We start from the raw sequence: 57,671 nt of genomic DNA on the forward strand, positions 1-57,671 counted from the left end.
CGATGTTAGTCTGATGAGGTTTTTCGATCAAAAAGGGGAGAAGTGCGATGCAGGCGAGGCTGAAATGGGTGGACGGCGTGTGCTTCATGGGCGAAACCGGCAGCGGCCACGCGGTGGTGATGGATGGCGCGCCGGAAGGCGGCGGCCGCAATCTGGGCCCGCGGCCGATGGAGCTGGTGCTGCTCGGCACCGCAGGCTGCACCAGCTACGACGTGATCACCATTCTGAAAAAATCCCGCCAGGACGTGCGCGACTGTTGGGTGGAGATAGAAGCGGCCCGCGCCGACGTCGATCCCAAGGTGTTCACCAAGATTCATTTCCATTTTGTCGTCGTAGGACGGGATTTGAAGCCGGACGCGGTGGAGCGGGCGATCAAGCTGTCGGCGGAGAAGTACTGCTCCGCTTCCATCATGTTGGGCAAGACGGCCGATATCACCCATGACTTCGAGCTGCGGGAATGTTGAGCGGCGGCGTTTATGCTGCCGCGCAACTAAGCAAATCGAAAATAGAGCTTTATGTCGGCCAAGCATCTGGCTTAGCATGATGGCATTAAAATCAATGTGCGAGGCCAAGACATGAAGCGAACCCTCCTGGTGTTGTCCCTGGCGCTGGCGGGCCTGATGCCGCTGGCGCATGCCGATGTCAGCAACGGCCACGCCTTGCCGCCGGGCATCGCCTGGCAGCAGGGCGATGTGCCCGCCGCGTTCGCCAAGGCGCGCAGCGAAAACAAGCCGGTGTTCCTATACTGGGGCGCGGTGTGGTGCCCGCCGTGCAATCAGGTCAAATCCACCATTTTCAACCGGCCGGACTTCATCGCCGCCGCCAAGCAGTTTGTGCCGGTGTATCTGGACGGCGACAGCGACAACGCCCAGCAGCTGGGCGAGCGGTTCAAGGTGCGCGGCTACCCGACGATGATTCTGTTCCGCCCGGACGGCACGGAGATCACCCGCCTGCCGGGCGAGGTGGACCCGCAACGCTATCTGCGCACCTTGCAGCTGGGCCTGACCACGGTGAAGCCGGTGAAGTCGCTGCTGGCCGACGCGCTGGCCGGCAAGCCGCTGGCGGCCGACGACTGGCAGCTGCTGGCCGATTACGCCTGGGATGTCGACCAAGGGCAGATCATTCCGGAATCTGACGTGACGGCTGCGCTGGTCAAGCTGGCGCGCCAGGCGCCGGCTGAGCAGGCCGCTACTGCCACCCGCTTGCAATTGAAGGCGCTGGCTGCGCTGGCGGGCGACAAGCAGCCGCCTGAATTCGATAAAGCCGAAGCCCGCGCCCGCCTGCTGAACGTATTGGCTGACGACACGCTCAGCCGCGCCAATGCCGACATCGTGATTTACGCGGCGGCGGACCTGCTGAAGCTGCTGGGCGACGCGCCATTGCGGGCGGCGTTCCAAGGCCAATTGCAGCGCTTGTCCAATGATGAATCCCTAGCCTGGAGCGACCGGCTCGGCGCCGAATCCGCCGTGCTGGATCTGTACAAGGCTGAGCATCCCAAGCAGCCGCTGCCGGCGGGGCTGGTGGCGGATATCAAGAGCAAGGTGGCGGCGGCGGACAAGGCCAGCGCCAACCCGTATCAGCGCCAGGCGGTGATCACGGCCGCCGGCGAGCTGCTGGCCGATGCCGGGCTGCTGGCGGAGTCCGACAAATTGCTGCAAGGCGAGCTGAAGACCTCGCATGCGCCGTACTACCACATGCTGATCCTGGCCTCCAACGCCAAGGCGCGCGGCGACAAGGCGGCGGCGCTCGATTGGTATCAAAAGGCCTATCAAGCCGCCGAAGGGCAGGCGACGCGGCTGCAGTGGGGCGCCAGCTATGTCGGCAACGCGGTGGAGCTGGCGCCGCAGGATGCCGCCCGGATCGAAACCGCCGCCCAAGAAGTGTTTGCCGACGCGGCCAAGTCCGACAGCGCGTTCTACGAGCGCAGCCGCCGCTCGCTGGAGCGCGTCGCCAGCCGGCTGAAAAGCTGGAACCAGGATGGCAAGCACGCGGAGGCGATCAGCCGCCTGGCGGGCCAGTTGAATGGCGTGTGCGAAAAGCTGCCGGCCGCCGATGCGCAGAAACCGGTGTGCGACGGGCTGGTCAAGAGCCTGAAGTCCTGATCGCCCCCCATGCCCCAAGCCCGCCCGCCTGTCTGCGCGGCGGGCTTTTCCATTTCAGGCGTATAATGAGCTTTTGCTTGCAGCTTATTGTGCCGTGTCATCCCCCCGCTACGTAGTCAAAGAGGACGAGGTGACGTTCACCGCGATGCGCGCCCAGGGCGCAGGCGGGCAGAACGTCAATAAAGTGTCGTCTGCCATCCATTTGCGTTTTGACATCGCGGCCTCATCGTTGCCGGACTGGCTGCGCGAGCGGCTGCTGGGCCTGAACGATCAGCGCATCAGCAAGGAAGGCGTGCTGGTGATCAAGGCGCAGCAGTACCGCACCCAGGAGCAGAACCGCGCGGATGCCTTGCTGCGGCTGCAGGCGTTGATAGACGGCGCCAGCCATACGCCCAAGGCGCGCCGCGCCACCAAGCCCACTTATGGCTCCAAGCAGCGCCGGCTGGCCGGCAAATCCCAACGCGCGGCCATCAAGTCGCTGCGCGGCCGCGTGATCGATTAAGCCGGTTTCGCTTGCGCGCCGCGCCAGGCCGGGTACAATGCCCGGCTCGATAATCTATTGAATTGCAAGGACATCCCGATGGCCAAGAAGCCGCAGGAAAAACTGGATGAGGAAACGCTGGCGCTGCTGGCCTGGTGCGCAGAGGTGGAAACCCATCTGGTGGCGGCCGGCGCGACCGCGGCCGAAGCTCAGGAGCATATCGAAGAGCAGGCAGAATGGTATACCGACCAGTTCTTTGACGGCCTGTCGCCGGAAGAGGCTGCCAAGGCCGCGCTGGCATGAGGCAGCGCGTCGCCGTCATCGACTTTGAAACCAACGGCATCACGCCGGGCCGCGATTGCCGAGCCACGGAGATAGGCGTGGCGATGGTGGAGGACGGGCGCGTCGTCGACCGCTTCCAGAGTCTGATGAACGCCGGCGTGTGGGTGCCGCCGATGATCGAACAGCTTACCGGCATCAGCAACGCGATGTTGCGCGCCGCGCCGCCGGCGCATGAGGTGATGCGCGAGGCGGCGCGTTTTGTCGGCGACACGCCGCTGGCGGCGCATAACGCCAGCTTCGACCGCAAATTCTGGGACCACGAGCTGTCCTTGCTGGGCCTGGCGCGCCGGCAGGATTTCGCCTGCACTTTGCTGCTCTCGCGCCGCCTGTTGCCGCAGGCGCCGGACCACAAGCTGGGCACGCTGATGCGCTGGGCCAAGCTGCCCGATGCCGGCCGCGCCCACCGCGCGCTGGCCGACGCCGAAATGGCGGCGAATCTGTTGCTGCTGCTCGGCGACACGCTGCAACGGCAGTTCCATCTGCCGGACATCGACCACGCGTTGTTGTGCAAGCTGCAGAAGGTGACGGCGGCCAAAGTCAAACCGTATTTGCTGGATTTGCAGTCGCGGCAGGTAGGTTGAATCGCATGAAAAAGCGGAAGCCGTGGCTTCCGCTTTTTGTTTCGCGCCAAGCGATGCTTCACCCGGCGTTATAGCCTGTGCTGCATCCGGCGCTAGCCGGAATCAGCTGATCTGCAGCGGCGGGAAGGACTTGACCAGGTCGTCGATGGCCTTGATTTCCGCCAGGAACGGTTCCAGCAGCGCCAGGGGCAGGGCGCTGGGGCCGTCGCACTTGGCCTCGGCCGGGTTCGGGTGGGCTTCCAGGAACAGGCCGGCCAAACCCACCGCCATGCCGGCGCGGGCGAGCTCCGCCACTTGGGCGCGGCGGCCGCCGGAAGCGGCGGCGCCGGATTCGCGCTGTTGCAGCGCGTGGGTGACGTCGAAAATCACCGGGCGGTTGCCGGATACCTTCTTCATCACGCCGAAACCCAGCATGTCCACCACTAGATTGTCGTAACCGAGGCAGGTGCCGCGGTCGCACAGGATCAGCTGCTCGTTGCCGGCTTCGACGAACTTTTCCACCACGTTCTGGATCTGCGCCGGGCTCATGAACTGCGGCTTCTTGATGTTGACGGCGCGGCCGGTCTTGGCCAGCGCCACCACCAGGTCGGTCTGGCGGGCGAGGAAAGCCGGCAGTTGGACCACGTCGGCCACTTCGGCCACCGGGGCGGCTTGCCACGGCTCGTGCACGTCGGTGATCACCGGCACGCCGAACGTATCTTTCACCGCCTGCAGGATTTTCATGCCTTCTTCCAGGCCCGGGCCGCGGTAAGAGTGGATCGACGAGCGGTTGGCCTTGTCGAAGCTGCCCTTGAACACGTAGGGAATGCCCAGCTTCTGGGTGACGCGAACGTATTCCTCGGCTGCGCGCAGCGCCAGATCGCGGGATTCCAGCACATTGACGCCGCCGAACAGCGTGAACGGGGCTGCGTTGCCGACGGTGACGGACGGGGAAAGGGTAACGTTGATCAAGGGAGTCTTCCTGTGTTCGTGCGCGGCCGCGCGAGGGGCGAGGCCGGATTGAGCAAAACGACATGATATACCCACTGCGCGGCGCAAACCATCCCGAACAAGCGGCGGCGACGCGGACATGCCGTACGCGTATAGTGTCGGCTTGACCACCCAGAAAGAGAGTTCGTCTATGGCAGACCTGTCCGCCTTTCCGATCACAGGCAAATGGCCGGCCCAATACCCGGACCGCTTGCAGCTGTATTCTCTGCCCACGCCCAACGGCGTCAAAGTATCCATCATGCTGGAGGAAACCGGGTTGCCCTATGAGGCGCATGCCGTCAGCTTCGAGCGCAACGAGCAGCTGTCGCCGGAATTCTTGTCGCTGAACCCGAACAACAAGATCCCGGCCATCCTCGATCCCAACGGTCCCGGCGGCAAGCCGCTGGCGCTGTTCGAGTCCGGCGCCATTCTGATCTATCTGGCGGAAAAGACCGGCAAACTGTTGCCGGCCGATCCGGGCGGCCGTTATGAAACCCTGCAGTGGCTGATGTTCCAGATGGGCGGCATCGGCCCGATGTTCGGCCAGTTGGGCTTCTTCCACAAGTTCGCCGGCAAGGATTACGAGGACAAGCGGCCGCGCGATCGCTATGCCGCCGAGTCGCGCCGGCTGCTGGGCGTGCTGGAGGGGAGAATGGCCGGGCGCGACTGGATCATGGGCGACGACTATACCATCGCCGACATCGCCATCTGGCCGTGGGTGCGCAATCTGGTCGGCTATTATGGCGCGGGGGAGCTGGTGGGCTTTGCCGATTGTCCGAATCTGCAACGCGCGCTGGCGGCCTTTGCCGCGCGGCCGGCCGTGGCGCGCGGTTTGGAGGCGCCGGCGCGCGGCTGAAGCCGGGAACCGGGCTCATGGCCCGTCTTGCTGGGCGGCAAGCTTACCAGCGGCCGCCCAGGGCGGCGATCAGCGCGACGCTGCCGGTGTACTGGCGGTTGATCACGGTCCACAGATTGTTCTCGGCGGCGATGCGGGCATTTTGCGCCGACAGCACATTCAGATACGCCACCGTGCCGGCCTGGTATTGGTTCTGAGCGATGGTTTCCGCCCGCTTGGCCGCGGCGACCGCCGCGCGCTGCATGTCGGCTTCTTCCTTAAGCAGACTCTGCGCCGATAGATTGTCTTCCACGCCTTGCAGCGCCGCCAGCACGGTTTGGCGGTAGTTGGCCACGCTGGCATCGTAGCCGGCGATGGCCTGATCGGTCTGGGCGCGGCGCAGGCCGGCGTCGAACAACGTCAGCGCCAGCGACGGGCCGACTGACCAGATGCGGTTGGGCAGCGTCACCCAATCGGCGAAGGTGGAGCCGCGGTAGCCGCCGCTGGCGCCCAGCGTCAGCGTCGGGAAGAAGGCGGCTTTGGCGACGCCGATCTGCGCGTTGGCGGCGGCCATATTGCGTTCGGCGGCGGCGATGTCGGGGCGGCGCTCCAGCAGCGTCGAGGGCAAGCCGGCTGGAATCTGCGGCAGATGCGGCTGCTGGCTGGCCGGCGGCAGCGCGAAGCTGGCCGGCGCCAGGCCCAACTGGGCGGCGATGGCGTGCTCCAGCTGGGCGCGCGTCAGCCGCTTGTCCACTACCGCGGCCTGAGCGGTTTTCCACTGGCTTTCGGCCGATGCCACGGCGTCGTCGCCGACGATGCCGGCCGCGTACTGGTTCCGCGTCAGCTGCAGGGTGTCGCCCAGCAGTTTTTCGCTCTGGCGCAGATTGGCCAACTGCATGTCCGCTACCACCAGCTGCAAATAAGCGGTGGCGAGCAGGGTTTGGCTGCTGAGCCGGATGGCGGCCAATTGCGCTTCCGATGCCTGCTGCTTGGCTTTGCCGGCCTCCACTTCGCGGCGAACGGCGCCCCACAGGTCTACTTCCCAGCTGGCGGACAGCCCCAGGTTGTATCCGTTTGTCGCGCCGGCGCCGGGCGCGGCCACGCCATGGCTTTTTGAGGCGTTGGCCGACAGCGAGGGGAACAGCCCGGCTTGGGCCTGCCGCAGCGCCGCCTGCGCCTCGCGGTATTGCGCCTCGGCCTGGGCGATGGTCGGGCTTTGCCGGTTCAGCGTGTCCATCAGCTGGCTCAGCGTGGCGTCCTGGAATACGGCCCACCAGTCGCCGCGCGGCATGGCGTCCTGCGGCTCGGCGGTTTTCCAACGGCCGTCTTCCTTGAAGCTGGCGGGGATATCCACTTTCGGTTTGGCATAGTCGGGGCCGACGGCGCAGCCGGCCAGCGCCAGGGCGGCCATGGCGGCGATCAGGCCGCATTTCAGTGGTTTTCTTGTTTTATGCATCGCAATCATTCCTCTTGGCCATCGGCCAGCGCGTGTCCATGCCTGCCGCGCCACGTCAGGCACCATAGGCGGAAGCGGTCCAGATACAGGTAGACAATCGGTGTGGTGTACAGCGTCAAGAGCTGGCTGAGCAGCAGGCCCCCGACGATGGAAATGCCCAGCGGCGTGCGCAGCTCGGCGCCGTCGCCGCGGCCCAGCGCCAGCGGCAAGGCGCCGAACAGCGCGGCCATGGTGGTCATCATGATGGGGCGGAAGCGCAGCAGGCAGGCCTGCAGAATGGCGGCTTCCGGCGTCAGCTTCTGTTCGCGCTCAGCGGTCAGCGCGAAGTCGATCATCATGATCGCGTTCTTCTTCACAATGCCTATCAGCAGCAGGATGCCGATCAGCGCGATGATGTTGAACTCGCCGCCGGTGGCCATCAGCGCCAACAGCGCGCCCACGCCGGCCGAGGGCAGGGTGGAGAGAATGGTGATCGGATGCACCACGCTCTCGTACAGCATGCCCAGCACGATGTACACCGCCACCAGCGCCGCCAGGATCAAATAGGGCTGGCTGTCCAGCGAGGCCTGGAAGGACTTGGCCGTGCCCTGGAAGCTGGCGCGGATGCTGCTGGGCAAGCCGATATCGGCGATGGCGGCGTCGATCGCCTGCGTGGCGTCGGACAGCGACTTGCCCGGCGGCAGGTTGAAGGAGATGGTGGTGGCGGCAAACTGGCTCTGGTGGTTGACCGACAGCGAGGTATTGGTCGGTTTCCAGCTGGCGATGGCCGACAGCGGCGTCGGCTGGCCGCCCGGCGTTTGCAGATAGATGTCGCGCAGGCCTTCCGGACTCTGCCAGTATTGCGGCGCCACCTCCAGCACCACATGGTATTGGTTCAAGGCGTTGTAGATGGTGGAGACCTGGCGTTGGCCGAAGGCGTCGTTCAGGACCGAATCCACCTGGGCCTGGGTCAAGCCCAGCCGCGCCATCGCCGCGCGATTGAAGGTCAGCGAGGTTTGCAGGCCCTTCACTTCCTGATCGTTGTTGAGGTCGGCCAGGAACGGAATCTTGCTCATCGCCTGTTGCACCTTGGGCGTCCACTCGCGCAGCTCGGCGAGGTCGTCGCCCTGCAAGGTGTACTGGTACTGCGCATTGCTGGAGCGGCCGCCGATGCGGATATCCTGCACCGACTGCAGGAACAGCTGGGCGCCGGGCTCGTTGGAGAGTTTCTTGCGCAGCCGGGCGATCACCTGGTCGGCGCTTTCCTTGCGTTCCGCAAGCGGTTTGAGGCTGACGAACATATTGGCGCCGTTGCGCTGCCCGCCGCCGGTGAAGCCCACTACCTTGTCCACCGCCGGATCGGCCCCCACCACGTCGATGAAGCGCTGCAGTTTGTGCTGCATGGCCTGGAAGGAGATGCTCTGGTCCGCGCGTATCATGCCAGTGAGGCGGCCGGTATCCTGCTGCGGGAAAAAGCCTTTGGCGATGACGGTGTACAGGAACACGTTCAAGGCGATGGTGGCGCCCAGCATCACCATCATCAGGCGGCTGTGGCGCAAGGCCCAGCTGAGCGAGCGGCGGTAGCCCTCCAGCATGGCGTCGAACGCGCGCTCGCTCCATTGGAACAATTTGCCAGGCGTTTTATGCGCGTCGTGCGCTTTCAGCCAGCGCGCGCACAGCATGGGCGTGGTGGTCAGCGATACCACCAGCGAAACCAGGATGGCGACGGACAGGGTGACGGCGAACTCGCGGAACAGGCGGCCGATGATGCCGCCCATCAGCAGGATGGGGATGAACACCGCGATCAGCGAGATGCTCATCGACAGCACGGTGAAGCCCACCTCGCGCGCGCCCTGCAGCGCGGCCTGGAACGGTTTCATGCCGTTTTCTATGTGGCGTGAGATGTTCTCCAGCACCACGATGGTGTCGTCGACCACGAAGCCGGTGGCGATGGTCAGCGCCATCAGGCTCAGGTTGTTCAAGGAGAAGCCGGCCAGATACATCACGGCGAAGGTGCCCACCAGCGACACCGGCACGGTGATGGCCGGGATGGCGGTGGCGCGGCCGCTGCGCAGGAACAGGAACACCACCATGATGACCAGGCCGATGGAAATCACCAGCGAGCGTTCCACTTCGGACAGCGAGGCGCGGATGGTCGGCGTGCGATCCATCACCTGATTGATCTTGATCGCCGGCGAAATAGACGCCTGCAGCTGCGGCAGCAGCGCCTTCACCCGATCGACGGTTTCGATGATGTTGGCGCCGGGCTGGCGGAACAGGATCAGCATCACCGCCGGTTGCTTGCCCAGCATGCCGGCGTTGCGCAGGTCCACCACCGAATCCTTGACCTCGGCCACGTCCGAGATGCGCACCGCGCTGCCGTTTTTGTAGCTGACGATCAGCGGCAGGTAGTCGCTGGCCTTGCCGGCCTGGTCGTTGGCCTGAACCTGCCAGTGGCGGTCTTCGTTTTCCAGGAAACCTTTTGGCCGGTTGGCGTTGGTGCTGGTGATGGCGGCGCGCACCGTTTCCATGCCGATGCCGTAGTGGTTCAGCTGGGCCGGGTTCATTTCCACCCGCACCGCCGGCTGGGCGCCTCCGCCGATGATGACATTGCCGATGCCGTCCACCTGGGACAGTTTCTGCCCCAGGATGGAGTCGGCGGCGTCATACATCTGGCCGCGGGTCATGCTGTCCGAGGTCAGCGCCATGATCATGATGGGCGCGTCGGCCGGGTTCACCTTGCGATAGGTGGGGTTGGACGGCATGCCGGTGGGCAATAGCGAGCGGGCGGCGTTGATGGCCGCCTGCACGTCGCGCGCCGCGCCGTTGATGTCGCGATCCAGATCAAACTGCAGCGTGATGTTGGTGGAGCCGAGCGAGCTGGTGGACGTCATCTCGGTGATGCCGGCGATGCGGCCCAGCGCGCGCTCCAGCGGCGTGGCTACGGTGGCGGCCATGGTTTCCGGGCTGGCGCCGGGCAGCTTGGCCGATACCGATATGGTGGGGAAGTCCACCTGCGGCAACGGCGACACCGGCAGCAGCTTGAACGCGATCAGGCCGGCCAGCAGGATGGCCAGCGTCAGCAGCGTGGTAGCCGCCGGGCGGCGGATGAAGGGCGCCGACGGGATCATGCTTCAGCCTCTTCGCTCAGTTCCGGCTTGGTTTGGCGGCCGAAGCGGCGCGCCAGGCGGTCGAAGGCCAGGTAGATCACCGGGGTGGTGAACAGCGTCAGCACCTGGCTGACCATCAGGCCGCCCACCATGGTGATGCCCAGCGGCTCGCGCAGCTCGGAGCCCATGCCGCCGCCGACCATCAGCGGCAGCGCGCCCAACAGCGCCGACATGGTGGTCATCAGAATGGGGCGGAAACGCAGCAGGCAGGCCTGGTAGATGGCCTCGCGCGGGCTCATGCCTTGTTCGCGTTCGGCCTCCAGCGCGAAGTCTATCATCATGATCGCGTTTTTCTTGACGATGCCGATCAAGAGAATGATGCCGATGATGGCGATCACCGACAGGTCGGTGCCGGTGACCATCAGCGCCAGCAGCGCGCCGATGCCGGCGGACGGCAGGGTGGAGAGAATCGTGATGGGGTGAATATAGCTCTCATACAGCACGCCCAGCACGATGTACATGGTGACGATGGCGGCCAGGATCAGCCACAGCGTGTTGGACAGCGACGCCTGGAAGGCCATGGCCGCGCCCTGGAACTTGGTGTCCATGCTGGCCGGCAGGCCTAGCTCGGACTCGGCCTTGCGGATGCCGTCCACCGCCTCTCCCAGCGACGCGCCCGGCTTCAAATTGAAGGAGATGGTGGCGGTCGGAAACTGGCCCAGATGATTGATCGCCAGCGAAGTGGGGCGCTCCTCGATGGTGGCCACGGTGTCCAGCGGCTCCGGCCCGCCGCTGGCGGTGGGCACATAGATGCCCTTCAGCGACAGCAGGTCGCGTTGATGCGCGGGGTCCACCTCCAGCACCACGCGGTATTGGTTGGTCTGGGTGAAGATGGTGGAGATCAGCCGCTGGCCAAAGGCGTCGTACAGCGCGTTGTCGATCGCGGCGGTGGTGACACCGAGTCGGGAGGCCACGTCGCGGTTGATGTTGACGTAGGCCTGCAGGCCCTTGTCCTGCAGGTCGCTGGCCACATCGGCCAATGCCGGTTCCTGCTGCAGGCGGCGCACCAGCTTGGGCACCCAGGTCGACAGATCGTCCTGGCTGGTGGCCTGCAGCGTGAACTGGTATTGGGTGCGGCTGACGCGGGCGTCTATGGTCAGGTCCTGCACCGGCTGCAGATACAGCGACATGCCGGGCACGTCGGCGGCGCGCTGTTGCAGGCGCGCCAGCACGGTGCGGATATTGTCGCGCTGGTCTTTGGGTTTCAGGTTGATCAGCAGGCGGCCGCTGTTCAGCGTGGCATTGGTGCCGTCCACGCCGATGAAGGACGACAGGCTGTCCACCGCCGGGTCTTTCAGCAGCGCGTCGGCAAGCGCTTCCTGGCGTTCGGCCATGGCGCTGAAAGAGATGGATTGCGAGGCTTCGCTGATGCCCTGGATGGCGCTGGTGTCCTGCAGCGGGAAGAAGCCCTTGGGCACGGCCACGTAAAGCGCGGCTGTCAGCGCCAGGGTGCCGACCGCCACCAGCAGCGTGGTTTTCTGTCGGTCCAGCACCCAGTTCAGCGCCACGCCGTAACGGGCGATGATGCGGTCGAAGAACTGCCCGCTGGCATGGTAGAAGCGGCCTTGCTTGTCTTCCGGCACGTGCTTGAGCAGCCGCGCGCACATCATCGGGGTCAGCGTCAGCGAGATGAAGGCGGAAATCAGGATGGACACCGCCAGGGTGATGGCGAATTCGCGGAACAGCCTGCCTACCACGTCGCCCATGAACAGCAAGGGGATCAGCACCGCGATCAGCGAAATGGTCAGCGAGATGATGGTGAAGCCGATCTGCTTGGAGCCTTTCAGCGCCGCCGCCATCGGCTTCTCGCCTTCCTCGATGTAGCGGGCGATGTTTTCGATCATCACGATGGCGTCGTCGACGACGAAGCCGGTGGCGATGGTCAGCGCCATCAACGTCAGATTGTTGATGGAGAAGCCAGTCAAATACATCACGCCGAAAGTGCCTACCAGCGACAGCGGCACCGCCACGGCGGGGATGATGGTGGCCGGAATATTGCGCAGGAAGACGAAGATCACCATCACCACCAGCGCGATGGCCAGCATCAGCTCGAACTCCACGTCCTCCACCGAGGCGCGGATGGTCACCGTGCGGTCGCTCAGCACGTGGACGTCCACCGCGCCGGGCAGCGTGCCTTGCAGCTGCGGCAGCAGGGCTTTGATGCGGTCCGTCACCTGGATCACGTTGGCGCCGGGCTGGCGCTGCACGTTGAGGATGATGGCCGGCGTGGTGCCGGACCAGGCGGCCAGGCGCACGTTTTCCGCCGAATCCACCACCTTGGCCACATCCTTGAGGAATACCGGCGCGCCGTTCTGGTAGGCGATGATGACGTTTCTGTATTCCTCGGCGGATTGCAGCTGGTCGTTGCCGTCCACGGTGGACGCCTGCAGCGGGCCGTCGAAACTGCCCTTGGCCTGGTTGACGTTGGCGCTGCCGATGGCGGTGCGGATGTCTTCCAGCGTCAGGCCGCGCGCCGCCAGCGCCTTGGGATTGCTCTGGATGCGCACAGCCGGGCGCTGGCCGCCGCTGATGCTGACCAGGCCGACGCCGGGCACCTGCGACAGCTTCTGCGCCAGCCGCGTGTCCACCAGGTCTTCCAGCTTGGTCAGCGGCAGGGTGGGGGAGCTGACGGCGATGGTCAGGATGGGCGTATCGGCTGGGTTGACCTTGTTATAAATGGGCGGGCTGGGCAGGTCCGACGGCAGCAGGTTGCTGGCGGCGTTGATGGCGGCCTGGACCTCCTGTTCGGCGACATCCAGCGTCAGGTCCAGGCTGAATTGCAGCGTGATGACAGAGGCGCCGCCGGAGCTGGACGAGGACATTTGCGACAGGCCCGGCATTTGGCCGAACTGGCGCTCCAGCGGCGCCGTGACCGACGAGGTCATCACGTCGGGGCTGGCGCCGGGATACAGCGTCACCACCTGGATGGTGGGGTAGTCCACCTCGGGCAGGGCCGAAACCGGCAGCATGCGCCAGGACACCAGGCCAGTCAGCAGGATGGCCACCATCAACAAGGTGGTGGCCACCGGCCGCAGAATAAACGGACGGGACGGATTCATGCCTTTTCCTTCCGTTTAGTTGGCGGCGGAGGCTGGGCGCTTGGCCTGCGGGCCGGCGCTGTGCTTTTTATGCCCCTTGCCCGCGTTGGCGGCGGCGGAGGCGGCTTCGCGCGCTTGCGCGGCGCGATCCACGACCTTGACCTGAGCGCCGTCGCGCAGCTTGTCTACGCCGTCTATGACTACGCGTTGGCCCGGCTTCAAGCCGTCCTCGATGATGGTGTTGTCGCCGGAGGCCGGGCCGGTCTTGACCTTGGATAGGCTGACGGTGGAGTCGTCGCCCACGGTGTAAACGTAATTGCCTACTTTGCCCAATTGCACCGCCACCGTCGGCACCACGATGGCGTCTTTGCGCACACCCAGTTCAAGATTGACGTTGACGAACTGGTTAGGGAACAGCTGCTGCTGTTCATTGGCGAATTTGGCCTTGATATTGATGGTGCCGGTGCCGGTGTTCAGCTGGTTGTCCAGCGCCAGCAGCGTGCCGTCGGCGAGCTTGTGCTTGTTGTCGCGGTCCCAGGCCTCAACCTTCAGCGTCTTGTTGTCCCTGGCGGCCTGTAGCACAGAGGCCAGGTTGGCTTCCGGAATGGCGAACACCACGTTGATGGGCTGGGTCTGGGTGATGGTGACCAGGCCGTTGGCGTCGCTGGCGTGGACGATATTGCCCGGGTCCACCTGGCGCAAGCCGACGCGGCCGCTGACCGGCGCGGTGATGCGTGCGTAGTCGACATTCAGCTTGGCTACGGCTACGGCGCCTTGGTCCACCTTGACCGTGCCTTCGTATTGATGCACCAGGGCCTGTTGGGTATCGACCTGCTGTTTGGAAATGGAATTCTGTCCCGACAGCTGCTGGTAGCGCGCTAGGTCTATCCTGGCGTTGGCCAGCAGGGCCTGGTCGCGTTGCAGCTGGCCTTCCGCCTGGGTCAGCGTGGCCTGGTAGGGACGGGAATCGAGTTCGGCCAGCAACTGCCCTTGCTTGACCATCTGGCCTTCGGTGAAGTGCACCTTGTCCAGCTGGCCGTCGACGCGGCTGCGCACGGTGACGGTATAGGTGGAGTTGACTGTGCCCAGCGCGTTCAAGCGCAGCGGAGCATCCATGGTTCTGACTTCGGCCACGCCTACGGCCACCGGCGCCGCTCCCTTGTTCCTGGCTGCCGCCTCCATGGCGTTCTGGCTATGTTGGTGCCACCACCAGCCGCCGCCCAGGACGGCGATGACGGCGATGATGAGCGGCAGGCGGCGGGATTTGACGGGCGTGGGGCTTGACATGCAGGTGCTCCGGAATGGCGTATCATTTGTTATTGATCGTGCATAGCATGACAGTTTTTCATGCGTTTTGCTGCATAACTGGCGCATAAAGCGGCAGACTATGCCAATAAAAACCGTGCTAAATCGTGCCTGCATAATATGAGCGTGGTTTGAGCGCGGGCGCGCTTTGTGTTTGAATTTGTTAAATTAAAGCAATTGTTTGCTTTCTTTTTGTGGCGGCTTGTCTCAAGTGGAGCCGGGAAACGCTTTTGCGTCATGGGCTTGCGCGGGGCGCCGTGCCGTGACGCCTGGATTGTGATTTTTACCGATTGTTTGCGTATGGGATGAAATGTTTACGCGAAATTTATCCGCCACGGTCTAGCATGCGCTTTCCACCGTGCCCGCGGCGCGGCAGGGACAGGTAGCGATAAGGAGATGATGATGCAGGCAGGTGTGCGCAACGGGGCTATCGCGGCTTCCGATCGAAAACGACAGCCGGCGGCGGCGATGCTGGCGCTGGCCGCGCTGGGCGTGGTGTTTGGCGATTTGGGCACCAGTCCGCTTTACGCCTTGCAGGAGGCGTTCAACGGCGATCACGGCGTGCGGCCGACGCCGGACAATGTGGTGGGCGTGGTGTCGCTGTTCTTGTGGTCCTTGATTCTGATGGTCAGCATCAAGTACGTGCTGGTGCTGATGCGGGCAGACAATAAAGGAGAGGGCGGCATTCTGGCGCTGCTGGCGCAGATCGCCGGCGACAAGGCCGAGACGGCCGGCCGTTCCACTTGTTTCTGGGTCTTGCTCGGCTTGGCCGGCGCGGCCATGTTGTATGGCGATGGCGTGATCACGCCGGCAGTTTCCGTGCTGAGCGCGATGGAAGGCTTACAGGTGGCCACGCCCGCGCTGGCGGCCTATGTGGTGCCGGCCACCATAGCGATTCTGGTGCTGCTGTTCATGGTGCAGCCATTCGGCTCCGGCCGGGTGGGCGTGGTGTTCGGCCCCATTCTGGCCGCCTGGTTCGTAGCGATCGCCGCGCTCGGCATCGCCCAGTTGTGGCAGAACCCGGCCATTCTGCAAGCGATCAACCCCTTGCACGGCATCAGCTATTTTCAGCGCAACGGCTTTGCCGGCTTTGTTTCGCTGGGCGCGGTGGTGTTGTGTCTGACCGGCGCCGAGGCGCTGTACGCCGATATGGGGCACTTCGGCGCGCGGCCTATCCGCCTGGCCTGGTATGGCCTGGCGCTGCCTGCGCTGCTGTTGAGCTATCTGGGGCAGGGCGCGCTGCTGCTGGCCCATCCCCAACTATCAGGCCGGCCGTTCTATTCGATGGTGCCGGAGTGGGGCCTGTATCCGATGGTGGCGCTGGCGACCTTGGCCACCATCGTCGCGTCGCAGGCGCTGATCACGGCGGTATTCTCTCTCACCCATCAATCGGTGCAGCTCGGTTTCTTCCCGCGGGTGCTGGTGCTGCATACCTCGCGCAGCCACAAGGGCCAGATTTATCTGCCGCTGCTGAACTGGCTGCTGATGCTGGCAACCGTGGCGGTGGTGCTGGGTTTCCGCCAGTCGGACAAGCTCGCCGCCGCCTTCGGCCTGGCCGTCTCCACCACCATGGCCATCACCACCATCTTGTTTGCCGTGTTGGCGCGCGGCCGTTGGCATTGGCCGTGGTGGGCGGTGATCGTGGTGGCCGGCAGCCTGTTCGCGGTCGATGTGGCTTTCGTGCTCGCCAACGCGCTGAAGTTCATGGATGGCGGCTGGCTGCCGCTGACATTGGGCCTGTTCATGTTCATGTTGATGGGCTGCTGGTTTGGCGGCCGCCGGCTGCAGGTGAGGGAAGGGCAGGACAGGCAGCTGCCAATCGAGGCGCTGCTGTCCAGTTTGCAGATGAACCCGGTGGCGCGCATTCCGGGCGTCGGCGTGTTTTTGTCGGAGAACGCGGACGGCACGCCGCTGGTGATGCTGCACCACCTGAAGCACAACCAGGTATTGCATGAGACCGTATTGCTGCTGACCCTGCAGATGCAGGACGTGCCGCGTGTGAAAGGCGAGCGCGTGGCGGTGCGGCGGCTGGGCGAGGGCGTGGCGCGCGTGGTGGCGCGCTACGGCTATATGGAAGAGCCCGATGTGCCGGAGGTGATGGCGCATGCGTCCGCCTTGTTGAATCTGCCGGCGCTGGAGCCGCTTTGCACCACTTATTATCTTGGGCGGCAGACGCTGGTTCCCGCTGCGGGCAGCAGCCGCTTCAAGCGCTGGCTGATCGGCGTGTTCGGTGTTCTGCGGCAGAACGCGCGCAGCGCCACGCTGTATTTCCGTTTGCCGCCAAACAGGGTGGTGGAGTTGGGCGCCCGGATTGAGCTGTAATGCAACACTTTGCGGGATAAGACAATGAGGCCGGGCTGCGCCCGGCTTTTTCTTGCCTGTCGGGCGGTGCGGGCGCATTGATATTTCTCATTCGAACATGACATTTTCGTTTTTTGCTGAAAATGGCGGATTCAGGCTAGTCAATGCCCGCGATCGATGTCATTCTTTGCCGCTTTATTAGTCGACCCTTAAGATCAGGGGCCGTCCGGCGCGAGCCGCGCGGAGAGAAATACGCAGAGAGAGTTGGATATGGACAAGAAACAAGACGCCCAGGAGCTGCGCCGTTCGCTGCAGGCGCGCCACCTGTCGATGATCGCGATCGGCGGCTCCATCGGCACCGGCCTGTTCCTGGCTTCCGGCGCCACCATTTCGGGCGCCGGCGCAGGCGGCGCGCTGCTGGCCTATGCCTTGGTGGGCCTGATGGTGTACTTCCTGATGACCAGTCTGGGCGAAATGGCCGCCTTCATGCCGGTGTCCGGCTCGTTCCAGGTTTACGGCTCGCGCTTCGTCGATCCGGCCTTCGGCTTCGCCCAGGGCTGGAACTATTGGTATAACTGGGCGATCACCATCGCGGTGGAGCTGGCCGCGGCCGCCATCATTATGAATTACTGGTTCCCCGGCGTGCCGGGCGTGCTGTGGAGCGGCGGCTTCCTGGCCATCATCTTCGTGCTGAACTACTTCTCGGTGAAGGGTTTCGGCGAGGCCGAGTTCTGGTGCTCGATGCTGAAAGTGGCCACCATCATCGCCTTCATCGTCATCGGCTTTCTGATGATTCTGGGCATCATGACCGAACCCGATCCGCACCGCATCGCGCCGGGGCTGGCCGTGATGACGCAGGGCGACGGCGCCTTCATCGGCGGCCTGGCGGCCTTCGTCGGCGTGGCCATGGTGGTGGGCTTCTCGTTCCAGGGCACCGAACTGATCGGCGTGGCCGCCGGCGAGTCCGCCAATCCGGGGCGAACCATTCCGCGCGCCGTGCGCCAGATCTTCTGGCGCATCCTGATGTTCTACATGCTGTCCATCCTGATCATCGGCCTGATCCTGCCGCACAACGACCCCTCGCTGCTGAAGAACGACATGAAAGACGTCGGCGCCAGCCCGTTCACCCTGGTGTTCAATCGCGCCGGCTTGGCCTTCGCCGCCAGCCTGATGAACGCGGTGATCCTGTCCGCCATCCTGTCGGCCGGCAACTCCGGCATGTACGCCTCCACCCGCATGCTGTACGCGATGGCCAAGAACGGCATGGCGCCGAAATTGTTCAGCAAGCTGTCCGACAACGGCGTGCCGCGCAACGCGCTGTATGCCACCACCCTGGTAGCCTGCCTGTGCTTCCTGACCTCCTTGTTCGAGAGCAATGCGGTGTATATGTGGTTGCTGAACTCGTCCGGCATGACCGGATTCATTGCTTGGCTGGGCGTCGCGATCAGCCACTACCGCTTCCGTCGCGCCTATGTGAAGCAGGGCTACAGCCTGGACGACCTGCCGTATCAAGCCAAGTGGTTCCCGCTGGGGCCGATGTTCGCCTTCGCCTTGTGTCTGCTGATCATGCTGGGGCAGAACTACACCGCCTTCACCGCGGCCAAGGTCGATTGGTACGGCGTGATCGCCACCTATTTGGGCATTCCCTTGTTCCTGGCTTTGTGGTGGGGCTATCGCGTGATGCACAAGACGACTCTGGTGCCGCTGGAGGAGATCGAGCTGGCCGAAGCGCATCGCAAGGCGCTGGATCAGCGCGGCGAAGGCAAGGGCGGCAAGCTGGCCTCCGCGCAAGCCTGACGACTTGCGGATATTTGACAAAGCCCGCTGGCAAGCGGGCTTTTTTTATGGTTTCATCCGCAATCTCGATACCATTTGAAATATTCCGCGGAGCCGGCCCCGATGCAGTTGCTGTCCATCTTCATGACCAAGTTTCTTTTCGTGATGGCCGCGCTGCTGCCCATCATGAACCCGCCGGGGCTGGTGCCCATTTTCATCTCGATGACGGCGCGCAATACGCCGCAGCAGCGCCGCTACCTGGCGCGCCGGATCGCCCTGTATTGCGCCTTGTTGCTGGTGGGCAGCATGTACGTCGGCGGTTACGTGCTGTCGTTTTTCGGGGTTTCGCTGCCGGTGGTGCAGATGTCCGGCGGCCTGCTGATCACCTTCGCCGCCTGGCGCATGCTGAACGACACGCCGGCGGAATCCAGCCAGACGTCCAGCGAACCTGCGCGTTCTGACAACACGGCTGAGCTGAAGCAACGGGCCTTCTATCCCTTGACCTTCCCCCTGACGGTGGGGCCGGGCTCGATTTCCGTGGCCATCACCATCGGCGCCACGCTCACCGGCAGCGGCAAGGGCATCGTCCGCTACGCCATCGCCCCGCTGGCGGGATCGGCCGCCGTGCTGGCCAGCAGCGTGCTGGTCTACCTGTGCTACGCCCACGCGGACAAGCTGCTGCGCTACCTGGGGCAGACCGGCTCCATCGTCTTCCTGCGGCTGTCCGCCTTCATCTTGCTGTGTCTGGGCGTGCAGATCATGTGGGACGGCTTTGGCGAGCTGGCCAGTCAATGGCTGCAGGATCATGCCGGCCTGTTACATTGACCAGTTGATGCCGCATGGCTGCGCCATGGCCGGCGTTTATTGATTTGAGGCAAAGCGACGGCGGGTAGGGCGGCGCACACTGTGCTCAACATTTCGAGTCCATTCATGGAGACGGACAATGAGCACAAGCGCTTTCTTCATCCCCTCGCTCAATCTGATGGGCGCCGGCTGTCTGCAGCAGGCGGTTGAAACCATGCGCGGCCATGGCTTTCGCCGCGCCTTGATCGTGACGGACCAGGGCTTGGTCAAGGCCGGCCTGGCCGGCAAGGTCGCCCAGATGCTGGGCGAGGCCGATATCGAGCCGGTGATCTTTGACGGCGTGCATCCCAATCCAAGCTGCGCCAACGTCAATGCCGGCCTGTCCCTGCTGAAAGAGAAGAAGTGCGACGTGGTGGTGTCGCTGGGCGGCGGCTCGCCGCACGACTGCGCCAAGGCCATCGCGCTGGTAGCGGTGAACGGCGGCAAGATCCAGGATTACGAGGGCGTGGATCGGTCGGCCAAGCCGCAATTGCCGCTGGTAGCGATCAACACCACCGCCGGCACCGCGTCGGAGATGACCCGCTTCTGCATCATCACCGACGAATCCCGCCACATCAAGATGGCCATCGTCGACAAGCACACCACGCCGATTCTATCGGTCAACGATCCGGAAACCATGGCCGGCATGCCGGCCTCGCTGACCGCCGCCACCGGCATGGACGCGCTGACCCACGCTGTGGAAGCCTATGTGTCCACTATCGCCACTCCCATCACCGACGCCTGCGCCTTGAAGGCGGTGGAACTGATCGCCGGCTTCCTGCGCCGGGCGGTGAAGGACGGCAAGGACATGGAAGCGCGCGAGCAGATGGCTTACGCGCAGTTCCTGGCCGGCATGGCCTTCAACAACGCCTCGCTGGGCTATGTGCACGCGATGGCGCACCAACTGGGCGGGTTCTACGATCTGCCGCACGGCGTGTGCAACGCGGTGCTGCTGCCGCATGTGCAAGTGTTTAACGCCGCCGTCGCAGGCGAGCGGCTGGGCGATGTGGCCCTGGCCTTGGGCGAGAAGACCCGCAGCGCCGAAGCCGCCATCGCCGCGATCAAGCGTCTTGCCGCCGATGTCGGCATCCCGGCCGGCTTGAAAGAGCTGGGCGTGAAAGAAGCCGATATTCCTGTCCTGGCCGACAACGCCTTGAAGGATGCCTGTGGCCTGACCAATCCGCGCAAGGCCAGCCACGAAGAAATCTGCGCGATCTTCCGCGCGGCCATCTAGCCGCGCCGCCCGGCCCTTGCCGGCCGGGTTTCTCCGCGGCCTGAACGTTCCAGGCCGCGGAATCACCGCCCACGGGAGGCTGGCCAGCATGGCCGGCGCCTCGCGGACAAGGAGGGTTATATGAACGCCTCTATACGTCTGGTTTCCATCGGGCAATGCAAAATTCCCCCCGCCAAGGGCTTTCTGCTGTCAAGCAAATGGCCGCGACAGTGGCCGCGCGCGGTCCTCTTGCCAGACCACTGGCTGCGGCGCGTGCTGCCTACGGAAGAACTGGTGGCTTGGATGCATGGCGACAGCGTGCGTTGGCCGACGTTCTGCGACATTTACTGGGCGGATCTGAGCGCCAATCCCGCGCGCTGGCAGGCCTTGCTTGGGGCGATGCGCGAGGGCGAGCTGGTATTGCTGCATGATTGCGGCGACGGCCAGTACACCTCGGTGCGCGCGCTGGAGCAGTTTTTGCGGCGGCAGGACGAAAACGGCATGGCGGCCTGAGCGGCCAAATTTCCTAAGCGGAACAGCCATAGCGCCCGATGGCATTTAGCAAGCGGGCGGTTTTCGGGCAAGATAGGCGTGTAAGCACTGCCGGCGCTAAGCCGGGATGAGAAAGAGAGACGCGCATGTTGGACCCGCAACAAGAGAATCTGCATCCGGAAACGCTGGCGATTCGCTCCGGCCGCACCATTAGCGAATATGGCGAACACAGCCAGGGGCTGTTCCTCACCTCCAGTTTCACCTATGAGTCCGCGGCGCAGGCCGCGGCCATGTTCCTCGGCGAGATCGAGGGCTATACCTATTCCCGCTTCACCAATCCCACCGTCTCCGCCTTCCAGCAACGGCTTGCGCAGATGGAGGGCGGCGAACGCGCCATTGCCACCGCCACCGGCATGGCGGCCATCCAGGCCATCATGATGACGCTGCTGCAGGCGGGCGATCATATGGTTTCCTCGCAAAGCCTGTTTGGCTCCACCACCAATCTGTTCGCCAATCAGCTGGCCAAGTTCGGCGTGACCACGACTTTTGTCGATGCGCGCGATCTGCAAGCCTGGCGCGCCGCGATCCAGCCGAACACCAAGCTGCTGTTCCTGGAGACCCCTTCCAATCCGCTGACCGAAGTGGCCGACGTGGCCGCCGTCGCCGATATCGCCCACGCGCATGATGCCTTGCTGGTGGTGGACAACAGTTTCTGTTCGCCGGCGCTGCAGCAGCCCTTGAGGCTGGGCGCCGATCTGGTGATGCATTCGGCCACCAAATTCATCGACGGCCATGGCCGGGTGATGGGCGGCGCTGTGGTGGGCAGCGACAAGCTGGTCGAGCAGGTCTATTTGCACGTGCGCACCGCAGGACCGTCGCTGTCGCCGTTCAATGCCTGGACGCTGCTGTCCGGGTTGGAGACGCTGCATCTGCGCATGGAAAAACACAGCGCCAACGCGCTGGAGCTGGCGCGTTGGTTGGAGGCGCAGCCCAATGTCGAGCGCGTGTATTATCCCGGCCTGGAGAGTCATCCTCAGTACGAGTTGGCTCGCCGCCAGCAGAAGAGCGGCGGGGCGGTGGTGTCCTTCGTGGTGAAGGGCGGCCGCGAGGCGGCGTGGAAGGTGGTGGACAGCGTGCGGGTGATTTCGCGCACGGCGAATCTGGGCGATGTGAAAAGCACCATCACCCACCCAGCCAGCACCACCCATGCCCGCGTGACGCCCGAGGCGCGCGAGAAGGCCGGCATTGTCGAGGGGCTGTTGCGCGTTAGCGTCGGTCTGGAAAATGTGTTGGACTTGCAGCGGGATTTGGCGCTGGGCCTTGACTAAGCCCTTTTAACGCGTGTTTCATTCAAACGGCAGTCTAAAATCAAGACTGCCGTTTTTTTGTTTGCCCTGAGCGGTGAATGAGCAAGGCGCCCTGCATGCCTTGACATTGATCAAGTTAAAACGTAAGTTTGAAACGCTTGTTCGAAAGCTGAGATGAGCAAGACTAAACCACACAATACAACAAAGGCACTGGAGACCATGGAGGCAAACCGCCCCGACACCGCCACCCGCATTCTGGACGTTGCCGAACGTCTGTTTGTGGAGCATGGATTCGAGGCGACTTCGCTGCGCATGATCACCCAGCAGGCCGAGGTGAATCTGGCCGCGGTGAACTATCACTTCGGCTCCAAGGATGCGTTGTTCGAGTCCGTGTTCATGCGCAGGCTGGCGCCCTTGCTGGAAGACTGCCTGGCGGAACTGGACCTGCTGGAAGCGAAGCCGGGCGAATTGCCGCTGGAACAACTGGTGCTGTCGTTCATTCGGCCGTGCCTGGTGTTGTCCAAGGACCCGTCCCGCGGCGGCGCCATGTTTGTGCGCCTGCTGTCGCGCACGCTGGTGGAAAACCACCGTCTGTTGCGCGAGACCATCTCGCAGCAGTACAGCGTGTTCGTGCAGCGCTACACGGAAGCGTTCCAGCGCGCGCTGCCCCATCTGGAGCCGGAGCAGCTCGCCTGGCGCATGCATCTCGCCTTTAGCGTCATGTTCAATGCCTTTGCCGGCAACGATGTGCTGAAAATCTTCACGCGCAGCCAGATCGTTACCGCCCGGGACCCGGACATGATCGTCAAATACCTGGTGCCGTTTGTGATAGCCGGTTTGGTCGCGCCCATCGAGGGCTGATTCCGCGTCGTTCGCCAAGGATTACAACAGCAAGGCGGCGCGCGGGACCGAGGGGTCAACACGAGGGTAAACACAATGATTGCTGCCGTAATTCTGGTCGCGCTGATCGTCGCGCTGGCCTACTGCGCCGCGCCGGTGCTGGTTTGGACCGTGGGCCTTGCCGCCTGGCTCGCCGCGCTCCAGTTCGTTTTCCATTGCGAGGTTCATGCCGCCGTCTGGGCGGTGTTCGCCGTTGTCGCCGCCGTGCTGAACATCGTGCCGCTGCGCCGCGCGGTGTTCACCGGTCCGGTGTTCGGCGTGTTCAAGAAAATCACGCCGGCGATGTCGCAGACCGAGCAGGAGGCCATCAACGCCGGCACGGTGTGGTGGGATCGCGACCTGTTCTCCGGCAAGCCGGACTACAACCGTCTGCTGTCTTTTCCGGACCCGAAGCTGACGCCTGAAGAGCAGGCGTTCATCGACGGCCCGACCGAACAGTTGTGCGCGATGATAGACGACTGGAAGATCACCCATGAGCTGAAGGATCTGCCGCCGGAAGTGTGGCAGTTCATCAAGGATCACGGCTTCTTGGGCATGATCGTCAAGAAGAAGTACGGCGGCCTGGAATTCTCCAATTATGCCCATGCCAAGGTGGTGACCAAGATCGCCACCCGTGGCGGCACCGCAGCGGTATCGGTGATGGTGCCGAACTCGCTCGGCCCGGGCGAACTGCTGCAGCATTACGGCACGGAAGCGCAGAAGGATTACTATCTGCCGCGTCTGGCCAAGGGCGTGGAAGTGCCGTGCTTCGCGCTGACCAGCCCGTATGCCGGTTCCGACGCCGGCGCCATTCCGGACTTTGGCGTGGTGTGCCGCGGTTCCTACACCCATCCGCGCACCGGCGAGCGTTTCGAGGACGTGCTGGGCGTGCGCGTCAGCTGGGAAAAGCGCTGGATCACGCTGGCCCCGGTCGCCACCATCCTAGGCCTGGCCTTCAAGATGTATGACCCGGATCACCTGCTGGGCGATAAGGAAGAAATCGGCATCACCTGCGCGCTGGTGCCGACCGAGCATGTCGGCGTGGAAATCGGTCGTCGCCATTTCCCGGGCGGCTCGGCCTTCATGAACGGTCCGACCTGGGGCAAGGACGTGTTCATTCCGCTGGAGTGGATCATCGGCGGCCGCGAATACGCCGGCCAAGGCTGGCGCATGCTGGTGGAATGCCTGTCGGTGGGCCGCTGCATCTCGCTGCCGGCCATGTCCGTCGCCTGCGGCAAGCTGACCAGTTACACCACCGGCGCCTATGCCCGCATCCGCGACCAATTCGGCCTGCCCATCGGCAAGTTCGAAGGCGTGGACGAGGCGATGGCCCGCATCGGCGGCTACACCTACCAGATGGAAGCGGCGCAGGACTTGGCCTTGACCGCCCTCGACAACGGCGAGAAGCCGTCGGTGCTGTCGGCCATCCTGAAGTACCACAACACCGAGCGCATGCGCAAAACGCTGAACGACGCGATGGACGTGCATGGCGGCAAAGCCGTGGTGCTGGGGCCGCGCAACTATCTGGCGCGCGGTTATCAGGCCATCCCGATCGGCATCACCGTGGAAGGCGCCAACATCCTGACCCGTTCGATGATCATCTACGGCCAGGGCGCGATCCGCTGCCATCCGTTTGTGCTGCGTGAAATGAAGGCGGCGATGGCCAACGACGGCGCCGAGTTCGACAAGGCGATCACCGGCCATATCAACTTCGTCATCAGCAACTTTGTCCGCTCGCTGTGGCTGGGTCTGACCTGCAGCCGTTTCGCGAAGAGCCCGAAGGGCGGCGTCACTGCGGCGTACTACAAGCGCGTCACCCGTTTCTCCAGCGCCTTCGCGCTGCTGTCCGACATGGCCATGTTCAGCCTGGGCGGCTCGCTGAAGTTCCGCGAGAAGCTGTCGGCCCGCCTGGGCGACATGCTGTCCGGCCTGTACATCGCCACCGCCTCGCTGAAGCGTTTCGAGCGCGACGGCGCGCCGAAGGAAGACATCGCCGTGATGAGCTGGGCGGTGGAGAACGCCTTGTACGATGTGCAAGTGGCGATGGACGGCTTCCTGGCCAACCTGCCTAGCCGCGGCCTGGCCTGGGTGCTGCGCCGCATCATCTTCCCGTGGGGTTTGACGCTGAAGCCGGCGTCCGACCGCACCGGCACCAAGGTGGCGCGCGCCCTGATGGAGCCGGGCGGCACCCGCGACCGCCTGACCCACGGCATGTACGTGCCTAAGGAAGAGACTGATCCGGTCGGCGTGCTGGGCCATGCGCTGAATGCGATTCTGGCCACCGATCCGGTGGAGCAGAAGCTGCGCAAGCTGGCGCGTGATGGCAAGTTCAAGACCATCACCGCGCGCGAGCGCCTGGCCGAGGCCTTGCAAACGGGCCTGATCAATCAGGAGGAGTTCGATGCGGTAACCCGCGCCCGCAAGCTGAAGCGTGATGTGATCATGGTGGACGACTTCGACAAGAAGCTGGAACAGCATGATGACAAATTGCTGCAGCGCCTGATTTTCTAAGCCAGGCAACGTGGTACCATGCGCCGGATACCGCATGTATCCGGCGTTCCGCAAAGCGGCCGCGTCTCATGCGGCCGTTTTGTCGAACGCGACAAAGTGATAAAGGCGGGAGAGTGTGTGATGGAACAGCAAGAAGCCAGGGTGCCGGTGTTGCGGGTAAGGGCCTTGCCCACCAGCACCAATGCCTATGGGCGAGTGCAGGCGGGCTGGCTGATGAGCCAGATCGACTTGGCGGGCAGCCTGGATGCCGAGCGTTTGTCGCGCGGCCCGGTCACCACAGTGGCCGTCAACGCTTTCCAGTTTTCCGCGGCCATCTTGCTGGGCGACGTGGTGGATTTGTATGTGGAGCGGCTGCGCATCGGCCAGAAGTCCATCACGCTGAAAATCTCAGTGGAGGCGCAGCGCATGGATGGCTCGCACGTGCGGATCACCGAGGTGATCGCCACCTATGTCGCCATCGATCGCGACGGCAAATCGCGTCTGCTGGAGGCGGGCTGAGGCAGGAATGTTTCGGTCTTCATCAATTGTTGTGGAAATGTTGCAGTAAAACGAACGTTTGGAATAATAGCTCCACGGTTTGGTTGGATTGCTCTAATTCTCTGGTAGCATCGGTCATGACTCACGACATGAATGAGTCATGATCAATGAAAATATCTACTCAAGAAATACTAGAGAGGGAAGCATGAAGCTCAAGCATCTTAGCCTGTCCGTGATGATCATGGGCACCGCGTTCGGCCTGGCGTCTACACAGGCTGCTGCCTCGGGTTATCAGTTTGGTTCGCAGAGCGTTTCCGGCCAGGGCACCGCCCACGCCAACGGCGCCGAAGCCAACGATCCTTCCACCATCTTCACCAACCCGGCTGGCTTGAGCCGCCTGGAAGGCACGCAAATGGTACTGGGCGCCACGCTGGTGGTGCCGGACTCCAAATACACCGACAACGGCTCTACCAATGTGTTGGGCCAGTCTACCGGCACTGGCAATGGCGGCACTTTCGCGCCCAAGGCCGTGGCTGCGCCGACTTTCTACCTGTCGCACAAGATCAACGACAAGATCACCGCCGGCATCGGCATGTTTGTGCCGTATGGCGCGAAGCTGGACTACGGCTTCGACTGGGCCGGCCGTTACGCCTTGAAGAGCGTCAACCTGCAGTCGTTGAACATCAATCCCTCTATCGCATTCAAGCTGGATGATCATCACTCTTTCGGCTTTGGTGTTTCCGCTCAATATATGGATGCCACGCTGGAGCAAATGGCGGATGCAACTTCCGGTCTGGCTTTGAAAGCGGCAAATGCGGGTGGTATCACGGGTCCCTTTGGACCGGGTGGCGCGACTGTAACCTTGACGAATCCCTCGCAAATTGCCGCTGTTATGCGGGCCGGCGGTGTCGGTGGTGATGGATTGGCTCACGTCGAAGGAAATGACTGGGGCTTTGGCTGGAACATAGGTTATATGTATCAGCTTAATGAGAATACCCGTTTTGGTCTGGCTTATCGTTCCAGCATCAAGCAGTCTTTGCAGGGATCGTCTACTTGGACATTCAATAATGTCCAAGGGAATGTAACCGTTGGTGGTATTACTCTGCCTGCGGCGGTGGCTGCGAAACTTGCTCATCCGAATGCCTCCGCCTCCGTCGACGTGACCACTCCCGAAACCGTCTCCGCCAACTTCTTCCATCAGCTGAACCCGAAGGTGGCGCTGATGGGTGATGTGACCTGGGTGCGCAACTCGCAGCTGCAACAGCTGGACATCAAGCAATCCACGGTGAACGGCGTGGCTCAGGGCGATCTGGTGCTGCATCAGAACTGGAAGGACACCTGGCGCGTGTCGTTCGGTTCCAACTACCAGTTGAACGATGCCTGGATGCTGCGCGGCGGCGTAGCCTGGGAGCAAGCGCCTCTGCAGTCTGATAATGACCGCCATCCGGCTATCCCGGATAGCGACCGTCTGTGGCTGTCGTTCGGCGCCAACTACAAGATCAATAAGCAAAGCTCCATCGATCTGGCCTACAGCTTCATTGATTTCAAGAACGCTAACGTCAACTACACCGACGCTTGCAGCCCGGCGGGTGTAAGCCCGACGACTGGCGCTGCATGTACCGGCAACGGCGGCACCGTCAAGGGTAGCTACAAGACCTATCTGCAGTTGATCGGCGTGCAGTACAACTATCGTTTCTAAGCGGTTAACACCGTTCGGAAATCGGCAACAGGGCAGGCGTCAACGCTTGCCCTGTTGCCGTTTCGGCACAGCTGAAGCCGTTGTTGCGCTTGCTGAGATGTCGCGTGCAGATTTTTTACAAAACCTGCTTTGATTTTGCCCAAAATGGGTTAGACTAATCCCACATAAAAGCGAGTGTTTGATATTTTATCTGCGCTCGCAGATCACCCCCCGGTAGGAGCGCTTTATCCGTGCCGGCGAGGGTGGAAGCGCCAGGAAACATTCTCCGGGTGCGGCCGGAACAATAGCGATTCAGTCCGGCCTTACTATCAAGCAGTACCCGGCGCCGCGCCTGTCACAGTCGGCGCGGATTCTGGGCAAGGACGATTCAACGCCCGTCCTTGGAAGCAAGCAGGACAGGTTGAGAGGGGCCTGTCTCATGTGTGTTTCAACAAATCGAGGAAACCATGTCTCAAACCAAATTCAATGTACGCAAGGTTGCCGTGCTCGGCGCTGGCGTGATGGGGGCGCAGATTGCCGCCCACCTGGTGAACGCCAAAGTCCCGACCATTCTGTTTGACTTGCCGGCCAAGGAAGGCGACAAGAACGGCATCGCGCTGAAGGCCATCGACGGTCTGAAGAAGCTGAAACCCTCTCCGCTGGCTGGCAGCGACGTTGTCGCCCACATCCAGCCGGCTAACTATGATGACCACCTGCATCTGCTGAAGGACTGCGATCTGGTGATCGAGGCCATCGCCGAACGCATGGACTGGAAGGTGGACCTGTACCACAAGGTGGCCCCGCATCTGGGCGAGCACACCATCTTCGCCACCAACACCTCCGGCCTGTCCATCAACAAGCTGGCCGAAGGCTGCCCGGACGCGGTGCGCCCGCGCTTCTGCGGCGTGCACTTTTTCAACCCGCCGCGCTACATGCACCTGGTTGAAATCATTCCCTGCGTGACTTCCGACGCCCACATCCTGGACAACCTGGAGCGCTTCCTGGTGTCCACGCTGGGCAAGGGCGTAGTCCGCGCCAAGGACACCCCGAACTTCGTGGCCAACCGCATCGGCGTGTTCTCCATGCTGGCCACCATCGCCAACGCCGCCAAGTACGGCATCCGCTTCGATGTGGTGGACGACCTGACCGGCCCGCGCCTGGGCCGCCCGAAATCCGCCACTTTCCGCACCGCCGACGTGGTGGGTCTGGACACCTTCGCCCACGTGGTGAAGACCATGCAGGATACCCTGCCGCAAGACCCGTGGCACAGCCTGTTCGTGACGCCTGACTGGATGCAAGGCCTGATCTCCGCCGGCGCGCTGGGTTCCAAGACCAAGGCCGGCATCTACAAGAAAGACGGCAAGCGCATGCTGGTGCTGGACCCGGCCAAGGGCGAGTACGTGGGTTCCGGCGAGAAGGGCGACGACGCGGTCAAGGACATCCTGAAGATCGCCAACCCGGCCGAGAAATTCCAAAAGCTGCGCGAGAGCGAACATCCGCAGGCCCAGTTCCTGTGGGCATGTTTCCGCGACGTGTTCCACTACATCTCCTTCCATCTGGCCGATATCGCCAACTGCGCCCGCGACGTGGACTTCGCCATCCGTTGGGGTTTCGGCTGGTCCGCCGGTCCGTTTGAAACCTGGCAAGCCGCCGGTTGGCAGCAAGTAGCCAAGTGGCTGCAGGAAGACATCGCCGCCGGCAAGTCCCTGGCCAAGGCTGAACTGCCGGCCTGGGTGCTGGAAGGCGACCGCGCCGGCGTGCATTTCGCCGACGGTTCCTACAACGCCGCCGACAAGAAACTGGTAGGCCGCTCCGCGCTGGACGTTTACGCGCGTCAGCTGGCGCCGGCCAAGGTGCTGGGCGAGAAGTCCGAGCAGCTGGGCGAAACCGTGTACGAGAACGAAGGCGTGCGCGCCTTCACCACCGGCGACGAGGTGCTGGTGGTGTCGTTCAAGTCCAAGGCCCACGCCATCGGGCCGGCCGTGCTGGATGGTCTGAACACCGCCATCGACATCGCTGAAGACCGCTTCAAGGGCTTGGTGATCTGGCAAACCGAAGAGCCGTTCTCTGTCGGCGCCGACCTGCAGTCGATGATGCCGGCCTTCATGATGGGCGACTGGGACGCCATCGACGCCATGATCGGCCGCTTCCAGTCCACCGCGCTGCGCCTGCGCTACAGCCAGGTTCCGACTGTGGCCGCCACCCAGGGCTACGTGTTTGGCGGCGGCTGCGAGTTCGCCATGCATTGCGACAAGACCGTGGCCGCGCTGGAATCGTACGTGGGCCTGGTGGAAGTGGGCGTGGGCCTGCTGCCGGGCGGCGGCGGCTGCAAGGAGTTCGCGCTGCGCGCCTCGCAGGAGTCCAAGGGCGATCTGCTGGCCGCGCTGAAGGATTACTTCATGAACATCGCCACCGCCAAGGTCGCCACCAGCGGCATCGAGGCGCAAGAACTGGGCTTCTTCCGCAAGGGCGACGCCGTGGTGTTCAATGCTTACGAGCTCTTGTACGTCGCCAAGCAGCAGGCGTTGTCGCTGGCCGAATCCGGCTACCGCCCGCCGCTGAAGGTGAAGGGCTTCCCGGTGGCTGGCCGTTCCGGCGCGGCGTCGATCAAGGGCCAACTGGTGAACATGCTGGAAGGCAACTTCATCAGCCAGCACGACTTCTTCATCGCTTCGCAGATCGCCGACGTGATGACTGGCGGCGATGTGGAGGCCGGCACCCTGGTCAACGAGCAATGGATTCTGGACCTGGAGCGCAAGGCTTTCATGACCCTGCTGAAGAACTCCAAGACCCAGGACCGCATCGCGAATATGCTGACCACCGGCAAGCCGCTGCGCAACTAAGTGCTTGGGGATGATTCTGCTGCGCGTGCCGATCTCAAAGCTGTGATGCTCGCCGTACCACTTGTACGGCTGCGCGTCTCGCCTTGACCTCGGCCCGCTCGCTGCGAATCCTCCCGCAAGCACGGCCAATAGCCAGATGATAGGTCGGTTGATTTCTACCGCTTGGATCAGCCGGCCGACAGGAGAATCGAAAATGAGCAAACAAGTACAAGAAGCTTACATCGTCGCCGCCACCCGCACCCCGGTGGGCAAGGCGCCGCGCGGCATGATGCGCAATGTGCGTCCGGACGACATGCTGGCGCATGTGATCACCGGCGCGCTGGCCCAGGTGCCGAACCTGGACCCGAAACTGATTTCCGACTGCGTGGTCGGTTGCGCCTTCCCGGAAGCGGAGCAGGGCCTGAACATGGCGCGCATCGGCGTGCTGCTGGCCGGCCTGCCCAACACCGTGGGCGGGATCACCATCAACCGCTACTGCTCGTCCGGCATCAACGCCGTGCAGATGGCGGCCGACCGCATCCGCCTCGGCGAAGCCGACGTGGTGATCGCGGCGGGTTCGGAATCGATGTCTCTGGTGCCGATGATGGGCAACAAGGTGTCGCTGAACCCGGAAATCTTCGCCAAGGACGAGAACTACGGCATCGCCTACGGCATGGGCCTGACTGCTGAAAAAGTGGCGCAGCAATGGGGCGTGTCGCGCGAAGACCAGGACGCGTTCGCGGTGGAATCGCACCGCCGCGCGCTGGCTGCCATCGACGGCGGCAAGTTCAAGAACGAAATCACCCCGCTGGAAGTGACCTACCGCACGCCGAATATGGAAACCGGCGAAGTGATCATCAAGAAGCGCGTGCTGGACACCGATGAAGGTCCGCGCCGCGAAACCACGCTGGAGGGCCTGGCCAAGCTGAAGACTGTGTTCGACGCCAAGGGCTCCGTCACCGCCGGCAACTCCTCGCAGATGTCCGACGGCGCCGGCGCGGTGATTCTGGTGTCAGAACGTGTGCTGAAGCAATTCAACCTCACGCCGCTGGCCCGCTACGTGACCTTCTCGGTCAAGGGCGTGCCGCCGGAAATCATGGGCATCGGTCCGAAGGAAGCCATCCCGGCCGCGCTGGCCCAGGCAGGCCTGAAGCAGGACGACCTGAAGTGGATCGAGCTGAACGAAGCCTTCGCCGCGCAGGCGTTGGCGGTGATTCGCGATCTGAACCTGGATACGTCCAAGGTGAACCCGCATGGCGGCGCCATCGCCCTGGGCCACCCGCTGGGCGCGACCGGCGCGATCCGCACCGCCACCCTGATCCACGGCATGCGCGACGCCGGCATGAAGGGCCACGGCATGGTGACGATGTGCATCGGCACCGGCATGGGCGCCGCCGGCATCATCGAAGTGCTGTAAACCTGTCCGGCTTGACCTGACAAAAACCCCGCCGGGTTTCTCGGCGGGGTTTGTTTTATGGTTTCGCGGCGGTGATGTCCCCAGCGGCTGTTGACGTTTGCTGGGCCGCGGCTTCGCGCAATTTGTCCTTCTTGCTCTTGCGTTTGCCCTTGATGCCGCCGTTGCTGTCCGGGTCCGTCAGCGAAGCGGCTGGCATCGCGGGCTCGGTCGGCTCGAAGCCGGCGATCCGCTCGCGCGGCAAGCTTAGTTGCTGGCGCTTTTCTATCAAGCGGAAATGGGCGGCGCCGTCGGCGCTGATGAAGCTGATGGCCTCGCCGCGGGCCCCGGCGCGGCCGGTGCGGCCGATGCGGTGGGTGTAGTCTACCGGCGAGCGCGGCAAGTCGTAGTTGACCACCAGCGGCAGCCGGGCGATGTCGATGCCGCGCGCCGCCACGTCGGTGGCGACCAGCACCCGCAGCTGGCCGGTCTTGAGATCGGCCAGCACCTGGCCGCGCTGGCTCTGGCTGCAATCGCCATGCAGGGCCGCGGCCCTCACGCCGGCGCGTTGCAGCTTGTCCGCCACTCTGTCCACCGCCTGGCGGCTGGCCACGAAAACCAGCGCTCGGTCCCAGTCGTGCGTCGCCAGCAGATGGCGCAGCAGCATGGTGCGCCGCGCGGCGTCCACCTCGATGGCGCGCTGGCGGATGTCCGGGGCGGTGGCGGCTGTCTGTTCGATGTCTATGCGCAGCGGTTGGCTCAGCAGCTGTTCCGCCAAGGCGAGCACGGCGGGCGGGAAGGTGGCCGAGAACATCAGGTTCTGCCGCGCCGCAGGCAGCCGGGCCAGCAGGCTGCCCAGCTCGTCGGTGAAGCCGAGGTCCAGCAACCGGTCGGCCTCGTCCAGCACCAGGGTTTGGACGGCCGAAAGCCGCAGCGCGTTGCGATCCAGCAGATCGAGCAAGCGTCCCGGCGTGGCGACGACGATGTCGGCGCCGCCGCGCAGCGCCATCATCTGCGGATTGATGGACACGCCGCCATACACCACGGCGACCTTTAGTTTTTTCGGGAGGGCCTGGGCCAGATCGCGCAGGATCTCGCCTACCTGGGCAGCCAGCTCGCGCGTCGGCAGCAGAACCAGCGCCTGAGGTTGGCGCAGGATGCCGCGTGGCCTGGCCAGCCATTGCTGCAGCAGCGGCAGGCAGAAAGCCGCGGTTTTGCCGGAGCCGGTCTGCGCGGTGGCCAGCACATCGCGCCCCTGCAGGATGGCGGGAAGGGCGGCGCTTTGGATGGCGGTGGGCTGGGCGTAGCCTTGCTGGAGCGCGGACTGGGCCAGATCGGGCAGCAGGCCTAGGGCGGTGAATGGCATGTATTGAAGACAACTATGGAAAAGTGGGGGCTTGTGGCCCGAAGCGGCAGGAGTATCGGCCGCGCCGGTCGAGAGGTCAAGCGATGAGGCTCAACTTGTCAGCGTGAAGCGTCATTTGCGAGTAATATCCGGGTTCGTTTCCTAAATAAAGCCATCTGCCCATGCAAACAGAAGTCAAAGAGAAGCCCCGTTACGCCATTGTCGCCTCGGTGCAGCTGCCGGAAGTCAGCGATGTCGAGTTCGAAGCCTCGCTCACCGAATTGAGCGAGCTGGCCAAGACGCTGGGTTTCCAGGTGGTGCAGATATTTGTGCAGAAGCGCAACAGTTTTGACCGCACCGCCTATATGGGCGTCGGCAAGCTGGAAGAGATCAGCCAGTACGTCAAGCGCGGCATCCGCGCCGACGAGCTGGACGACGATGCGCAAGAATGGGACGCCAGCGCCGTCGAGATCGACGCGTTGCTGGTGGACCACGAAATCTCGCCGTCGCAGGCGCGCAATCTGGAATTGGCCGTCGGCTGCGAAGTGATGGACCGCACCATGGTCATCCTGGAGATTTTCCATCGCAACGCCCGCTCGCGCGCGGCACGCGCCCAAGTGGAGATTGCCCGTCTCGGTTATATGGCGCCGCGGCTGCGCGAAGCGGCCAAGCTGGCCGGCCCGCAAGGCCGGCAACGAAGCGGCATGGGCGGCCGCGGCTCCGGCGAATCCCATACCGAGCTGGACCGCCGCAAGGTGCGCGACCGCATCGCCGAGCTGCAGCGCGAAATCATCGCCATGGAACTGGAGCGCAAGACCCAGCGCGCGCGGCGGCTGGAGCGACAGGGCATCGGCCTGGGCGGGGTATCGCTGGTCGGTTACACCAATGCCGGCAAATCCACCTTGATGCGGGCGCTGACCGGCAGCGAGGTGTTGGTGGCCAACAAGCTGTTCGCCACGCTGGACACCACGGTGCGCGCCTTGTATCCGGAAAGCGTGCCGCGGGTGCTGGTCAGCGATACCGTCGGCTTCATCAAGAACCTGCCGCACGGCCTGGTGGCCTCGTTCAAGTCCACGCTGGAGGAGGCGCTGGACGCGTCGCTGCTCTTGCACGTGATCGACGCCAGCGACCCCGGCTTCCAGCGCCAGCTGGAAGTGACCGACGCGGTGCTGCAGGAAATCGGCGCCGATGAAGTGCCGCGCATCCGCGTGTTCAACAAGATAGACCATGTCGGCGATGAGGCCGAGCAGGCCGCCTGGACGGCGGAGCTGCAGACGCGCTACCCAGGCTGCGTGGTAATGAGCGCCCGCCGGCCGGAAGAAGTGGCCAGCCTGCGCGCCGCCATCGTCTCCTTCTTCCAGCAGGACCTGGTGGAGGAGGAACTGTTGCTGCCATGGTCGGCGCAGCAATTGCGCGGCGAAATCTACAGCCACTGCCAGGTGCTGGAAGAACGCACCGAGGACGAGGGCAGCTGGTTCCGCGTGCGCGGCGAACCGGAAAAACTGCGCGGCTTGCGCGAGCGTCTCAATCCCGGCTCGCAGGGCAGGGAAAAGGAATACTGGGAAGTCTAGGCAGATCATCCCATCAAGGCATGGTTAAAATCGGAATGCCGTCGCCACAGAGAAAAGCGCCCTGCTTGCCAGGGCTCTTTTCTTTATCAGGGTAATCTTCCCTCTTGCCAGCGCATGGCGATTGAATGCAAATTCCTTGCTTGAGTGGGAGTGGAACCCATAAGGAAATGACAAGATGGCGAGCAATGTTGAAATCAAGGCGCGCGTGGCGGATATCGACGCGCAGAAGCGAACAGTCCAGACGTTGGCTGGGCAAGAGCCATCCTCCCGCCAGAGCCTGAGTATCGCGCTGGAGCGGCCGGATCAGCCCGAGGTGATGGCATTGATAGACGAACTCGATGCCTATCAGAAGCCCTTATACCCCGCGGAAAGCCATCACGGCGTCGATGTGGAAGCCTTGCTGCGGCCCGAGGTGGCGTTTGCGGTGGCGCGCGATGAAACCGGCGCGGCGGTGGGGTGCGGCGCGGTTTGGTGCGCGGCGGAATATGGCGAATTGAAGCGGATGTTTGTGCGGCCGCAATGTCGGGGGCGCGGCGCCGCGCGCAGCGTGCTGGCGTTTCTGGAGCGGCAGGCGCAGGGGCGAGGCTGCGCCGCCATGATGCTGGAGACCGGCATCCACCAGCACGAGGCCATCGCCTTGTACCAGCGCGCCGGTTACGACTTTTGCCCGCCGTTCGGGTCCTACCGCGAGGACCCGTACAGCGTATTCATGCGCAAAGCGTTTTGACTATCAGGAAGCCTTGCCCAGGTGCGTGGCCAGCTGGCGGGCGCTGTCTTTGCACCATTGGTCGATCAGAGGCTTGATCAGATCCAACGTCATCTGTTCTTCCTTGGTCTTGCTCTTCTTGTTCTGCCGCAGGTTGACCGTGCCGGCCAGCAGGGTGCCGTCCTGGGCGTCTTCCAGCTGCGCCATGCTGCCTATCTTCAGCAGATAAGGCTCTTTGCCGGTGGCGAGCCGCGCCAGGTTGAACACCGCCTTGATCGGCAGCAAGTCCACGGCATCCACGCCTGGCCGGTCTTGGGAGACGGCGGTGACCGCCACGCGCAAGCGGGCGACGCCGGACGCGGCTTGCTGAGTCATCGCGACGCCGGCCGAAGCCAGCTCGGCCTGCATCCGTTGATGGAAATAAGCGGCAATCGCGTTCTCATCGCCGGATTGCAGCAGCTCCCAGTTGCCATCCTTGGCTTGGCGCATGAACAGCAATGGCTCCAGCAGAACGGTGTTGTAGGCTTTCAGATCGACGCCCGGCTTCAGATACACGCGCTGATCCGGATTGCTTTTGCTTTGCTGGAACGCGCTGAGCGGAACAGTGAACAGGTTTTCCGAGTTCGCGGTTTCGCCGGCGGACCAGGCGGGCAGGCTCAAGCCCAGTCCGAGAGCGCAACACAGGGTCAGTGCGGACAGTTTCATCGTCGGTTCCTTTGTTAGTCGATTGAAGTATGCAGACATGCTGTCGACAGCATAATTCGGACAGAGGAAATTGTCGCGTGCCGTGTGCGGGAAACGACCAGGCCCGCGGAAGCGGGCCGGAGATTCAGCGATGCAGATAGGTGAACAAGGCTAATAGTATGATGCAGCAGATGACCATCAGATTCAGCAGGATTTCTTCCTGAATCGGCTCGGAATGGAGCTTGTCGTCCATGCGGAGCCGGGAGTGATTCAGTTTATGCAGCCAATATTGCAAGAGAGAGCGCGAACTGGGACCTTCGGGGTCGGCGTTGCCGGTTTTCATGATGGAAGTCCTGCGTAAACGAAAATTTATAGGCAGGGATTTTACTCTTTTTGCATATTTCCGCAACGTCTCGCTCCGCAGTGTTGCCCTTTCCGCCACATGGGACAACGACGCCCTGATTGCCCTCCAGCATCCCGCACCCCGCTCAGATGAACTCTCCCTCCGGCAAGCCCAGGTTGATCGTGCTTGAGCGAAACGCCGCGGCGGCGGATTGCGCCCGTGCGGACAGCAGCTCCAGCACCACTGTTTTGCCAAGGCGATCGCTGCGCAAGGCATGGTTTCCCGAGTGGGCGAGCAACACGACGTCGTCAACCGTTCTCCAAGCCGCCGCCCGCGCGTAAAACGGCCCCAGCTCGGCATCGCAGGTGAAGGCGGCGATGTCATATTTCCCGCATTCTCTCAGCCAGGCAGAGGCCGCTGCGACAACGCGCTCGCCCAAGCCTTGCCGCCGATGGCCAGGGTGAGTCGCGACGCAACTGAGGGCGGCCAGGGCAAACGCCTGCCCGCCATGGCTGACGGTGAAGCCCAATACTGCGGCGTAAGCGACGAGACGGCTGCGCTGCAGCAGGCAGAATGCTTGCGCGTGATATTCCGGCTTGTGCAGCGTGTCGTCGGGGTCCGGCTCTCCTGGGCACTGGTAGGCCTGGTGCAGCATCACGGCGCATTCGCGGCGCAAGGTTCGCGGCAAGGTCTGATAAGGTTGGGACAGGATTTCCATCATGTATTCCGATTGTGGTCTTGGGTTGGGGCGGCAAGACTGGGACGACTGCGCGAGACGCCGGATTGCGCGCCGCAGTGTCTCAGGCTGCCAGAGTTTGCAGCGCATCCAGCCGCCCGCGCATCCGGCTCATGGCCTGTTCGGTCTCCGCGGCGATGCAGTAGGCGAGCGCGCCCGGGAAGATGCCCAGCGTCCGCTGCGTGACCTTGTCGCGGGAGAAGCTGACGATGATTCTGGGCGAGAACTGCATGGACGCCAGCGTCAGCGACATCAGCAAAATGGCGAATACGATGGACGCCACGGTCATGATGGAGGTGGCGATGGCGGATAGCATCACCTGGGCTACCTGAGGGTCGCTGCGCGACGGGCAGGATGCACATGATATCTGTTTTGCTCGGCGTGTGGTTGAGATCGGGGCGGCTTCAGCCTGATCTACACTGTATTGATATTCACGATCGCTGGAAGCCGGCAATGGCACTGCGTTTGACGGTGGGGCGGCGGATTGCCGTGTTGATTGTACTGTCCATTCTCGCTTTTGTGCTGCTGGGCGCGATCAGCTTGTCGCGCCTGCAGGCTGTGCAGCTGCAATTGCGCAAATTGGACGAGGTGTCGCTGGCCGAGGTGGACATCTCGCGCAGCCTGAGCGCAGAGCTGACAGGCATGAGGCTGGAGACGGTGCGCCATATCGCCAGCCGCGATCCGGCGGTCAAGCAGGCGGCGGAACAGCAGGTGCGAGAGCATAGGGAGAACTTGGACAGCTTGTTGGCCGCCTATCATCAGTTGCCGTTGCAGGCAGAATTGCAGCAGAAGGGCGAGCAGTTCCAGTCCCGGCTGGCCGAATATATTGACGCAGTCTCCCCCTTGCTGGCCGCCTCCAAGGCCGATCCGGATCATCCCCCTCCGGTGTACAACCCCAAGATCAATGGCGCGGCCGTTTCGATGGGCGCGCTGGTGGAAGACATGGTCAAAGCCAGCCGCGAAGACGCGCGGGCAGGGCGGCTGTCGGCGGAGCAAGATTACAAGGCCGCGTGGGGACAGATGATCGCTGTGATCGTTGTCGGCGTGCTGGTGTTGTTGGGCGCCGGCTATGTTCTGCAGCGCTCAATCACCATGCCTTTGAACGGGGCGCGGGATGCGCTTGCGCAAGTGGCGCGCGAACTCGATTTCACCTGCCGCACCGAGCCGGCGGGGCATGACGAGATCGCGGATGCGCTGCAAGCGCTGGATTCCTTGCTGCAGACGCTGCAGCGCAGTTTCAGCGAGGTGGGCGGCGCAGTGAGCGGGGTGGCGGACTCGGCGCGCGGCATGCGAGAAACCGCCGACGAACTGGCGGTCAGCGCCGCGACATCGTCACAGGCCTGCTCCAGCATGGCGGCCTCGGTGGAGCAACTGACTGTCAGCATCGCCCACGTGCGCGACCGCGCTCAGGAGGCCAGCCGGCTCAGCAGCGACTCTGGGCATTTGGCGGCGTCCGGCGAGCAAGTGATCCTCAAAACCGTGGCGCAGATCCAGTCCTCGGTTGAAACCGTCAGCGACGCGGCCGGCACCGTGGAAAAGCTGCGCGACCAGGTTGCGGCGATAGGCAGCGTGACTGAAGTCATCAAGGGCGTGGCGGAACAAACCAATCTTTTGGCGCTGAACGCGTCGATAGAGGCCGCGCGGGCCGGCGAAATGGGGCGTGGCTTCGCGGTGGTGGCGGACGAAGTGCGCATGCTGGCAGAGCGGACTGCAGCGGCGACGCTGGAGATCAATGGCATGATACAGGCGATGCAGCAGGAGGCGTTGAACGCGGTGCGGCATATGAATGAGGTGGTCGGCGAGGTGCGGGGCTGCGAACAATCGGCTAATCAGGCCGGAGAAACCATCACCCAGATCAGCCAGCGCGCCGCCGAGGCTGTCGCCTTGGTTGGCGAGATCGCCTCTGGGATCGGCGAGCAGGCCGACGCCAGCACTGAAATTGCGCAGCAGCTGGAACGAATCGCGCAGGTTTCCGAAGAGGGCAGTAACGTGGCGGACACGACCTCGACTGCGGCTCAGCGTCTCAACGCGCTGGCTGCGGAGCTGCGCGCCACCGTATCGCGCTTCAGGGTATAGCGGCTGTTGATGCGTATCATGCTTGGCGCGGATGGCGTAGGCCGACATGGGCGGGCCGCCGTATGCCCGTCGTCTGACGGTTGAGGATGGCCCTGCCGCAGGCTGGCTAGCGTTTGCGCTTGCCGGCCTTTTCACTGGCGCGCTGCGGGCAGGCGGCGCAGGGGTTTTCGCACATGCCGGCGCCGCTCAGCGATTGTTTCAGCGCGCAGACCGAACGGCGACAGGCGATGAAGCGGATTTGCTGCTCGGCGGCCAGTTCGCGGAAGTGGCGCATCACATTGTGGCCCAGGAAGTCGGTGAACAGGATCAGCAGCTCGGTTCCGGCAGGCAGCCGGTCCACTTTGCGCTGGTGCGAGCTGTTGCGGCCGCTCAGGTGGCGGTTGATGGTAATGCCGTAGCTCTGCAGCACGTCGGGGATGTTGCCCAGCGTGTCGGCTCCAACCAGCATGGCGTTCATGGGACGATCTCCTTCAGTGATTTTTGAGAATGATAATAATTATCATTACTAACGTCAACCTGTACTTTCAGCATGTTTCGTCGCGCGATGGCGGCCGCCGCGCATTGCGCCTATGTTGTAAAGATCGAACGCATGGATGGGTGGAACGGCGGGAAGGAGCATCATGAAGTCTTGGTTGCCGCATATCTTGGCTGTGGTTCTGCTGCTATTGCCGCCGGCCGCCAGGGCGGATCAGTTGGCGCAGGTTCAACGCAAAGGCGTGTTGGAGATCGGCCTGGAGGGGACATTTCCGCCTTATAGTTTTCGTGCTGCTCCCGGAGCCGAGCTGCAGGGTTTCGAAGTGGATTTCGGCCGCGAGCTGGCGAAGCAACTCGGCGTCCAGGCGCATTTCCATACCATTGCCTGGACCCATATGCTGAGCAGCCTGTCCGCCCGCGGGGTGGATGTGGTGATCAATCAGGTCGTGGCGACCACCGAGCGTCAGCGCCGCTTCGATTTCTCCATTCCCTATACCTATGGCGGCTTGCAGATGGTGGTGCGCAAGGCCGACGCGGCGCGTTTCCACAGCGCGGCGGATCTGGCTGGCGCGCACGTCGGCGTCGGGGCCGAGACCAACTATGAACAGTGGCTGCGCGCCAATGCGCCGCAGGCGCATGTCCATCTGTACCACGACGATTTAACCAAATACGATGGCTTGCGCCGAGGCGAGGTGGATGCCATCGTGATCAATCGGCTGGCGGCGCTGAATCTGATGCTGAAGACGCGGGGCGATTTGGTGGCTGCGGGACGGACGCTGGCGCGAGAGGATGCCTGTGTGGTGATACGCAAGGATAATCCGCAGCTGCTGATGCGGGTCAATCGCGCCATTGGGCATTTGCAGCGCGACGGCACCTTGCTGGCGCTGTCTCGCAAGTGGTTCATGGCCGATATCGTCAGCCGGCCGGATCAGCCATAGACGTCCACTTGGCTGACCATGCCGGCTCGGCCGTCGTCCTTCAGATAAACGCCGGCGCTTTTCATCTGCGCGGCGGGAGTGATGCTGGCGCATGGAGAGCGCATTGCCTGCCGTCTCAGGCGGTGTTTGCGAGCTTATAGATCCTTGCCGGAGCGCCAGATCGACCACACCAGCCACACGCTGTTGAGCAGCGCCAGCATGAAGCCGAAGAAGCCGAAGAACGGCAGGCCGAACAGCTTGGGCCCGGCGTTCACCGTCATGACGATGGACGAGCCTATGATCAGGCAGCCGGTGACGATGCCCATGGTTAGCCGGTTGCTGCTGCGGTCCAGCTGTTTGCCGAAGCTGTCCAGCCGCTGCAGGTCCAGGTTGACGCGGAACTTGCCGTGGCGCATGTCGCGGCCCACCCGCACCAGATCGCGCGGCAAGCCGGTGATCATTTCCAGCCCCTCGGACAGCGATTGCCTGCCGCGTTTCAGCAGCGCCGCTGGATGATAGCGCGCGACGATCAGTTCCTTGACGAAGGGGGTGATGTGGGCCACCAGCTGGAAATCCGGGTTCAATTGCCGGCCCAGCCCCTCCAGCGTGATCAAGGCCTTGAACAACATGGCCATGTCCGGCGGCAGCACGATGCCGTGGTTGCGGATCAGCGTCATGATGTCGCCGATCAGCTGGCTGATGTTCAGGCCCTTCAAGGGCACGTGTTCGTACTGAAACATGAACTCGCTGACTTCGTCGGCGAATTTCTGCATGTCCACCGGCGTATTGCCGGTCCATTCCACCAGCACGTCGATGATGCCGTGCTCGTTGTGTTCGGCCACGGCGGACAATAGATCGACGATTTCGTCGCGCCGCACATGGCTGATGCGGCCCACCATGCCGAAGTCGATGAAGGCGATGCGGTGATCCGCCAGGAAGAACACATTGCCGGGGTGGGGGTCGGCATGGAAGAAACCATTGACCAAAATCATCTTCAGCACCGCATCGGCGCCGCGTTGCGCCAGCAGCACCGCGTCCAGACCGCTGCTTTCCAGGCGGGTTAGGTCGCTGGCGGGAATGCCGTCGACGTAGCTTTGCACATTGACCGCCGCGTTGGTGTATTGCCAGTGCGCGCGAGGCACTTCCACCCACGGATCGTCGGCAAAGTCCTTGCCGAAGCGCTCCATATTCCGCGCTTCGATGGCGAGGTCCAGCTCGCGCCGCAGAGAGCGCGCGAACTGGGCGACGATGCCGGACGGCTGGTAGCGGCGCAGCTCGGGGAATTCCAGTTCCAGCAGGTGGGCCAGGTGGGCCAGGATGCGCAGATCGGCCTCCACTTTTTCCGCGATGCCGGGGCGGCGCAGCTTGACCGCCACCTCGCTGCCGTCATGAAGTCTGGCGCGGTGCACCTGGGCGATGGAGGCGGAGCCTATCGGCCGCATGTCGAATTCGGCGAACAGCGCCTCGGGCGAGTCTCCCAGCGCGTCACGCACCAGGCGCTCCACGGCGGCCGGCGGCAAGGGCGGCACGCGGTTTTGCAGCTTCTCGAATTCGTCTATCCAATCCGGCGGGAACACGTCCACCCGGGTGGACAGGATCTGGCCCAGCTTGATGAAGGTGGGGCCCAGCTCTTCACAGGCCAGCCGCACCCGCACCGCCGTCGGCTGGCCGGATTCGCCGTCCGGCAGGCCCAGATTCAGCCACTCGCCGGCTTTTTCCATGGCGCGCGGCAGTTTCAGCCGCTGCGCGAACTCTCCCAGTCCATGACGGATCAAAATTCCGCTGATTTCTCTTAGTCGCGGTAAGTCCCGCATTGCAATCAAGGTTTCCCGAATCATGTGCTTTTCGCCGCTCCGCTTGGCTTTACACTACCGGTCCCGTCCGATAGAGTGCGGCCTATGAAATTGCAACTCCGCTTATCAGCGCTGGCGCTGGCGGGCTTTATGGTTTTCGCCCAGGCTGCGCCAGACAAGGCCGCGCCGGACAAGCCCCCGGTCGATGGCAAAACGGCAGCCGACAGCTCGGCGGCCGACAAACCGGACGATCCCATCTCCAAGTACGCCGCTCCGCAAGAGGATGCGGTGGGTGATCTGCTTTTGCAAGCGATGAGTCTCCTGGGCGTGGCCTACCGCTTCGGCGGCAATACGCCGGATGACGGCCTGGACTGCAGCGGCTTCATCCGCTACGTGTTCCAGAAATCGCTGCGCGTCAACCTGCCGCGCACCGCCGCCGAAATGGCCAAAGTGGGCAAGTCCGTCGGCCGCGGCGAACTGGTGCCAGGGGATCTGGTGTTCTTCAACACCCGGGGCTTCAATTATTCCCATGTCGGCATCTACATGGGCAACAACAAATTCATCCATGCGCCGCGCACCGGCAAGAACATTGAAGTGGCCAATTTGTCACAGAGTTACTGGAGCGCGCGCTACAATGGAGCGCGCCGGGTCAATCGTAGCACCGCCTACCAGGCGGCCGATACCTCTGATGACGTCAGCGTGAAGGGCGGCGCCAAGAAAGCCGAGACGCAAGTCAAATGCCGCAAGGGCAAGAAATGCAAGGCGGCGGCCGAGCCGGCGCGCGGCAAAAAGGCGGCCAAGGCCTCGCATGCCGCCAAGAAGAAGCACAAGCGCTGAACCCAAGGGTCTAGCCTGATGCCCGCAGCTTGCGGGCATCTTGTTTTCAGGAACGAAAATGACTTTGAAGATTGAAATACCGGTCTGGAAGGATCCGGAAGGCAATGTGGTGGCCTGCGTAGAGAAGCTGAAAGTGATGCGCGAGAATCTGGAAGAGATCGCCCAGCTGGCGCAGGACGCTTTCGAGGATGCCGTGCTGATGGGCTGCGACGAGCGGCAAGTGCGCGACTTCCTGGTGGCGATGATGCAGAGCCTCGACAACCCCTACCGTTCCGAGCGAGACGCCTGACGATGCCATTTGAAGCCTTTATCGGGCTGCGCTATTTGCGCGCCAAGCGCCGCAATGGGTTTATTTCCTTTATTTCTCTGATTTCCATCGTCGGCATCGCGCTGGGCGTGGCCGCGCTGATCATCGTGCTGTCGGTGATGAACGGTTTCCAGAAGGAAATCCGCGGCCGCATCCTCAGCGTAGCCTCCCACCTGGAAGTCAGCGGCTATGACGGCCGGCTGCCCAACTGGCAAGGCGCGCGCGATATGCTGGTCAAGCAGCCTCACGTGGTGGCCGCGGCGCCCTTTGTCAGCAGCCAGGGCTTGTTCGTCGCCTATGGCAATGTGCGCGGCGGCTTGGTGCGCGGCGTGGAGCCCAAGCTGGAAAATCAGGTGGTGGACGTGGGCCGCCACATGGTGGCCGGCAAGCTGGACAATCTGCAGCCGGGCAGCTTCGGCATGGCCTTGGGCGTGGAGCTGGCGCGCCAGCTGGGCGTGGGCGTCGGCGACAAGGTGACGCTGATGACGCCGCAGGGCAATATCACGCCGGCCGGCATGATTCCGCGCTCCAAGCAGTTCACCGTGGTGGGCATTTTCAAGGTGGACATGTTCGAGTTCGACTCCTCGCTGGCCATGGTCAACCTGCGCGATGCCCAAGTGCTGGAACGCATGGGCGATACGGTCAGCGGCGTGCGGCTGAAGCTGGACGACCCGCTCTTGGCGCCGCAATTGAAGGAAAGCCTGCGCCCGCAGCTGCCGCAGCTGATGGTGACGGACTGGACCGATACCAATGCCAATTACTTCCGCGCGGTGCAGATCGAGAAGCGGATGATGACCATCATCCTGACGCTGATCGTGGCGGTGGCGGCCTTCAATCTGGTGTCCACGCTGGTGATGGTGGTGACCGACAAGCAGGCCGACATCGCGATCTTGCGCACGCTGGGCGCGTCGCCGGGCAGCATCATGAAAATCTTCATGATCCAGGGCGCGGTGGCCGGCGTGCTGGGCACGCTGGCGGGCGCCATCAGCGGCGTGGCCATCGCGCTGAATCTGGATGTTATCGTGCCGGTGATCGAACGCATCATCGGCGCCAAAATCCTGTCCAGCGACGTCTACATGATCGACTACTTGCCGTCCGACGTGCAGTGGGGCGACGTGTCCACCATCACCATCATTTCCCTGCTGCTGGCGCTGTTCGCCACGCTGTACCCCAGCTGGCGCGCGGCGCGCACGCAACCGGCGGAGGCGCTGCGCTATGAGTAAAGTATTGAGCTGCCGCCAGCTGGGCAAGCGCTACCAGGAAGGCAAGCTGGCGCTGGATGTGCTGTCCGGCATCGATCTGGACGTGGCCAAGGGCGAGCATCTGGCCATCGTCGGCGCGTCCGGCTCCGGCAAGAGCACGCTGCTGCATCTGCTGGGCGGTCTGGACACGCCCAGCCATGGCACGGTGGAGGTGCTGGGCAAGAACCTGGCTCAGCTGACCGAGGACGAGCGCGGCCGGCTGCGCAATGCGTCGCTGGGCTTCGTCTATCAATTCCATCACCTGCTGCCGGAATTTTCCGCGCTGGAAAACGTGATGATGCCGTTGTTGATCCGCCGGATGGATAAGGCCGAGGCGGCGCGCCGCGCGGCCGACATGCTGGAGAAAGTGGGCCTGGGCAAGCGCTTGGAGCACAAGCCGGGCGAGCTGTCCGGCGGCGAGCGGCAGCGGGCCGCCATCGCCCGCGCGCTGGTCACGCAGCCGGCCTGTCTGCTGGCCGACGAGCCGACCGGCAATCTGGACGCCAATACGGCGCGCCAGGTGTTCGAGCTGATGCTGGAGTTGAACCGCACCTTGGGCACCAGTCTGATCATCGTCACCCATGATTTGGATCTGGCCGCTCGCACCCAGCGGGTGCTGCGATTGAACGAAGGCCGCCTGGCGCGGTCAGATGCGGTTTCCGCCTGATCGAGAACGGGCCGAGCGATCGGCCCGTTCACCGTTTTGACAAGGAGTCGGACTTTGCTGTTGTTCATCCGCAAGGAAATGGATTTTTTCGCGCTGCTTGACGCGCTGCAAACCCCTAATGGCTTGATCGAGCTGGGCATAGGCGCGCTCTGCGTCTTGCTGGCTGTCGTCATCGCCCGCCGTCTTTACCGCCGCTGGTTCACCGACACGCCTGAGCGCTACGAGCAGTTCCTGCCGTATCTAGGCTTCCGGCTGGTGCTGCCGGTATCCGCGCAGTTGCTGGTGATCGCGGCCAGCCTGGCCTGGGGCCGGCTGGAGCACGCGCCCATGCTGGTGCTGCATATCTTCAGCGCCATGCTGTTCTGGCTGGCGGTGATCCGGCTGTGCACGGCCGTGGTGCGGCAGGCGTTTCCGTCCAGCCGCTTCGAGCGGCATTCCGAGCACGTGCTGGCTACCGCGCTGTGGCTGGGTTTCGTCAGCTGGACCATAGGCTTCGACGTGGCGGTGACGGATTGGCTGGAGTCGATGACCTTCAGCATCGGCAAGACCAAGCTGGACATGCTGACCATCATCAACGGCCTGCTGTGGGTGACGGTGATCGTGGTGGTGGCGTTGTGGGCCAGCCGCCTGATCGAAGCGCGCATCATGAAGCTCAAGCACCTCGATTCCAATCTGCGCATCGTGTTCGCCAAACTGACGCGCATCATCCTGGTGGTGATCGCGGTGATGGTCGCCTTGCCGGTAGTGGGCATCGATCTGACCGTGCTGGCGGCGCTGGGCGGCGGCTTCACCATCGGCCTGGGTCTGAGCCTGCAGAACATCGCACGGAATTTCCTGTCCGGCTTCGTCATTCTGCTGGACCGCTCCATCCGCATCGGCGACCGCCTGATGGTGGGCGACCGGGTGGGCAACGTCACCCGCATGACTTCTCGCTATGTGGTGCTGCGCGGCGGCGATGGCAGCGAGGCGCTGATTCCGAACGACCTGCTGGTGTCCAATACGGTGGTCAATCAGTCGTACTCGGAAAAGAGCTTGTGGACCAGCGTGCCGGTGCAGGTGGCCTACGGCACCGATCTGGACCTGGCCATGTCCTTGCTCAAGCAGGCGGCGGTGCATCCGCGCGTGCAGACGCAGTCGGGGCCGAACGCCTTTGTCACCTTGTTCGCCGACAGCGGCATCAATATGGAGCTGGGCTTCTGGGTGCTGGATCCGGAAAACGGCTTCATGGGCCTGAAGTCGGACATCAATCTCGCCATCTGGCGCCTGTTCAAGCAGCACAACATCGAAATCCCCTTCCCGCAGCGGGAAGTGCGCATCGTCGGCGACAAGCCGGCGCAGGGCTGAGACGGAGACATCATGAGCGCAAAGCGTCTGGCCATCATCGACGACGACGAGGCGGTGCGGCAGTCCCTGCTGTGGCTGCTGGACGGGCAGGGCTATCAGGTGGACGGCTTCGACAGCGGCGAGGCTTTCCTCGCCGCCGAAAACGGCTTCGAGTACAATGGCATTGTTTTGGACCTGCGCTTGTCCGGCATCAGCGGCATTGTTGTGCTGGAAAAGCTGGCTGCGTGGCCCTACTGTCCGCCAGTGATCATGTTGACGGCGCACGGAGACGTGCCGCACGCGGTGGCGGCCTTGAAGCTGGGCGCGCTGGATTTCATCGAGAAGCCGTTCGACGACGTTCACCTGTTGGAGCGCGCCGCCGCCGCGGTGGCGCTGGACGAGCAGAACCGCCAGCTGCATGGCTACCAATTGAAGGTGGCCGCGGCGCTGGCGCTGCTGACCGAGCGCGAGCGCGAAGTGATGCAGCTGATCCTGGCCGGCAAACTGAACAAGCAGATCGCCGAGGAGCTGTGCATCAGCATGAAGACGGTGGAGGTCCATCGTTCCCGGGTATTCGAAAAAATGGGCGTCAAATCCGCGGTGGAGCTGGCCGGCATGCTGGCGGCGCCCGGCGCGCAAGGAGGCAAGATCTAGATGGGCAGCAAGCAGCCGGTTTCAGTGCTGGTGGTGATTCATAGCCGCGATGGCCAGGTTTTGCTGCTGGAGCGGGCGGACAAGCCCGGCTACTGGCAGTCGGTGACCGGCAGCCGCGAGGGCGACGAGGATCTGATCGACACCGCCCGCCGCGAGGTGGCGGAGGAAACCGGGCTGGACGCCTCGCGCTTCGCGCTCAGTGACTGGCGCATCGTCAACCGCTACGAAATCTACGATCACTGGCGCCACCGTTATCCGGAGGGCGTCACCCATAATGACGAGCATGTGTTTGGCCTGCTGCTGCCGGAGCCTTGCGAGGTGGCGCTGGCGCCGCGCGAGCATCTGGGTTACCGCTGGCTGCCGTGGGATGAAGCCGCCTCGCTGGCTTTTTCGCCATCCAATGCCGAGGCCTTGCGGCTGCTGCCGCAGAAACTCGGCCTCACGGCCTGAGTGCGCAAGATACGCAGTGAAAACAAAGCCCGCTTCGGCGGGCTTTGCCGCGTTTGTGTTTTCTCGTGTTGTGCGTCAACGTTTATTTGACGCTGTCCAGATAGAAGGTGATCCGAGTCTGGTCGTCCTTGCGGTAAGACATATTGGCCGGAAAGGTTTCGTCGTAAGACGTGATGTGGATTTCGTGGCTATGCGGGTTCCATTGGAAGTAGACGGTGCCTAAGGCGATTGAGTTGTGGTGGCGGTCGAACACGAAAATGGCGCAGGTGATTTCATTGGAGTCGCCACTGGCGGGCAGGAAAGCATATTCATCCTGGCCGGAGAGCACTTCCACCTCTCCAATGGCCGCGGCCTTGAACTCCATCCTGTAATCGCCCGGCTCGCCGCCGGTCTTGTCGTGCAGCTTGATTCCCACGGCGAAGCGGGTGTCCAGCGCCAGCACCTGGAATTTGGACAGGCCGCTGATCTGCGCATCTATATTTTGATGCCGGCCCGGTTGGTATTCATGAGTCAGGCCGCTGCCGTTGATGTGCTGGTAGCAGCGCACTTTGGCGGTTTCTCCGACTTCCACCGATTTGTATTTGTCATTGAGTTCGCCATGCAGGGTAACATCGTCACCCACCTTGTAGTACGTGGGCTCGCCTTGCAGATCGTTGGTGCGGAAGAAAGCGATTTGGTCCGGTAACAGCGCCATGCCGTGCTCCTTGATCGAAAGTGTTGGGGAAAATCAGGGTTTGACTGCAGCGCGCAGCATGCAGCCAGTCCATAGCAACGGCAACAGACCGAGTAGGCAGGGGTGATAAGCTTGAAATTCCCGCTTTTTATGCATGGTTTTTGAGCGCGGGACGCAAGAAAGCCCCAGCGTGCGCCGGGGCCGAGGGGCTGCCTTAATCCGGGGAGACGCCGGGTTCGGGCAGCTGCTCGATAGGGCCGAGCAGGAAGACAAAAGCCAGGATGCCGATCACCAGCATGCAGCCGGCCACCAGGAAGGCATTGGTGAAGGAATGGGTGGCGCCGACGATGAAGCCGGTGACGATGGGGGCGACGGCGCCCATCATATTGTTGGCGAAATTCATGATGCCGCCGACGGTGCCGGTGCCGCCGCGCGGCGCGATCAGCGATGGCAGCGACCAACCCACCGGCGCGGCGGCGGCCAGGCCGCTCAGCGCGATGGTGATCCAGATGATGGCGATATACGGGTCGGTAGTGGTCGTGGCGCCGAACACCGCCATGCCCATGGTCATGCCGCATAGCAGCACCGCCTTGCGCACGCGGGTTTCATCGTGGCCGCGGGCAATCAGCTTGTCTATCAGCCAGCCGCCGACGAACAGGTCGGACAAGGTGGCGAACATCCAGGGAATGGCGGAGAACCAGGCCGACTTCAGGATATCCATGTGCATGGCCTGCACCAGATAGCCGGGCAGCCAAGTCAGGAACAGGTAGAACACATAGCCGTAGGCGGCGAAGCCGATGGACAGCCCCCACACCTTGCGCTGGCGCAGCAGGTAACCCAGCATTGCCATCGATCCCTGCTGGCTGACGCCTTCTTCGGCGGCTCCGCCCTGGATGATGTACTGGCGCTCTGCCGCGCTGAGTTTCTTGTCGGCGCTGGGGTCGCGGTAGATCAGATAAAAAGCGATGAAGTACAGCACGCTGAGGATGGCCGACACACCGAAGCCCCAGCGCCAGCCAAGATGCACCACGGCTAGCGCCACCAGCGGCACGCCTATCACGTTGGAGAACTTGGCCGCGGCGTCGAAGATGGCGGTGGCCATGGCCCGCTCGCGGCGCGGGAACCAGTAGCCGGTGGCCTTGGAGCTGACCGGAAAACCCGGCGCTTCGGCGACGCCCAGCAGCACGCGGGCGGCGAAGATGCCGGCGAAGCCGCCGGCGCAGGCGGTCAGCGTGGCGGCCACGCCCCACAGCAGCGCGCCCAGCCGGCCGATGCGCGTGGTGCCGAAGCGGTCCAGGATCACGCCGGTGGGGATTTGCAGCAGCGCGTAGCTCCAGAAGAAGGCGCTGAACAACAAGCCCAGTTCGCCGTTGCTCAGGCCGAATTCCTGCTGCAGCTGCGGCGCGGCCACCGACAGGCTGATGCGGTCGAAATAATTGACCAGGATACCGATGCCCAGCAGCCAGCCTATGCGCCAGCGGCGGGCGGGAACCTGGTGTTGCTGTTGTGATGGGGCATGCATATTGTTCTCCTCATTTCTGCGTTGTGTTATTTCAGCGAGTCCAGGATTTGCCGCAGCAGGGCTTCCGGCGGCGCGCCGATGTCCACCGCGATGGCGCGCTCGTCCGCGCCGGGCGCTTCCAGATCGGCGAACTGGCTGGTCAGCAGGCTCTCCGGCATGAAATGCCCGCTGCGTTCGCGCATGCGCGCGGCGATCAGCTCCGCTTCGCCGCCCAGGTGGACGAAGCGCAGTTCCGGGTCGCCTTGGCGAAGCACGTCGCGATAGCGCCGCTTCAGGGCGGAGCAGGCCAATACGATGGCGCGGCCATCGGCGCGCGCCTGCCGCAGTTGTTCGGCCAGATTGGCCAGCCAGCCGGCGCGGCTGGCATCGTCCAGCGGAATGCCTGCGCGCATGCGTTCGATATTTTCCGGCGGGTGGAAGCTGTCGCCCTCGATGAAGCCGGCGCCGATCGCATCCGCCAGCATTTTGCCTATGCTGCTTTTGCCGCAGCCGGCCACGCCCATCACCACGATATTGCGGGTATTCATGTTAGCGCTAACAAATTAGAGTGAAGAAATGGCCGATGCCAGATCGGCCGAATGGCAATGATGTTAGCGCTAACAAAAGCGCGGCAACAAGCAGCTGGATCAAGTTTTCACTTGCGATAGGAAGAAATGTAGTCGGCGCACAACAGGCGGCGGCACGGGCGGTAGGCGGATTTCAGCTGCTGCGGCGCAGCATCAACGCAAAGCCCAGGTCGAGACGGAGCGCTTGCGGCGCATCGCCTTCTATCATCGCCAGCAGCGAGCGGGCGGCCTGGATGCCGATCTCGCGGCGCGGCGTGGCGACTGTAGTGAGGGCGGGCGTGCACCAGGCCGCCGCCTGCAGATCGTTGAAGCCGGCCACCGCCAGCCGCGCCGGCACCGCGATGCCCAGCTGTTGGCAGCGCGCCAGCGCGCCTATCGCCAAGTCGTCGTTGCAGCAGAACAGGGCGTCGCAGTCCGGCCGCGCCGCCAGCGCGCGGTCCAGCATGTCGGCACCCATCTGCATGCTGGAAGGCGCCGGGTCCAGCCATTCCAGGCCGGCATCGTGGCAACCTGCCTCGGCCAAGGCCGCGCGATAGCCGGACAAGCGTTTCATCACCCGTTCATCCAGTTGCGCCCCCAGAAACCCGATGCGGCGCTTGCCGCGTTCCAGCAGGTGGCGGGTGATCGCCGCGCCGGCTTCTTCTTGCGAGAAGCCCACGCAGCAGCGGCCGTCGTCGGCCAGATCCATCATGTATACCGCCGGCAGCCGGTGCCTGCGCAACAGGGCGTCGAATGGCGCGGCATGGCTCAGTCCGGTCAGCAGCACGCCGTCCGGCCGGTGCTGCAGATAAGCGCGCAGCAATTGCAGCTCTTGTTCCGCGTCGTAGTGGCTGTTGCCGATCAGCATCTGGTAGCCGGCCTCGGCCAACACGGTCTCGATGCCGGCAAGCGTGTCCAGAAACACCGTATTGCCCAGCGACGGGATCAGCACCAGCACCGTGCGCGAACGCGCGGAGGCCAGGGTGCTGGCCGAGCGGCTGGGGACGTAACCCAGCGCGTCCACGGCTTGCATCACCTTGTCGCGCAAGGCCGGCGAAACCTGCTGCGGCTGGTTCAGCGCGCGCGACACGGTAATGGCGCTGACGCCCGCCGCGCGGGCGACATCATGCATGGTGACGCCGCTGCCGGAGCGGACGCGCGGTTTTCTCGACATGTTTCTCAGTTTGGGGATGGGCCGCCGCTATTGTAGCGCAGCGTGAAGCGCGCGGGCTTGCCGCGGCATGATACGAAATGAATAATGGCGCTTATTTGACAGGATCATCCCATGTATTTGCCCAAGCATTTTCAGGCGAGCGACGCGGACGCTTTATGCCATCTGATGCGCGCCCGCCCATTGGCTACGCTGGCGATCAATGGCGAAGACGGCCCGCTGGTCAATCATATTCCCTTGCTGGCGGTGCGGCGGGAGGAGGCCTTGATTCTGCGCGGCCATGTGGCGCGCGCCAATCCCTTGTGGAAACAGCTGGGCGGAGAGCCGCAGGCCGTGGCCATTTTCCAGGGCGATGACGCTTACGTGACGCCGAGCTGGTATCCGGCCAAGGCCGAGCACGGCAAGGTGGTGCCGACCTGGAACTATATGGTGGCGCATGCGCGCGGGCGTTTGCGCGCGGTGGACGACAGGACATGGCTGCGGCAGTTGCTAAACGATCTCACGACCGAGCACGAAGCCGCTTTCGCCCATCCCTGGCGGATGGGGGACGCGCCGGCCGATTATATCGACAAGATGATGGCGGCCATCGTCGGCATAGAGTTGACGGTGGACAGCCTGGAGGGAAAGTTCAAGCTGAGCCAGAACCAGAGCGATGCCGCGCGCGATGGCGTGCGAGCCGGCTTGCGCGAGCGGGGCGAGCCGCGGGCGGACGGCGTGGCTGCGGCGATGCCCTAGCGCCTAAAACGCGCCAGCAGCGAGGCCACATTGTCCTTCGTCTGTTTGCCGCCTTGCTGCAGCTGCTGCAGATAGTTGTCGAGAAAACCGTTGAGCAGCATGGTGGAGGTAGTGACTGCGCCGATGCCTGCCGCGTCCCATTCCGTGACGATGCCTTGCAGGTAGGCGGTCAGACGATTGCTGTCGTCGCGGAAGGAATGGTACAGGCTGATGGCGGGGGTGCCGCCAAGCTGATAATGGTGCTGCAAGGCAGCCTTGTCCAAGGGATGCCGGCTCAGGATGTCGCGGCTGTCGAATTCGACGAACAGCGGGTGAAGCGTTTTGCAGTCTCGATTGCCGTTTGGGTAGGCGCGGGACACGATGCCGATGGCCGAATCCGGATCGGCGGAAGGCGAGCGGCTCGGGACGGGGTAACCCAGCAGCAGGGTGAAGGCGCTGGCCTGCGGGTCCGCCCAGCCGACGCCGCTCAGTTCGAAGCAAGAGGGCTGAGGCTGTTTGTCCAGCCAGTCGATCGGCATGTGGATCGCGCCAATTTCCATATGCGGCGAACAAGCGCAGCACAGTTCGCGCAGCGGCCACTTCAGACGCTCCGAGCAGGCCCATGCCTGCTGGTTGTAAGCGACGCAAATTTCCGCCAGCACGGCTTCCGAGGTGATGATGAAGGTTTCGTCGCGATAGGACAGCAGCAGGCCGCTGCCGAAGACAGGGCCGAACAGGCCGCCGTTCATCAGCGGACGGAAGGCCACCACCATGGGATTCAACTGTAGATAAATCCGCTCCAGGCATTGCAGCGGATCATCCAGATCAAACTGAAACTCCATCCCCGATCCTTCAAGCAACATATTGTTTTACCGCTAAAGAATAGTTCAAATTCAAACGAAAGTCGGTTCAGATGGCCGTTGCCGGGTTTATCAATGCTATATCTTTATTGAAGGCGTTCTAAACATTGACAGAACGATCTCGCTGCGATTCGCGCGTCTGCTGTGGCGGGAGGTTCCAAGGCGATAACACCATGGGCCATTTGGCCCGCAGGGGGGGCGCGATGCGGGTGAAGCCGCGGACAAGATTCATCTTGCTGGCCATGGTGGTGTATGCCGCGTTTGCCTGGGCTTGGTTCGCTTTGCCCGATGCATGGATCCATGCGCTTGGCGCTTCGCGCGCGTTTTTCATCAAGGAAGGGCTGTTTCTCGCAGTGAGCTTGTTGTTGCTGCTGCTGGCGCTGCGGTCGGCTCCTGCGCGTCAAACCGACTTGCCGGCCTGGCATGTGGCATTGGCCGCCGACTTGCTTCCCAGCCGCGGGTCCGTCCGCTTGGCCTATCTGCTGGCCGTATTGTTGACCGCTTGCATCATGGCGCTGCGCGCCACGCTGTCCGGCGCGGATGCCGAGCAGTCGATGTTGATTCTGTTCATCCTTCCCATCATGCTGTGCGCCAACCTGGGCGGTTTGGGGCCTGGTCTGCTCGCTACCGCCCTGGCAGTGACGGCCTTCCATTCCTGGCCGGTTTTGGGCGGGCATGCCGCGCAGTCCTGGGAACGGCACCTGCAATTGGTCTTCTTGGTCTTGACCGGCATGTCGATCTGCCTGATGGGCGCCATCTTGCGCCATGCGCTTTCCCGGGTGGAATTGAACCGCAGGCTGCTGGACGCGGTGGTGTCCAGCACGTCGGACGCCGTGTTTGTCAAGGACGTGCATGGATGCTACCTGCTGGTCAACCGGGCCGGCCTGGCTTTTGTGGGCAAGAATGAGCCGGATGTGCTGGGGCGGGATGACTATGCGGTGTTTGACGAAGGCACCGCGCGCAAGTTGATGGCGATTGATCGCGCGATCATGCAGTCCGGCAGGGTGCTGACCCAGGAAGAATCGCTCACGCTGCAAGGCGGCGGCGGCATGGTATTTCTGGTGACCAAGGGGCCGGTCTATGCGCCTGACGGCCGTTTGGTCGGCCTGTTCGGCATTTCGCGCGACATCACCGATCAGAAACGCGCTGAAGAGGCCCTGCGCGTCAGCGAAGCGGAGCTGCAACTGGCGCAGCAATTGGCCGGCTTGGGCAGTTGGAGCTGGGATTTGCGCACCGGACGCCATCAGTGGTCGGCGGAGATCTACCGGCTGTTTGGCCTGGACGGCAATGGGCCGCCTTTGGATTACGCCGCGCTGCAACGTTTTTTCATGCTGGATAGCTGGGCGCAGCTGTCCGAAGCGACGGAGCGCTGCCGGCTCATCGGGATGGGGTATGAGTGCGATCTGGAAGTGCTGCGGGCGGACGGGACCTCCTGCTGGGTGACCGCGCGCGGCGAGGCCCGGCGGGATGAGGGCGGCAAAGTGGTGGTTTTGTACGGCACGATGCAGGACATCACCGCTCGCAAGAACATGGCCTTGCAGGTGAAGGCGAGCGAGGCGCGGCTGCAACTGGTGGTGGAGGCCACCAGCGATGGTTTCTGGGATTGGGATCTGCGCAGCGACAAGGTATACCGTTCGCCTCGCTATTACGAAGTGACCGGCACGCGGGCGGAGGATGACAGCGGCGATTTCCGTTTCTTCCGGCAATTGATTCATCCGGCAGACCTGCCTTTCGTGCTGCAGGCGATAGAAGCGCACCGCCGCGGCAAATCGCCGCGCATCGAGGTTGAATTCCGCCTGGCCAATCAGGAGCATGGCGTGCGCTGGATGCAGACTCGCGGCCGGGCGGTGGAGTGGGACGAGCGCGGCGCGGCGCTGAGGCTGGTGGGCAATCTGTCCGACATCACCGAACGCAAGCGGGTGGACGACGATCTGCGGCTGGTGCTGAATGAGGCCGGCGAGGCGATTTGGGTGACTGATCCCGACGGGTTTTACATCTTCGCTAATCCTGCGGCTTGCCGGCTCACCGGGCACAGCCTGGACGAGTTGAAAGGCATGCAGATCCGCGATCTGGTCGCGCCGGAGTCTCTCCCCATGCTGCCGGGGCATCTGGAGCAGATCGCCTCCGGCGCCTTTCTGCGCTCGGAGTGGCTGCTGCGGCAGAAGAAAGGCGGCAGCATCTGCGTCGATCTGGCCACCGGCCGGCTGAAAGATGGCCGCTACATGGCGTTTGGCCGCGATTTGACCGAGCAGCGCCGCGCCGAGCAGGCTTTGCGCAGCCGCGAGCAGCAATTGGCGCGGGTGATCGAGGGGTCGGATCAGGGCTTCTGGGACTGGAATCTGAAGACCGGCAGTTTTCAGGTCAGCCCGCGCTGGGAGAGCATGTTGGGCTATGGCCCGGGAGAGATGCGCATCACCGCGGAAAACTGGTACGACCATGTGCATCCGGACGATGCGGCGCGGGCGAAAGAGTCGATCCAACGCAATCTGCGCGCGGAGTCCGCCAGCCATGAGGTGGAGATTCGCTGCCGCACCCGCGCCGGCGACTGGCGCTGGATATTGTCGCGCGGCCGGGTGGTGGAGCGCGACGCGGCGGGCCAGCCGCTGATGATGTCTGGCACGCATACCGACATCACCGAGCGCAAAGTGCTCGAACAGGCGCAGAAAGAGGCCGCGGCGGTGTTCGACAGCAGTTACGAGGGCATTTTGATGGTCAGTCCGGATGGGGTGATCACCAAGGTCAATCAGGCTTTCAGCCGCATCACCGGCTATGGCGCGGAGGAAGTGATAGGCCGCAAACCCAGCATGCTGTCCTCCGGCAAACAGTCAAACAGCTTTTACGAAGAGTTGTGGAGTTCGGTGAAGGGGCATAACTTCTGGCGCGGCGAGTTGTGGAACCGCCGCAAGAACGGCGAGCTGTACGCCGAGTTGTTATCGATATCGGTGGTGCGGGATGAGAATGGCCAAGTGCAGCACTATATCGGCATTTTCTCCGATATCACCCAGCTGAAGGTGCATGAGGCGGAACTGGACAGGGTGGCGCATTTCGATCCGTTGACCGGCGTGCCGAACCGCCGGCTGTTGTCCGACCGGCTGCGCCAGGCCATCATGCGCGCCACGCGCAGCGGCAAGTCCTGCGCGGTGTGCTTCCTCGATCTGGATGGCTTCAAATCAGTCAACGATCAATATGGCCATGAAGTGGGTGACCAACTGCTGGTGGCGGTGAGCGGGCACCTCAAATCCGTGCTGCGCGGCGACGACACCTTGGCGCGGCTGGGGGGCGACGAGTTCGTGGTGCTGTTGTCCGAGGTCGGCTCCACCGAAGAGTGCATGCTGGTGCTGGACCGGATACTGCAGGCGGTGGCCGCGCCGGTGCCGGTGGGCAATATCACGGTCAACGTCACCTGCAGCGTAGGCGTCAGCCTGTATCCGCAGGACAATGTCGATCCGGACACGCTGCTGCGCCACGCCGACCAGGCGATGTATGTGGCCAAGGAGGCGGGCAAGAACCGCTATCAGCTGTTCGATCCGGAAAGCGACCGCGTGGCGCAGGAGCATCGGCTGTTCCTGGAGTTGCTGAGCCAGGCGCTGGGCCGCGACGAGTTCGCTTTGTTCTACCAGCCCAAGGTCGATTTGTTCGATGGCGAGATCATCGGCGTGGAGGCTTTGATCCGCTGGCACCACCCCAAGCGCGGCTTGCTTGCGCCGGCGGAGTTTCTGCCGCATCTGCGCGGGCACGAATTGGAAGGCGCATTCGGGCAATGGGTGCTGGATGCCGCGCTGAAGCAGGTTTCGCAATGGGCCGATGCCGGCTTCTCCATTCGGATCAGCACCAATGTCAGCGCGCACTATCTGCTCAGCGCGGATTTTTGCGATCATCTGGCGCAAAGCCTGGCCCTGTATCCGAATGTGCCGCCGGACTTTCTGGAGCTGGAGATCCAGGAGAGCGCGGAGGCGGATGTGGAGAGAACCATCGAGACGCTGCGGCGTTGCCGCCAGCTTGGCGTCCATTTCGCCCTGGATGATTTCGGCACCGGTTATGCCTCGCTGAATTATCTGCGCCGCCTGCCGGTGGAAACGCTGAAGATAGACAACAGCTTCATACACGACATG

At 63.3% G+C, this 57,671-nt stretch carries 48 protein-coding genes (1 of these 48 running past the window's edge); 31 read left to right on the forward strand and 17 right to left on the reverse strand.

The window, feature by feature from the left end; translation table 11 throughout:
• Window positions 1-47: 47 nt before the first annotated feature.
• The 5 genes from BI343_RS16005 to BI343_RS16025 all read left to right on the forward strand — a co-directional run bounded on the left by BI343_RS16005 (window position 48) and on the right by BI343_RS16025 (window position 3,506).
• Window positions 48-464 carry an OsmC family protein gene (locus BI343_RS16005; protein ID WP_043626204.1) on the forward strand — a complete coding sequence of 139 codons (417 nt, stop codon included), beginning with the start codon at window positions 48-50 and terminating at the stop codon, window positions 462-464.
• A 111-nt stretch (window positions 465-575) separates the two neighbouring features.
• Window positions 576-2,102, forward strand: coding sequence for a thioredoxin family protein (locus BI343_RS16010; protein ID WP_071110450.1), 1,527 nt, complete (start codon window positions 576-578; stop codon window positions 2,100-2,102).
• 94 nt (window positions 2,103-2,196) lie between these two features.
• On the forward strand, window positions 2,197-2,604 hold the full coding sequence (arfB, locus tag BI343_RS16015; protein WP_071110451.1) for an alternative ribosome rescue aminoacyl-tRNA hydrolase ArfB: 408 nt from the start codon (window positions 2,197-2,199) through the stop codon (window positions 2,602-2,604).
• A gap of 78 nt (window positions 2,605-2,682) precedes the next feature.
• Complete coding sequence (locus tag BI343_RS16020) at window positions 2,683-2,886, forward strand: hypothetical protein (RefSeq protein WP_071110452.1); 204 nt, start codon at window positions 2,683-2,685, stop codon at window positions 2,884-2,886.
• On the forward strand, window positions 2,883-3,506 hold the full coding sequence (locus BI343_RS16025; protein WP_071110453.1) for a 3'-5' exonuclease: 624 nt from the start codon (window positions 2,883-2,885) through the stop codon (window positions 3,504-3,506). Before BI343_RS16020 ends, BI343_RS16025 begins: the two co-directional genes overlap by 4 nt.
• A gap of 102 nt (window positions 3,507-3,608) precedes the next feature.
• On the opposite strand, the gene kdsA is transcribed toward BI343_RS16025, so the two are convergent.
• A complete protein-coding gene (kdsA, locus tag BI343_RS16030; protein WP_071110454.1) occupies window positions 3,609-4,457 on the reverse strand; it encodes a 3-deoxy-8-phosphooctulonate synthase in 849 nt (282 codons plus the stop codon).
• Window positions 4,458-4,626: 169 nt separating this feature from the next.
• On the opposite strand from kdsA, the gene BI343_RS16035 reads away from it, so the two are divergent.
• A complete protein-coding gene (locus BI343_RS16035) occupies window positions 4,627-5,331 on the forward strand; it encodes a glutathione S-transferase N-terminal domain-containing protein (RefSeq protein WP_071110455.1) in 705 nt (234 codons plus the stop codon).
• Between the two features lie 43 nt (window positions 5,332-5,374).
• Here BI343_RS16035 and BI343_RS16040 read toward each other — a convergent pair whose 3' ends face one another.
• The 4 genes from BI343_RS16040 to BI343_RS16055 are packed head-to-tail and all read right to left on the reverse strand — an operon-like array spanning window position 5,375 to window position 14,240.
• On the reverse strand, window positions 5,375-6,766 hold the full coding sequence (locus BI343_RS16040; RefSeq protein ID WP_071110456.1) for an efflux transporter outer membrane subunit: 1,392 nt from the start codon (window positions 6,764-6,766) through the stop codon (window positions 5,375-5,377).
• A 5-nt stretch (window positions 6,767-6,771) separates the two neighbouring features.
• Window positions 6,772-9,876: a multidrug efflux RND transporter permease subunit gene (locus BI343_RS16045; protein WP_071110457.1), complete on the reverse strand. Its 3,105-nt coding sequence runs from the start codon at window positions 9,874-9,876 to the stop codon at window positions 6,772-6,774.
• Window positions 9,873-12,974, reverse strand: a complete 3,102-nt coding sequence (locus BI343_RS16050) for an MdtB/MuxB family multidrug efflux RND transporter permease subunit (protein ID WP_071110458.1) — start codon at window positions 12,972-12,974, stop codon at window positions 9,873-9,875. The genes BI343_RS16045 and BI343_RS16050 overlap by 4 nt, the downstream gene beginning before the upstream one ends.
• 15 nt (window positions 12,975-12,989) lie before the next feature.
• A complete protein-coding gene (locus BI343_RS16055; RefSeq protein WP_071110459.1) occupies window positions 12,990-14,240 on the reverse strand; it encodes an MdtA/MuxA family multidrug efflux RND transporter periplasmic adaptor subunit in 1,251 nt (416 codons plus the stop codon).
• Between the two features lie 420 nt (window positions 14,241-14,660).
• Between BI343_RS16055 and BI343_RS16060 the strand changes: the two genes are divergently transcribed.
• The 12 genes from BI343_RS16060 to BI343_RS16115 all read left to right on the forward strand — a co-directional run bounded on the left by BI343_RS16060 (window position 14,661) and on the right by BI343_RS16115 (window position 31,974).
• Complete coding sequence (locus BI343_RS16060; protein WP_071110460.1) at window positions 14,661-16,580, forward strand: potassium transporter Kup; 1,920 nt, start codon at window positions 14,661-14,663, stop codon at window positions 16,578-16,580.
• Between the two features lie 249 nt (window positions 16,581-16,829).
• Complete coding sequence (locus BI343_RS16065; RefSeq protein ID WP_043626164.1) at window positions 16,830-18,356, forward strand: amino acid permease; 1,527 nt, start codon at window positions 16,830-16,832, stop codon at window positions 18,354-18,356.
• 102 nt (window positions 18,357-18,458) lie between these two features.
• The gene (locus BI343_RS16070; RefSeq protein ID WP_043626159.1) at window positions 18,459-19,160 is read left to right on the forward strand and encodes a MarC family protein; all 702 of its coding nucleotides are present in this window, start codon (window positions 18,459-18,461) and stop codon (window positions 19,158-19,160) included.
• Between the two features lie 118 nt (window positions 19,161-19,278).
• Entirely contained in the window at window positions 19,279-20,412 is a 1,134-nt protein-coding gene (gene yiaY / locus BI343_RS16075) for an L-threonine dehydrogenase (RefSeq protein WP_071110461.1), read from the forward strand.
• A gap of 120 nt (window positions 20,413-20,532) precedes the next feature.
• Window positions 20,533-20,904, forward strand: a complete 372-nt coding sequence (locus tag BI343_RS16080) for a DUF488 domain-containing protein (RefSeq protein WP_071110462.1) — start codon at window positions 20,533-20,535, stop codon at window positions 20,902-20,904.
• Between the two features lie 125 nt (window positions 20,905-21,029).
• Complete coding sequence (locus BI343_RS16085; RefSeq protein ID WP_043626152.1) at window positions 21,030-22,211, forward strand: O-succinylhomoserine sulfhydrylase; 1,182 nt, start codon at window positions 21,030-21,032, stop codon at window positions 22,209-22,211.
• 198 nt (window positions 22,212-22,409) lie between these two features.
• Window positions 22,410-23,051: a TetR/AcrR family transcriptional regulator gene (locus BI343_RS16090; protein ID WP_043626145.1), complete on the forward strand. Its 642-nt coding sequence runs from the start codon at window positions 22,410-22,412 to the stop codon at window positions 23,049-23,051.
• 75 nt (window positions 23,052-23,126) lie between these two features.
• On the forward strand, window positions 23,127-25,580 hold the full coding sequence (locus BI343_RS16095) for an acyl-CoA dehydrogenase (RefSeq protein WP_071110463.1): 2,454 nt from the start codon (window positions 23,127-23,129) through the stop codon (window positions 25,578-25,580).
• Between the two features lie 120 nt (window positions 25,581-25,700).
• Window positions 25,701-26,078 carry an acyl-CoA thioesterase gene (locus BI343_RS16100; protein ID WP_071110464.1) on the forward strand — a complete coding sequence of 126 codons (378 nt, stop codon included), beginning with the start codon at window positions 25,701-25,703 and terminating at the stop codon, window positions 26,076-26,078.
• 184 nt (window positions 26,079-26,262) lie between these two features.
• A complete protein-coding gene (locus tag BI343_RS16105; RefSeq protein ID WP_071110465.1) occupies window positions 26,263-27,756 on the forward strand; it encodes an OmpP1/FadL family transporter in 1,494 nt (497 codons plus the stop codon).
• A 446-nt stretch (window positions 27,757-28,202) separates the two neighbouring features.
• Complete coding sequence (locus tag BI343_RS16110) at window positions 28,203-30,578, forward strand: 3-hydroxyacyl-CoA dehydrogenase/enoyl-CoA hydratase family protein (protein WP_071110592.1); 2,376 nt, start codon at window positions 28,203-28,205, stop codon at window positions 30,576-30,578.
• 193 nt (window positions 30,579-30,771) lie between these two features.
• Entirely contained in the window at window positions 30,772-31,974 is a 1,203-nt protein-coding gene (locus tag BI343_RS16115) for an acetyl-CoA C-acyltransferase (RefSeq protein WP_071110466.1), read from the forward strand.
• A 55-nt stretch (window positions 31,975-32,029) separates the two neighbouring features.
• Here the strand turns inward: BI343_RS16115 and BI343_RS16120 are convergent, their stop codons facing one another.
• On the reverse strand, window positions 32,030-33,316 hold the full coding sequence (locus tag BI343_RS16120; protein WP_071110467.1) for a DEAD/DEAH box helicase: 1,287 nt from the start codon (window positions 33,314-33,316) through the stop codon (window positions 32,030-32,032).
• Window positions 33,317-33,477: 161 nt separating this feature from the next.
• Between BI343_RS16120 and hflX the strand changes: the two genes are divergently transcribed.
• On the forward strand, window positions 33,478-34,866 hold the full coding sequence (hflX, locus tag BI343_RS16125) for a GTPase HflX (RefSeq protein ID WP_071110468.1): 1,389 nt from the start codon (window positions 33,478-33,480) through the stop codon (window positions 34,864-34,866).
• A 175-nt stretch (window positions 34,867-35,041) separates the two neighbouring features.
• On the forward strand, window positions 35,042-35,593 hold the full coding sequence (locus BI343_RS16130) for a GNAT family N-acetyltransferase (protein WP_211269449.1): 552 nt from the start codon (window positions 35,042-35,044) through the stop codon (window positions 35,591-35,593).
• Between the two features lie 3 nt (window positions 35,594-35,596).
• On the opposite strand, the gene BI343_RS16135 is transcribed toward BI343_RS16130, so the two are convergent.
• The 4 genes from BI343_RS16135 to BI343_RS20640 form a co-directional block, all read right to left on the reverse strand.
• The gene (locus BI343_RS16135) at window positions 35,597-36,277 is read right to left on the reverse strand and encodes a DUF3313 domain-containing protein (protein ID WP_071110469.1); all 681 of its coding nucleotides are present in this window, start codon (window positions 36,275-36,277) and stop codon (window positions 35,597-35,599) included.
• Window positions 36,278-36,401: 124 nt separating this feature from the next.
• Window positions 36,402-36,599, reverse strand: a complete 198-nt coding sequence (locus BI343_RS16140; protein ID WP_071110470.1) for a hypothetical protein — start codon at window positions 36,597-36,599, stop codon at window positions 36,402-36,404.
• Window positions 36,600-36,744: 145 nt separating this feature from the next.
• The gene (locus tag BI343_RS16145) at window positions 36,745-37,320 is read right to left on the reverse strand and encodes a GNAT family N-acetyltransferase (RefSeq protein ID WP_071110471.1); all 576 of its coding nucleotides are present in this window, start codon (window positions 37,318-37,320) and stop codon (window positions 36,745-36,747) included.
• Between the two features lie 79 nt (window positions 37,321-37,399).
• On the reverse strand, window positions 37,400-37,795 hold the full coding sequence (locus tag BI343_RS20640; RefSeq protein ID WP_083341031.1) for a DUF2254 family protein: 396 nt from the start codon (window positions 37,793-37,795) through the stop codon (window positions 37,400-37,402).
• Between BI343_RS20640 and BI343_RS16155 the strand changes: the two genes are divergently transcribed.
• Window positions 37,789-39,411 carry a methyl-accepting chemotaxis protein gene (locus BI343_RS16155; RefSeq protein ID WP_071110473.1) on the forward strand — a complete coding sequence of 541 codons (1,623 nt, stop codon included), beginning with the start codon at window positions 37,789-37,791 and terminating at the stop codon, window positions 39,409-39,411. The genes BI343_RS20640 and BI343_RS16155 overlap by 7 nt on opposite strands.
• 106 nt (window positions 39,412-39,517) lie before the next feature.
• On the opposite strand, the gene BI343_RS16160 is transcribed toward BI343_RS16155, so the two are convergent.
• Entirely contained in the window at window positions 39,518-39,868 is a 351-nt protein-coding gene (locus BI343_RS16160; RefSeq protein ID WP_071110474.1) for a DUF2325 domain-containing protein, read from the reverse strand.
• 163 nt (window positions 39,869-40,031) lie between these two features.
• Here BI343_RS16160 and BI343_RS16165 point away from each other — a divergent pair, with 163 nt between their 5' ends.
• Window positions 40,032-40,823: a transporter substrate-binding domain-containing protein gene (locus BI343_RS16165; protein ID WP_071110475.1), complete on the forward strand. Its 792-nt coding sequence runs from the start codon at window positions 40,032-40,034 to the stop codon at window positions 40,821-40,823.
• Window positions 40,824-40,957: 134 nt separating this feature from the next.
• Here the strand turns inward: BI343_RS16165 and BI343_RS16170 are convergent, their stop codons facing one another.
• Entirely contained in the window at window positions 40,958-42,577 is a 1,620-nt protein-coding gene (locus BI343_RS16170) for an ABC1 kinase family protein (RefSeq protein ID WP_339375045.1), read from the reverse strand.
• A gap of 123 nt (window positions 42,578-42,700) precedes the next feature.
• On the opposite strand from BI343_RS16170, the gene BI343_RS16175 reads away from it, so the two are divergent.
• Genes BI343_RS16175 through nudB form a run of 7 tightly spaced genes read left to right on the forward strand, consistent with a single transcriptional unit; the run spans window position 42,701 to window position 48,074 of the window.
• Window positions 42,701-43,432, forward strand: coding sequence for a C40 family peptidase (locus tag BI343_RS16175; protein ID WP_169829029.1), 732 nt, complete (start codon window positions 42,701-42,703; stop codon window positions 43,430-43,432).
• A 58-nt stretch (window positions 43,433-43,490) separates the two neighbouring features.
• Complete coding sequence (locus BI343_RS16180) at window positions 43,491-43,721, forward strand: hypothetical protein (RefSeq protein WP_043626106.1); 231 nt, start codon at window positions 43,491-43,493, stop codon at window positions 43,719-43,721.
• Between the two features lie 2 nt (window positions 43,722-43,723).
• On the forward strand, window positions 43,724-44,962 hold the full coding sequence (locus tag BI343_RS16185; RefSeq protein ID WP_043626104.1) for a lipoprotein-releasing ABC transporter permease subunit: 1,239 nt from the start codon (window positions 43,724-43,726) through the stop codon (window positions 44,960-44,962).
• Complete coding sequence (gene lolD, locus BI343_RS16190) at window positions 44,955-45,647, forward strand: lipoprotein-releasing ABC transporter ATP-binding protein LolD (RefSeq protein WP_043626101.1); 693 nt, start codon at window positions 44,955-44,957, stop codon at window positions 45,645-45,647. Before BI343_RS16185 ends, lolD begins: the two co-directional genes overlap by 8 nt.
• A gap of 54 nt (window positions 45,648-45,701) precedes the next feature.
• Window positions 45,702-46,991: a mechanosensitive ion channel family protein gene (locus tag BI343_RS16195; protein ID WP_244886675.1), complete on the forward strand. Its 1,290-nt coding sequence runs from the start codon at window positions 45,702-45,704 to the stop codon at window positions 46,989-46,991.
• 12 nt (window positions 46,992-47,003) lie between these two features.
• Window positions 47,004-47,624, forward strand: a complete 621-nt coding sequence (locus tag BI343_RS16200; protein ID WP_043626097.1) for a response regulator transcription factor — start codon at window positions 47,004-47,006, stop codon at window positions 47,622-47,624.
• A complete protein-coding gene (nudB, locus tag BI343_RS16205) occupies window positions 47,625-48,074 on the forward strand; it encodes a dihydroneopterin triphosphate diphosphatase (RefSeq protein ID WP_071110478.1) in 450 nt (149 codons plus the stop codon).
• A gap of 82 nt (window positions 48,075-48,156) precedes the next feature.
• Here the strand turns inward: nudB and BI343_RS16210 are convergent, their stop codons facing one another.
• The 4 genes from BI343_RS16210 to gntR form a co-directional block, all read right to left on the reverse strand.
• On the reverse strand, window positions 48,157-48,768 hold the full coding sequence (locus tag BI343_RS16210) for a beta/gamma crystallin domain-containing protein (protein ID WP_071110479.1): 612 nt from the start codon (window positions 48,766-48,768) through the stop codon (window positions 48,157-48,159).
• Between the two features lie 193 nt (window positions 48,769-48,961).
• Window positions 48,962-50,269, reverse strand: coding sequence for an MFS transporter (locus BI343_RS16215; RefSeq protein WP_071110480.1), 1,308 nt, complete (start codon window positions 50,267-50,269; stop codon window positions 48,962-48,964).
• 26 nt (window positions 50,270-50,295) lie between these two features.
• A complete protein-coding gene (locus BI343_RS16220) occupies window positions 50,296-50,796 on the reverse strand; it encodes a gluconokinase (protein ID WP_071110481.1) in 501 nt (166 codons plus the stop codon).
• 172 nt (window positions 50,797-50,968) lie between these two features.
• Window positions 50,969-51,988 carry an HTH-type transcriptional regulator GntR gene (gene gntR, locus BI343_RS16225; RefSeq protein ID WP_071110482.1) on the reverse strand — a complete coding sequence of 340 codons (1,020 nt, stop codon included), beginning with the start codon at window positions 51,986-51,988 and terminating at the stop codon, window positions 50,969-50,971.
• Window positions 51,989-52,099: 111 nt separating this feature from the next.
• Between gntR and BI343_RS16230 the strand changes: the two genes are divergently transcribed.
• On the forward strand, window positions 52,100-52,720 hold the full coding sequence (locus BI343_RS16230) for an FMN-binding negative transcriptional regulator (RefSeq protein WP_071110483.1): 621 nt from the start codon (window positions 52,100-52,102) through the stop codon (window positions 52,718-52,720).
• On the opposite strand, the gene BI343_RS16235 is transcribed toward BI343_RS16230, so the two are convergent.
• Window positions 52,717-53,541, reverse strand: coding sequence for a hypothetical protein (locus BI343_RS16235; RefSeq protein ID WP_071110484.1), 825 nt, complete (start codon window positions 53,539-53,541; stop codon window positions 52,717-52,719). The two genes, BI343_RS16230 and BI343_RS16235, sit on opposite strands and share 4 nt — an antisense overlap.
• 191 nt (window positions 53,542-53,732) lie before the next feature.
• On the opposite strand from BI343_RS16235, the gene BI343_RS16240 reads away from it, so the two are divergent.
• A protein-coding gene (locus tag BI343_RS16240) for a sensor domain-containing protein (RefSeq protein WP_071110485.1) crosses the window boundary here: on the forward strand, window positions 53,733-57,671 show its 5' portion. The gene runs 267 nt beyond the window's last position; the window shows 3,939 of its 4,206 coding nt (coding positions 1-3,939); the start codon lies at window positions 53,733-53,735; its stop codon lies beyond the right edge, outside the window.

Source organism: Chromobacterium amazonense (assembly GCF_001855565.1).
GTDB classification, from domain to species: Bacteria; Pseudomonadota; Gammaproteobacteria; order Burkholderiales; family Chromobacteriaceae; genus Chromobacterium; species Chromobacterium amazonense.

Bases quoted from the DNA above. Each gene is read 5' to 3' on its own strand.
- BI343_RS16200 (WP_043626097.1), top strand. From the start codon at position 47,004: ATGAGCGCAAAGCGTCTGGCCATCATCGACGACGACGAGGCGGTGCGG.
- BI343_RS16020 (WP_071110452.1), top strand. From the start codon at position 2,683: ATGGCCAAGAAGCCGCAGGAAAAACTGGATGAGGAAACGCTGGCGCTG.
- BI343_RS16085 (WP_043626152.1), top strand. From the start codon at position 21,030: ATGTTGGACCCGCAACAAGAGAATCTGCATCCGGAAACGCTGGCGATT.
- BI343_RS16120 (WP_071110467.1), bottom strand. From the start codon at position 33,316: ATGCCATTCACCGCCCTAGGCCTGCTGCCCGATCTGGCCCAGTCCGCG.
- BI343_RS16105 (WP_071110465.1), top strand. From the start codon at position 26,263: ATGAAGCTCAAGCATCTTAGCCTGTCCGTGATGATCATGGGCACCGCG.
- BI343_RS16060 (WP_071110460.1), top strand. From the start codon at position 14,661: ATGCAGGCAGGTGTGCGCAACGGGGCTATCGCGGCTTCCGATCGAAAA.
- nudB (WP_071110478.1), top strand. From the start codon at position 47,625: ATGGGCAGCAAGCAGCCGGTTTCAGTGCTGGTGGTGATTCATAGCCGC.
- BI343_RS16165 (WP_071110475.1), top strand. From the start codon at position 40,032: ATGAAGTCTTGGTTGCCGCATATCTTGGCTGTGGTTCTGCTGCTATTG.
- BI343_RS16135 (WP_071110469.1), bottom strand. From the start codon at position 36,277: ATGAAACTGTCCGCACTGACCCTGTGTTGCGCTCTCGGACTGGGCTTG.
- BI343_RS16070 (WP_043626159.1), top strand. From the start codon at position 18,459: ATGCAGTTGCTGTCCATCTTCATGACCAAGTTTCTTTTCGTGATGGCC.
- BI343_RS16040 (WP_071110456.1), bottom strand. From the start codon at position 6,766: ATGCATAAAACAAGAAAACCACTGAAATGCGGCCTGATCGCCGCCATG.
- BI343_RS16050 (WP_071110458.1), bottom strand. From the start codon at position 12,974: ATGAATCCGTCCCGTCCGTTTATTCTGCGGCCGGTGGCCACCACCTTG.
- BI343_RS16230 (WP_071110483.1), top strand. From the start codon at position 52,100: ATGTATTTGCCCAAGCATTTTCAGGCGAGCGACGCGGACGCTTTATGC.
- BI343_RS16045 (WP_071110457.1), bottom strand. From the start codon at position 9,876: ATGATCCCGTCGGCGCCCTTCATCCGCCGCCCGGCGGCTACCACGCTG.
- BI343_RS16065 (WP_043626164.1), top strand. From the start codon at position 16,830: ATGGACAAGAAACAAGACGCCCAGGAGCTGCGCCGTTCGCTGCAGGCG.
- BI343_RS16095 (WP_071110463.1), top strand. From the start codon at position 23,127: ATGATTGCTGCCGTAATTCTGGTCGCGCTGATCGTCGCGCTGGCCTAC.
- BI343_RS16180 (WP_043626106.1), top strand. From the start codon at position 43,491: ATGACTTTGAAGATTGAAATACCGGTCTGGAAGGATCCGGAAGGCAAT.
- BI343_RS16100 (WP_071110464.1), top strand. From the start codon at position 25,701: ATGGAACAGCAAGAAGCCAGGGTGCCGGTGTTGCGGGTAAGGGCCTTG.
- BI343_RS16110 (WP_071110592.1), top strand. From the start codon at position 28,203: ATGTCTCAAACCAAATTCAATGTACGCAAGGTTGCCGTGCTCGGCGCT.
- BI343_RS16155 (WP_071110473.1), top strand. From the start codon at position 37,789: ATGGCACTGCGTTTGACGGTGGGGCGGCGGATTGCCGTGTTGATTGTA.
- BI343_RS16210 (WP_071110479.1), bottom strand. From the start codon at position 48,768: ATGGCGCTGTTACCGGACCAAATCGCTTTCTTCCGCACCAACGATCTG.
- BI343_RS16220 (WP_071110481.1), bottom strand. From the start codon at position 50,796: ATGAATACCCGCAATATCGTGGTGATGGGCGTGGCCGGCTGCGGCAAA.
- BI343_RS16235 (WP_071110484.1), bottom strand. From the start codon at position 53,541: ATGGAGTTTCAGTTTGATCTGGATGATCCGCTGCAATGCCTGGAGCGG.
- hflX (WP_071110468.1), top strand. From the start codon at position 33,478: ATGCAAACAGAAGTCAAAGAGAAGCCCCGTTACGCCATTGTCGCCTCG.
- BI343_RS16160 (WP_071110474.1), bottom strand. From the start codon at position 39,868: ATGAACGCCATGCTGGTTGGAGCCGACACGCTGGGCAACATCCCCGAC.
- BI343_RS16185 (WP_043626104.1), top strand. From the start codon at position 43,724: ATGCCATTTGAAGCCTTTATCGGGCTGCGCTATTTGCGCGCCAAGCGC.
- BI343_RS16005 (WP_043626204.1), top strand. From the start codon at position 48: ATGCAGGCGAGGCTGAAATGGGTGGACGGCGTGTGCTTCATGGGCGAA.
- BI343_RS16140 (WP_071110470.1), bottom strand. From the start codon at position 36,599: ATGAAAACCGGCAACGCCGACCCCGAAGGTCCCAGTTCGCGCTCTCTC.
- BI343_RS16090 (WP_043626145.1), top strand. From the start codon at position 22,410: ATGGAGGCAAACCGCCCCGACACCGCCACCCGCATTCTGGACGTTGCC.
- BI343_RS16215 (WP_071110480.1), bottom strand. From the start codon at position 50,269: ATGCATGCCCCATCACAACAGCAACACCAGGTTCCCGCCCGCCGCTGG.
- BI343_RS16130 (WP_211269449.1), top strand. From the start codon at position 35,042: ATGGCGAGCAATGTTGAAATCAAGGCGCGCGTGGCGGATATCGACGCG.
- BI343_RS16115 (WP_071110466.1), top strand. From the start codon at position 30,772: ATGAGCAAACAAGTACAAGAAGCTTACATCGTCGCCGCCACCCGCACC.
- BI343_RS16025 (WP_071110453.1), top strand. From the start codon at position 2,883: ATGAGGCAGCGCGTCGCCGTCATCGACTTTGAAACCAACGGCATCACG.
- BI343_RS16055 (WP_071110459.1), bottom strand. From the start codon at position 14,240: ATGTCAAGCCCCACGCCCGTCAAATCCCGCCGCCTGCCGCTCATCATC.
- yiaY (WP_071110461.1), top strand. From the start codon at position 19,279: ATGAGCACAAGCGCTTTCTTCATCCCCTCGCTCAATCTGATGGGCGCC.
- BI343_RS16035 (WP_071110455.1), top strand. From the start codon at position 4,627: ATGGCAGACCTGTCCGCCTTTCCGATCACAGGCAAATGGCCGGCCCAA.
- lolD (WP_043626101.1), top strand. From the start codon at position 44,955: ATGAGTAAAGTATTGAGCTGCCGCCAGCTGGGCAAGCGCTACCAGGAA.
- gntR (WP_071110482.1), bottom strand. From the start codon at position 51,988: ATGTCGAGAAAACCGCGCGTCCGCTCCGGCAGCGGCGTCACCATGCAT.
- BI343_RS16010 (WP_071110450.1), top strand. From the start codon at position 576: ATGAAGCGAACCCTCCTGGTGTTGTCCCTGGCGCTGGCGGGCCTGATG.
- BI343_RS16080 (WP_071110462.1), top strand. From the start codon at position 20,533: ATGAACGCCTCTATACGTCTGGTTTCCATCGGGCAATGCAAAATTCCC.
- BI343_RS16175 (WP_169829029.1), top strand. From the start codon at position 42,701: ATGAAATTGCAACTCCGCTTATCAGCGCTGGCGCTGGCGGGCTTTATG.
- BI343_RS16145 (WP_071110471.1), bottom strand. From the start codon at position 37,320: ATGATGGAAATCCTGTCCCAACCTTATCAGACCTTGCCGCGAACCTTG.